General features: G+C 30.6%; 49 protein-coding genes, 5 tRNA genes and 4 other annotated features (1 of these 58 running past the window's edge). Of the genes, 6 read left to right on the top strand and 48 right to left on the bottom strand.

What is annotated here, in order from left to right; genetic code table 11:
- The 20 genes from EG57_RS0210225 to ytxC all read right to left on the bottom strand — a co-directional run.
- Positions 1 to 732: the 5' portion of an alpha-hydroxy-acid oxidizing protein gene (locus EG57_RS0210225; protein ID WP_032077123.1), read on the bottom strand. 282 nt of this gene lie to the left of the window's left edge; the window shows 732 of its 1014 coding nt (coding positions 1-732); the start codon lies at positions 730 to 732; its stop codon lies beyond the left edge, outside the window.
- Positions 733 to 920: 188 nt separating this feature from the next.
- Positions 921 to 1394, bottom strand: coding sequence for a 2-thiouracil desulfurase family protein (locus EG57_RS0210220; protein ID WP_032077122.1), 474 nt, complete (start codon positions 1392 to 1394; stop codon positions 921 to 923).
- Positions 1395 to 1434: 40 nt separating this feature from the next.
- Positions 1435 to 3798, bottom strand: coding sequence for an endonuclease MutS2 (locus EG57_RS0210215; protein WP_032077121.1), 2364 nt, complete (start codon positions 3796 to 3798; stop codon positions 1435 to 1437).
- A gap of 44 nt (positions 3799 to 3842) precedes the next feature.
- On the bottom strand, positions 3843 to 6176 hold the full coding sequence (locus EG57_RS0210210) for a U32 family peptidase (protein WP_032077120.1): 2334 nt from the start codon (positions 6174 to 6176) through the stop codon (positions 3843 to 3845).
- A gap of 235 nt (positions 6177 to 6411) precedes the next feature.
- On the bottom strand, positions 6412 to 7452 hold the full coding sequence (locus EG57_RS0210205) for a 2-hydroxyacid dehydrogenase (RefSeq protein ID WP_032077119.1): 1041 nt from the start codon (positions 7450 to 7452) through the stop codon (positions 6412 to 6414).
- 12 nt (positions 7453 to 7464) lie between these two features.
- Positions 7465 to 8316: a class II fructose-bisphosphate aldolase gene (locus EG57_RS0210200; RefSeq protein ID WP_032077118.1), complete on the bottom strand. Its 852-nt coding sequence runs from the start codon at positions 8314 to 8316 to the stop codon at positions 7465 to 7467.
- Positions 8317 to 8333: 17 nt separating this feature from the next.
- On the bottom strand, positions 8334 to 9092 hold the full coding sequence (locus EG57_RS0210195; RefSeq protein WP_032077117.1) for a 3-oxoacyl-ACP reductase family protein: 759 nt from the start codon (positions 9090 to 9092) through the stop codon (positions 8334 to 8336).
- A gap of 21 nt (positions 9093 to 9113) precedes the next feature.
- The gene (locus EG57_RS0210190) at positions 9114 to 10625 is read right to left on the bottom strand and encodes an FGGY-family carbohydrate kinase (protein ID WP_032077116.1); all 1512 of its coding nucleotides are present in this window, start codon (positions 10623 to 10625) and stop codon (positions 9114 to 9116) included.
- Positions 10626 to 10644: 19 nt separating this feature from the next.
- The gene (locus tag EG57_RS0210185; protein ID WP_032077115.1) at positions 10645 to 11907 is read right to left on the bottom strand and encodes a PTS galactitol transporter subunit IIC; all 1263 of its coding nucleotides are present in this window, start codon (positions 11905 to 11907) and stop codon (positions 10645 to 10647) included.
- Positions 11908 to 12105: 198 nt separating this feature from the next.
- Positions 12106 to 12678, bottom strand: coding sequence for a glycerol-3-phosphate responsive antiterminator (locus EG57_RS0210180; protein WP_032077114.1), 573 nt, complete (start codon positions 12676 to 12678; stop codon positions 12106 to 12108).
- 164 nt (positions 12679 to 12842) lie between these two features.
- Positions 12843 to 13979 (bottom strand): aminotransferase class V-fold PLP-dependent enzyme, encoded by a 1137-nt coding sequence (locus EG57_RS0210175; RefSeq protein WP_032077113.1) that lies wholly within the window; start codon positions 13977 to 13979, stop codon positions 12843 to 12845.
- 215 nt (positions 13980 to 14194) lie between these two features.
- Positions 14195 to 14800, bottom strand: coding sequence for a cell division protein ZapA (locus EG57_RS0210170; RefSeq protein WP_032077112.1), 606 nt, complete (start codon positions 14798 to 14800; stop codon positions 14195 to 14197).
- A gap of 196 nt (positions 14801 to 14996) precedes the next feature.
- Positions 14997 to 17378 (bottom strand): phenylalanine--tRNA ligase subunit beta, encoded by a 2382-nt coding sequence (pheT, locus tag EG57_RS0210165; protein WP_032077111.1) that lies wholly within the window; start codon positions 17376 to 17378, stop codon positions 14997 to 14999.
- A 50-nt stretch (positions 17379 to 17428) separates the two neighbouring features.
- Entirely contained in the window at positions 17429 to 18448 is a 1020-nt protein-coding gene (gene pheS, locus EG57_RS0210160; protein ID WP_032077110.1) for a phenylalanine--tRNA ligase subunit alpha, read from the bottom strand.
- A 121-nt stretch (positions 18449 to 18569) separates the two neighbouring features.
- Positions 18570 to 18799 (bottom strand) — a binding site (T-box leader).
- A 69-nt stretch (positions 18800 to 18868) separates the two neighbouring features.
- On the bottom strand, positions 18869 to 19651 hold the full coding sequence (locus EG57_RS0210155) for a TrmH family RNA methyltransferase (protein ID WP_032077109.1): 783 nt from the start codon (positions 19649 to 19651) through the stop codon (positions 18869 to 18871).
- Positions 19652 to 19784: 133 nt separating this feature from the next.
- On the bottom strand, positions 19785 to 20144 hold the full coding sequence (gene rplT / locus EG57_RS0210150; protein WP_032077108.1) for a 50S ribosomal protein L20: 360 nt from the start codon (positions 20142 to 20144) through the stop codon (positions 19785 to 19787).
- A 27-nt stretch (positions 20145 to 20171) separates the two neighbouring features.
- Positions 20172 to 20369, bottom strand: a complete 198-nt coding sequence (rpmI, locus tag EG57_RS0210145) for a 50S ribosomal protein L35 (protein ID WP_029162098.1) — start codon at positions 20367 to 20369, stop codon at positions 20172 to 20174.
- A gap of 19 nt (positions 20370 to 20388) precedes the next feature.
- The gene (infC, locus tag EG57_RS0210140; RefSeq protein WP_032077107.1) at positions 20389 to 20910 is read right to left on the bottom strand and encodes a translation initiation factor IF-3; all 522 of its coding nucleotides are present in this window, start codon (positions 20908 to 20910) and stop codon (positions 20389 to 20391) included.
- Between the two features lie 31 nt (positions 20911 to 20941).
- Positions 20942 to 21053: a sequence feature (ribosomal protein L20 leader region), on the bottom strand.
- A 44-nt stretch (positions 21054 to 21097) separates the two neighbouring features.
- Complete coding sequence (gene thrS, locus EG57_RS0210135) at positions 21098 to 23014, bottom strand: threonine--tRNA ligase (RefSeq protein ID WP_032077106.1); 1917 nt, start codon at positions 23012 to 23014, stop codon at positions 21098 to 21100.
- Between the two features lie 69 nt (positions 23015 to 23083).
- Positions 23084 to 23370 (bottom strand) — a binding site (T-box leader).
- 140 nt (positions 23371 to 23510) lie between these two features.
- Positions 23511 to 23779 (bottom strand) — a binding site (T-box leader).
- Positions 23780 to 23884: 105 nt separating this feature from the next.
- Positions 23885 to 24784, bottom strand: coding sequence for a putative sporulation protein YtxC (ytxC, locus tag EG57_RS0210130; RefSeq protein ID WP_032077105.1), 900 nt, complete (start codon positions 24782 to 24784; stop codon positions 23885 to 23887).
- Positions 24785 to 24950: 166 nt separating this feature from the next.
- On the opposite strand from ytxC, the gene EG57_RS0210125 reads away from it, so the two are divergent.
- The gene (locus EG57_RS0210125) at positions 24951 to 25706 is read left to right on the top strand and encodes a DUF6873 family GME fold protein (protein WP_032077104.1); all 756 of its coding nucleotides are present in this window, start codon (positions 24951 to 24953) and stop codon (positions 25704 to 25706) included.
- Complete coding sequence (locus EG57_RS0210120) at positions 25666 to 26136, top strand: hypothetical protein (RefSeq protein WP_032077103.1); 471 nt, start codon at positions 25666 to 25668, stop codon at positions 26134 to 26136. Before EG57_RS0210125 ends, EG57_RS0210120 begins: the two co-directional genes overlap by 41 nt.
- A 145-nt stretch (positions 26137 to 26281) precedes the next feature.
- Here the strand turns inward: EG57_RS0210120 and EG57_RS0210115 are convergent, their stop codons facing one another.
- From EG57_RS0210115 to EG57_RS0210065, 11 genes are all read right to left on the bottom strand, one after another.
- Positions 26282 to 26983: a B3/B4 domain-containing protein gene (locus EG57_RS0210115; protein WP_032077102.1), complete on the bottom strand. Its 702-nt coding sequence runs from the start codon at positions 26981 to 26983 to the stop codon at positions 26282 to 26284.
- Positions 26984 to 27076: 93 nt separating this feature from the next.
- Positions 27077 to 27898: a MerR family transcriptional regulator gene (locus tag EG57_RS0210110; protein ID WP_032077101.1), complete on the bottom strand. Its 822-nt coding sequence runs from the start codon at positions 27896 to 27898 to the stop codon at positions 27077 to 27079.
- A 139-nt stretch (positions 27899 to 28037) separates the two neighbouring features.
- A tRNA-Cys gene (locus EG57_RS0210105) sits at positions 28038 to 28111 on the bottom strand.
- A 4-nt stretch (positions 28112 to 28115) separates the two neighbouring features.
- Positions 28116 to 28190, bottom strand: a tRNA-Gly gene (locus EG57_RS0210100).
- Between the two features lie 15 nt (positions 28191 to 28205).
- A tRNA-Phe gene (locus tag EG57_RS0210095) sits at positions 28206 to 28281 on the bottom strand.
- Positions 28282 to 28286: 5 nt separating this feature from the next.
- Positions 28287 to 28363 (bottom strand) — tRNA-Asp (locus EG57_RS0210090).
- A gap of 5 nt (positions 28364 to 28368) precedes the next feature.
- Positions 28369 to 28444: transfer RNA gene (locus EG57_RS0210085), tRNA-Val, on the bottom strand.
- A gap of 95 nt (positions 28445 to 28539) precedes the next feature.
- Entirely contained in the window at positions 28540 to 29424 is an 885-nt protein-coding gene (hslO, locus tag EG57_RS0210080; protein ID WP_032077100.1) for an Hsp33 family molecular chaperone HslO, read from the bottom strand.
- Positions 29425 to 29427: 3 nt separating this feature from the next.
- A complete protein-coding gene (locus EG57_RS0210075) occupies positions 29428 to 30183 on the bottom strand; it encodes a class I SAM-dependent DNA methyltransferase (protein ID WP_032077099.1) in 756 nt (251 codons plus the stop codon).
- Positions 30184 to 30290: 107 nt separating this feature from the next.
- Entirely contained in the window at positions 30291 to 30542 is a 252-nt protein-coding gene (locus EG57_RS0210070; RefSeq protein WP_029162108.1) for an alpha/beta-type small acid-soluble spore protein, read from the bottom strand.
- Between the two features lie 164 nt (positions 30543 to 30706).
- Complete coding sequence (locus EG57_RS0210065; RefSeq protein WP_032077098.1) at positions 30707 to 32410, bottom strand: peptide ABC transporter substrate-binding protein; 1704 nt, start codon at positions 32408 to 32410, stop codon at positions 30707 to 30709.
- Positions 32411 to 32768: 358 nt separating this feature from the next.
- Between EG57_RS0210065 and EG57_RS0210060 the strand changes: the two genes are divergently transcribed.
- From EG57_RS0210060 to dapB, 3 genes are read left to right on the top strand one after another with little or no spacing between them, the layout of a single operon-like run.
- A complete protein-coding gene (locus tag EG57_RS0210060) occupies positions 32769 to 33764 on the top strand; it encodes an aspartate-semialdehyde dehydrogenase (protein ID WP_032077097.1) in 996 nt (331 codons plus the stop codon).
- 47 nt (positions 33765 to 33811) lie between these two features.
- On the top strand, positions 33812 to 34693 hold the full coding sequence (gene dapA, locus EG57_RS0210055; RefSeq protein WP_032077096.1) for a 4-hydroxy-tetrahydrodipicolinate synthase: 882 nt from the start codon (positions 33812 to 33814) through the stop codon (positions 34691 to 34693).
- Between the two features lie 12 nt (positions 34694 to 34705).
- A complete protein-coding gene (gene dapB, locus EG57_RS0210050; RefSeq protein ID WP_032077095.1) occupies positions 34706 to 35452 on the top strand; it encodes a 4-hydroxy-tetrahydrodipicolinate reductase in 747 nt (248 codons plus the stop codon).
- Positions 35453 to 35553: 101 nt separating this feature from the next.
- On the opposite strand, the gene EG57_RS0210045 is transcribed toward dapB, so the two are convergent.
- The 13 genes from EG57_RS0210045 to EG57_RS0209985 all read right to left on the bottom strand — a co-directional run bounded on the left by EG57_RS0210045 (position 35554) and on the right by EG57_RS0209985 (position 50481).
- Positions 35554 to 36426: a UbiA-like polyprenyltransferase gene (locus EG57_RS0210045; RefSeq protein ID WP_032077094.1), complete on the bottom strand. Its 873-nt coding sequence runs from the start codon at positions 36424 to 36426 to the stop codon at positions 35554 to 35556.
- The gene (locus EG57_RS0210040) at positions 36413 to 37858 is read right to left on the bottom strand and encodes a menaquinone biosynthesis decarboxylase (RefSeq protein WP_032077093.1); all 1446 of its coding nucleotides are present in this window, start codon (positions 37856 to 37858) and stop codon (positions 36413 to 36415) included. The genes EG57_RS0210045 and EG57_RS0210040 overlap by 14 nt, the downstream gene beginning before the upstream one ends.
- A gap of 12 nt (positions 37859 to 37870) precedes the next feature.
- Complete coding sequence (locus EG57_RS0210035) at positions 37871 to 39163, bottom strand: aspartate aminotransferase family protein (RefSeq protein WP_032077092.1); 1293 nt, start codon at positions 39161 to 39163, stop codon at positions 37871 to 37873.
- A gap of 16 nt (positions 39164 to 39179) precedes the next feature.
- A complete protein-coding gene (locus tag EG57_RS0210030) occupies positions 39180 to 41096 on the bottom strand; it encodes a peptidase U32 family protein (RefSeq protein ID WP_052037822.1) in 1917 nt (638 codons plus the stop codon).
- A 39-nt stretch (positions 41097 to 41135) separates the two neighbouring features.
- Entirely contained in the window at positions 41136 to 41882 is a 747-nt protein-coding gene (locus EG57_RS0210025) for an ABC transporter permease (protein ID WP_032077091.1), read from the bottom strand.
- Positions 41879 to 42634, bottom strand: coding sequence for an ABC transporter ATP-binding protein (locus tag EG57_RS0210020; protein WP_032077090.1), 756 nt, complete (start codon positions 42632 to 42634; stop codon positions 41879 to 41881). The genes EG57_RS0210025 and EG57_RS0210020 overlap by 4 nt, the downstream gene beginning before the upstream one ends.
- A 16-nt stretch (positions 42635 to 42650) precedes the next feature.
- Positions 42651 to 43595 carry an ABC transporter substrate-binding protein gene (locus EG57_RS0210015; RefSeq protein ID WP_108849564.1) on the bottom strand — a complete coding sequence of 315 codons (945 nt, stop codon included), beginning with the start codon at positions 43593 to 43595 and terminating at the stop codon, positions 42651 to 42653.
- Positions 43596 to 43647: 52 nt separating this feature from the next.
- Complete coding sequence (locus EG57_RS0210010) at positions 43648 to 44697, bottom strand: FAD:protein FMN transferase (protein ID WP_052037820.1); 1050 nt, start codon at positions 44695 to 44697, stop codon at positions 43648 to 43650.
- Between the two features lie 111 nt (positions 44698 to 44808).
- Entirely contained in the window at positions 44809 to 45774 is a 966-nt protein-coding gene (locus EG57_RS0210005; protein WP_032077089.1) for a polyprenyl synthetase family protein, read from the bottom strand.
- Complete coding sequence (locus EG57_RS0210000; protein ID WP_052037819.1) at positions 45755 to 46309, bottom strand: Gx transporter family protein; 555 nt, start codon at positions 46307 to 46309, stop codon at positions 45755 to 45757. Before EG57_RS0210000 ends, EG57_RS0210005 begins: the two co-directional genes overlap by 20 nt.
- 10 nt (positions 46310 to 46319) lie before the next feature.
- A complete protein-coding gene (locus EG57_RS0209995; protein WP_032077088.1) occupies positions 46320 to 46682 on the bottom strand; it encodes a NusG domain II-containing protein in 363 nt (120 codons plus the stop codon).
- A 33-nt stretch (positions 46683 to 46715) separates the two neighbouring features.
- On the bottom strand, positions 46716 to 48533 hold the full coding sequence (locus tag EG57_RS0209990; RefSeq protein WP_032077087.1) for an NAD(P)/FAD-dependent oxidoreductase: 1818 nt from the start codon (positions 48531 to 48533) through the stop codon (positions 46716 to 46718).
- Positions 48534 to 48555: 22 nt separating this feature from the next.
- Entirely contained in the window at positions 48556 to 50481 is a 1926-nt protein-coding gene (locus EG57_RS0209985; protein ID WP_032077086.1) for an FAD-dependent oxidoreductase, read from the bottom strand.
- A gap of 356 nt (positions 50482 to 50837) precedes the next feature.
- Between EG57_RS0209985 and EG57_RS0209980 the strand changes: the two genes are divergently transcribed.
- Positions 50838 to 51641, top strand: coding sequence for a MerR family transcriptional regulator (locus EG57_RS0209980; protein WP_032077085.1), 804 nt, complete (start codon positions 50838 to 50840; stop codon positions 51639 to 51641).
- A gap of 81 nt (positions 51642 to 51722) precedes the next feature.
- Here EG57_RS0209980 and EG57_RS0209975 read toward each other — a convergent pair whose 3' ends face one another.
- The 4 genes from EG57_RS0209975 to EG57_RS0209960 form a co-directional block, all read right to left on the bottom strand.
- Complete coding sequence (locus EG57_RS0209975) at positions 51723 to 53132, bottom strand: amino acid permease (protein WP_032077084.1); 1410 nt, start codon at positions 53130 to 53132, stop codon at positions 51723 to 51725.
- A gap of 81 nt (positions 53133 to 53213) precedes the next feature.
- Positions 53214 to 53999, bottom strand: a complete 786-nt coding sequence (locus EG57_RS0209970; protein ID WP_032077083.1) for a gamma-glutamyl-gamma-aminobutyrate hydrolase family protein — start codon at positions 53997 to 53999, stop codon at positions 53214 to 53216.
- 299 nt (positions 54000 to 54298) lie between these two features.
- Complete coding sequence (locus EG57_RS0209965) at positions 54299 to 56032, bottom strand: sigma-54 interaction domain-containing protein (RefSeq protein ID WP_032077082.1); 1734 nt, start codon at positions 56030 to 56032, stop codon at positions 54299 to 54301.
- A gap of 301 nt (positions 56033 to 56333) precedes the next feature.
- On the bottom strand, positions 56334 to 57491 hold the full coding sequence (locus tag EG57_RS0209960) for a pyridoxal phosphate-dependent aminotransferase (protein WP_032077081.1): 1158 nt from the start codon (positions 57489 to 57491) through the stop codon (positions 56334 to 56336).
- Positions 57492 to 57671 lie beyond the last annotated feature (180 nt).

Raw genomic sequence — 57671 nt, 5'->3', positions numbered from 1 at the left:
AGTTTGATCAAGCACTCTTCCTCCATGATTTGAAACTACTATAGCATCTACTCCTGCTTCTACTGCAAGTTTTGCTTCATCAACAGTCATTATTCCCTTCAATATAAATGGAAGCTTTGTACTTTCTACTATTTCTTTTATTTGTTCTACAGTCTTGGGACCAACTGGCTTTCCATGAAGTGCTAAAGTTATAAGTCCTGCTGCATCTATATCCATACCTACAGCAAAAGCACCTGATTCTTCTGAAAGCTTTATTTTATTTATAACATTACTATTTTCCCAAGGTTTTATTACAGCAATTCCTTCCCCATTGAATTCCTTTAACTGTTGAAGATTGGTTATAAGAAAAGAATCTACTGCTGTATCTCCTACCATAGGATAAATACCTGCATCAAGACATCCTCCAATTACCCATGATATGTATTGTTCTTCTGTAAATTTACCACCCATATTTAATGTAGTTCCTGATACTGGCGCTGCAAATACTGGCACTTCCATCTTCTTACCAAATAATTCTGTACTTGTATCTGGATCTTTAGCATCATGTATAACTCTCATATTAAGCTTATAGCTATCTAATGCTTCAACATTAACTGTAAAAGCTTCTCCTGTTCCCTTTCCACCCATACCTGGAACCTCTCCAGCACAAGCCTTACCATTACAAACTGGACAAACTTTACAACTTCCATTCAAATTTTCACGAGCATTTTTTAATACTTCCTTGTAATTCATTTTTTCATCCCCCCACTTAAACTATTTTATAAATATAATACTTTGTTTTAAATATACACTTTAATTATAGTTCATTTATTTTAAATCTCAATAATTATTAACTAAATTTCATTATTAATTTTTAAAATTATATAAGTAAATTAAACAAAACTATTACTATTAAAATTTTTCTATATTTGCCTGCAAGGTTAATCAATGTCAAATTTACATTTCCCACTGTTAATACCTTCTTCTGTATAAATTGTAAGTCCATTCCTACTTAGCAACTCTGCAGTAACTCCATTTCCATCTATTTTATTTCCAGTAAATGTACCATCATAAATTTTTCCATAACCGCAAGAAGGACTTCTAGCCTTTAAAATAGCAACCTTTGCTCCACATTCTTTTGCTATTTTAAGAGTTTCATGAGCTCCCTTCAAAAATTCTACTGTACCATCATCCCCATCTGGCCCAATTATTCTAGCCTTTCCATCAAGTACTTCTGCTCCAGTAGAATTGTTTATTTCATGTGCTGGCCTTGGTGTACTCTGCCCTCCTAATTGTTCAGGGCATACAGGTATAGCTTTCCCCTGTTTCAATAACTCCAACACCTTAGTATCTAAGTTATTACCACCATTATACTTACAGTTTATTCCACATAAACAAGCACTAACTAGTATCATAAGTTTCCCCTCCAATCTCATTAAACTAAAATCAATCCTTCTACCTAAGTTCTGCAACTGTAACTCCAGTACCACCTTCACCATATTCCCCTAATCTGTATTTTTTTACATGAGAATGGTGCTTGAGCATATCTGTTATGGTATTTCTTAATACACCTGTTCCTTTACCATGTATTAAAGTTACTTCCTTTAGTCCTGCTAAATATGCTTCATCCAAATATTTATCTGCAGTATATACTGCTTCTAAAGAATCCATTCCTCTTAAATCCACAGATGAGGCTACAGATTTCAAATTAAGCTTTGCTTCTCTTTTTATTTTTTTCTTCTCTTCTTTATTCACAGCACTGGTTACTGCTCTTAAATCTTTTAGTTTTACTTCTATCTTCATAATTCCAGCTTGAACTTGAACATTCCCTTTATTATCCGGTTTGGATATAACTATTACTTTTTGGTTTAAAGAAGGTACAAAAACTTCTTCCCCTTCTCCTACATTTTTAAGTTCTTCACCATCATCTGTTTTTACTTTATTAACTTTTTCATCTATTTTATCAAGCTTTTGTGATAGTTTTCTTCTTTCTTCTTCAAGCTTGTGTCTTACATCTGAAGCATAACCAGCTTTCTCTAATTCTCTCATTTCCTTAAGAATGTTATCCGCTTCTTCTTTAGCTTCCTTTATAATTCTCTTTGCTTCTCTTTGAGCATTTATTACAGCTTTTTCTCTAGCATTTTGAAGTGATCCCATTTTTTCTTCATATTTATCTTTAATTTTAGCAGCTTCTAGTTTTAACATCTCTGCTTCTCTTGCATTGGCTTCAGCTTTTACACTTTTCTCTTGAAGATTTTCTATTAAATCTTCAAATTGAAGTGTTTCACTATTTATATTTTCTTTTGCATCATGAATTATATAATCTGCAAGTCCTAATCTCCTAGATATTTCAAATGCATTTGACTTACCAGGTATTCCAATTAAAAGTCTATATGTAGGTCTCAATGTTTCCACATCAAATTCTACAGATGCATTTTCTACTCCATCTACTTTTAAAGCATAAACTTTAAGTTCACTATAATGGGTAGTAGCAACTATTCTACAGCCTCTACTCTTTAAGTTTTCCAAAATAGATACAGCCAATGCTGCTCCTTCTGTTGGATCTGTTCCAGCTCCTAATTCATCAAAAAGTACTAGTGATTCATCATCCGCATTATTAATTATATTTACAATATTAGTCATATGGGATGAAAAAGTTGATAAACTTTGTTCTATACTCTGTTCATCTCCAATATCTGCAAATACTTCTTTAAAAAAGCTTACCGTAGAATTTTCTCTAGCTGGAATCATAAGTCCACTTAAAGCCATAATATGTAATAATCCTACTGTTTTCAATGTAACTGTCTTACCACCTGTATTAGGACCAGTTATAACTAATGATGTGAATCCTTTACCTAGATACACATCTAAAGGTACTACAACTTTTCTATCTATTAGAGGATGCTTTCCTTGTACTATATCAATAAAACCTTCATCATTAACATTAGGTGCTGTGCAATTAAGCTCACTAGCAAATTTAGCCTTAGCAAAAATGAAGTCTAATTCCCATATTATATCTGCATCATTTCTTACTGCTATTATACTTCCATAAATTTCATTTGAAAGGTAAGCTAATATTCTGTCTACTTCTGCCTTTTCCTTTAACATAAGTTCTTTTATTTCATTATTTAAATTGACTAACCCCATAGGCTCTATATATAAGGTAGCTCCACTTGAACTTTGATCATGCACAAGTCCAGGAACTGCTCCCTTATGCTCAGCTCTTACAGGTAAAACATATCTATCTCCTCTCATAGTATATAAATTATCCTGAAGATACTCTGAATAACTTCTTATAAGTGAATTGACTTTATCTCTTACAGAAGAATTTTTATCTTTTAAAGCTTTTCTTATATTATAAAGAGCTGTACTTGCTCTATCTGAAACTTGCTCTTCACTTTCTATGGACATAAATATATGATCCTCTATATTCTTTAATGGAATAATACCCTGAGATGTATTCTCCAAAACTCTAAATCCTTCTTCTTCCTCTTTATGACTTATATATTCTTGAAATCTTCTAGCAGCCCTAAGTATTGCTGCTATTTTCAAAAGCTGTCCTGGCATTAAAGTAGATCCCTTACCTGCTCTACTTATACCTTCCCTTACATCGTAAACACCTTCAAATGGAGGTGCTCCCTTTGTCACTAAAAGTTTAAAAGCTTCTTTTGTTTCTTGAATATGTTCTCTAACCTCATATATATTATCATAAGGCTTCAATTCATCTATTAAGTCCTTAGCTGCACCAGTACTTGTATAGTTCTTTAATTGTTCTCTTATCTTATAAAATTCCAGCACTTTTAATGCTTTTTCATTCAACTCGTTCGACCACCTTTTTACCAACTTGTATTATTTAATGTAGATTACTCCACACCTCTCTTATAATGTCCTCTTGTAAATTTACTGAAATCTCCATTCCATTCTTTCTGTTTAACACATTTTAACACATTATTTACTTCATCATAAGTTTCATCTATAAAATCAATTCTGTAATTATTTATTCCCGATTTTTCTAATTCATCTATATTATCTATTAAATTTGTAGGCACACTATTATAAATATGACATCTACAATATTTATCTGTATTAACAGTAAAGCACACTCCCATTCTATCTTTTAAATAAAATGTTCCTTTTTCACATGCTTTGTTACAATTTTGAGATACGCCTTTGTTTCCAAAAGTACTTCCTACTACACAATACTCTGAAACCATATTTTCTACTTTTCCATAAAGCATTATCTGGCATGGTATCTTAGACTTCTTAGCTAAACTCAGCATTTCACTTTTATTAAGCTCTACACTTAAACATATACCATCCAGTAAATCATTATAAAATTGTGTAGAAGTAGGATTAAATATATTCAGCTTATAGTCTCCTAGAATTGTAGTTTTTTCTTTAAACTTATGTATTATTCCCAAATTTGCTGTAACTATACCTTTTATATATGGGAGCAATTCTTCTACTTTAGAGCACACAGCTGAAAATTCCTCTTTTATAATATTAGGAACCTTAAGCCAGACACTGTTTTCCTTTATAATTTCATCTTTTATATCACTTTTTTTATAAAATATATCTACTGACACATCCGAAAGTCCATTTTCAAAAGCAGCTTTCATTTGATCTAGCATATGGACACAAATCATATATTTAGGGATTGGCCTAGTTGAAGCTTTTTCTTTCTTTACCGTTTCTATACCTTTATTTCTATTCACCTTAAGTAAGTCATTTTCTATAGCTTCTATTAGCTTTCTCCTGCTCTCATTTATAGATGATACTGGCATAAACCCTTCTTGAAAATCATCAAATTGTATATTAGCAACCCTAAAAGGAGTACTTCCACTTTTTTTTAGATGTTCTTTCAATTTATCTGTATTTAAAGGTTTGTTTAAAGCTTTTTGAACTAACTCTCCCTCAACAAAATACTGTTTTCCTTTGTAAATAGTACTTAACTTTATAGGCTCATTTAATTTAAATTTTACTTTTAAATCCAAGTCTATTTTTTTTCCAAAAGGACTTTTGTAAATACTTTCCATAGAACTAAGTAACTTTATATCTGAAGTTTTATAAAGAATATCTCCGCTTTTAAAATTTACTGGCCTTAGTTTTACTTTACTTCCTTTAGCTGCTTCAAAAACTTCATTTCCATTTTCTATTATTTTTGAAACTGTAAATCCTTTTTCTCCATTTCTTATACCATCCTTAATACTCAAATTCTCTTGTAATGCAATACTTAAATCCTTTTGGACCTTTCCAAGGATTACTCCTGTATTCTTAGGAAAAGTATATGCCATCATATCTCTGCCTACATTCCCAAACAAATAAGCTTTTGAAAAACCTTCTCTATTAAAAAGCTGTAAAAGTTTTTTCTTTTCATTTTCAATATCCACATTTGATCCTTTTAAAATACTATCTATGGCTTTTCTATAGGATGATACTACTGCAGCTACATACTCAGGTCTTTTCATTCTTCCTTCTATCTTTAGAGAAGTAACTCCACTTTCAATTATATCTTTTATATTTTCTATAGTACATATATCTTTAGGGCTTAACAAATATCCTTTTTTTTCTCTTCCACTAATACTATCAATTATAGTATATGGCAATCTACAAGGTTGAGCACATCTACCTCTATTACCGCTTCTTCCACCAATTAAACTGCTCATAAGACACTGCCCAGAATAACAAACACATAATGCCCCATGTACAAAAATTTCTGTTTCTATATTCAAATCTTTAGATATATATTTTATTTCATTTAAAGACAACTCTCTTGAAAGCACAATTCTTTTAAATCCTTTATCTCTTAAAAGAGCTGCTCCTTCACCATTATGTACTGTCATTTGAGTTGAAGCATGAAGTTCAAAATCCGGTAATACTTCCTTTATTAATACAGCTAATGCTGTATCCTGTATAAGCAATGCATCCACATCAATGCTATATAAAAACTTAGCATACTCTAAAGCTTCTTTAAGTTCCTTTTCTTTCATTAATGTATTTATTGTTACATATATCTTAACTTCATATAAATGACAATACTCTACTGCTTTTTTCATATTTTCATTATCAAAATTAGAAGCATAAGCTCTAGCTGAAAACTTATTTCCTCCTAAATATACTGCATTTGCACCACTTTGCACTGCAGCATAAAGACTATCTATACTTCCTGCTGGTGCCAGAAGTTCTATTTTGTTCATTCTACATCTCTCCTACTGTTTTCTTAACCATACGTTTTTTATTATACAGTATATTATTATCTTTTAAAACTTATTTTAGGCACATAAGTGGAGTATTTTACACTTCAAGCAAATTTCTACACAAGTTTTCAGATGAAGTTCACATAGGATGTATGTTAAAATATTCTGTAAAAAAGACTGTTGACAAAACATATTTATCAACAGTCTAAAATAAGTTAATTTTTACTATAAAGTTTTATATTTCAGGTTTTATACCATTTATAATAGGCAATCTTTTTTCTCCCTTTATTGTTCTTATCAAAATATCTCTCATTAATTTAGGACTGTTAGTAAATGCATCCTTTGTAGATCCTGCAGCGTGAGGAGTTATAGTTACATTATCAAGTTTCATAAGTATGTCATCTTCTGCTAATGGTTCCACATCAAAAACATCTAGAGCTGATCCTGAAATTTTCCCTTTTTCCAAAGCTTCTTTAAGAGCCTTCTCATCAACTAATCCTGAACGTGCAGTATTCACTAATACAGCATTAGATTTCATAAGGCTAATTTCCTTTTTTCCAATTAAGTGATGAGTATCTGCTGTAAGTCTTGCATGAATAGTTATTATATCTGAATTTTTCATTAAATAAGGTAATTCAACAATATTTACTCCATCAAAATTAACATTTAAAAATGGATCATATGCTATTACATTACAACCAAATGCTTTTAAATATCCTGCCATAAGCTGTCCTATAGATCCAAAGCCAACTATTCCTACCATTTTATCACACAATTCAGGAATAGCCCCACTATTTGGAAAATTTTTTCTCCATTCTCCTTTTTTTAAAGCTGCATGCGATCTAGCTATATTTCTAACTTCCGATAATATCATACCCATAGTAAATTCTGCAACCGCCCTTGCATTACGTCCTGGAGTATTCATAACAGTTATTCCTTTTATTGCAGCATATTCATATGATACATTTTCAACTCCACCTCTTAATACTCCTATAATTTTTAATTTTTTAGCCTTATCTATTATTTTTTTTGATATAGGTGTAAATTGTACTACTAAAATATCATATTCGCTAATATCTCCAACAAGTTCTTGTGTAAGTTCTACTGCATCTGGACCATTTTGTTCTATTAAAAGGTTATCTTTTTGAAGCATTTCTAAATTTTCATGCTCCCATTCTCTTATAGTTACATCTATTCCATACTTATTTAATTCTTTTAATCCTTCATTCATAGATTCCTTAGGAATAAATTTATCTCCTATAGCTAATAATTTCATATTTTGTCCTCCTTAAGCCCTATTTTCTGACATAACCATATCTATTTTTTCTACTATTTTATTTTTCAAAATTTCCTTTGTCGGTTTAAATAATTCATCTGGCAAAGGATCTATTCTCTTTTGAACCTCTGCTGCCTTTTTGATTCCTTCCATTAAAGCAATTCTTAAATCAGCATAAAGATTAACTTTTGTTATACCATTTTTTATAGCATTTTGTACTTGATCTAATGGTGTACCTGATCCTCCATGAAGTACAAGAGGTACAGAACTTAATTTATTTATTTCTATAAGCCTGTCTATTTTTAATTCTGGCGTTGAAACATAAACTCCATGAGAAGTTCCTATAGATACAGCTAGTGCATCTATTCCTGTTAAACTAACAAATTTTACAACTTCATCAGCATCTGTAAGCATAGTTTCTCCTGCACTAGTTCCATCTATTTCTTTTCCAGCAACATGTCCAAGTTCTGCTTCAACAGAAACTCCTTTTTTCTTAGCCATATCGACAACTTTCTTTGTATTTACTACATTTTCATCAAATGACAACATTGATCCATCGTACATTACTGAAGTAAAACCATTTTCGATTGCTTTTTCTATAATCTCAAAATTCGTAGCATGATCAAGGTGAAGAGCTATTGGAATTTTGTATTCATTAGCAACTCCTTTTATCATAGATGTAATATATTTTATTCCTTTTCCAGCAAGATCATGTTCCAATACCATTAAAATAACTGGTGATTTTTTTTCTTCTGCAGTATCAAGAATAGTTCTTATAAGCACATCTTCTGTACAATCAAAAGCTGGTACAGCATAATGCTCCTCTCTTGCTTTTTTTAAAATTTCATTTAATGTTACTAACATAATAAATCCTTCCTTTCCTATCGCATTAACATTCCGCCTGTAGCATCTATAGTTGCACCTGTAATATAGCCTGCAGCCTCTGACACCATAAACGTTACTATTTTACCTATATCATCAGGAGTAGCTACTCTACCAATAGGTATTCTATTTATATAATAATCTTCATTCTTCTCAAGTGCTTTGCTTACCATGTCAGTTTTCACTATACCAAGAGCTACTGCATTTACATTTATGCCGTATGTAGCTAGCTCTCTTGCCATAGACACTGTAAGGGCCACAACTCCTGCTTTACTTGCAGCATAATGAGCATGCCCTGTAGTTGATCCGTGAAATGCAGCTTGAGAAGTTATATTTAGTATCTTCCCAGCTCTTTTCTTCAATATATTATTTTTTGAAAAAGCCTGACTTGTTAAAAAAACTGATGTTAAATTCACATCTATAGTCTTTTTCCATTCATCTAAAGTAATATCTTGAATCCAATTTTTAGGCCATATTCCAGCATTGTTAATCAATATGTCTACACTACCAAATTCTTTTTCAGCTTCATTTATCAAATTAATACAATCTTGCGGGTTACCAAGATCAGCTTTAACTGATAATGCTCTTCCTCCATTTTTTATAATTTCATCCACTACTTCTTTAGAAGATTTTTCACTTTTATTGTAATTTACCACAACATATGCACCTTCTTTTGCTAGTGCAAGTGCTATACCTTTACCTACTCCTCTTGATCCTCCAGTAACAATAGCACATTTATCCTTTAATTTTAAATCCATATTTCTACCGCCTTCCACTAGTTATATTTTTTTAAATACAGAAGTTAACACTTGAATTGTTTCAGTATAAATATTATACTTTTTATTGTAAATATCTTTCAGTGCTTGATTTGGCATACAGGTATAAGCTACGTTTACCATTGAATCGGCAGCAGAATCAAATGATTTAAAGTTATTTGTAGCAATACCAGCACATATTGCAGCTCCTAGAGCTCCTAATTCTGTACTTGTAGTAACTTCTATTGGTAATTGAAGAACATCTGCAAATATTTGAACCCATATTTTAGACTTAGCAGCTCCACCTGCTATTCTAATAGCTTTAGGTTTATCTCTAAATTCAAGTAATTTATCAATATGTGCTTTATGACAAAATGCAACACCTTCATAAATTGCCCTTAATAGGTGTGCCTTTGTATGCCATCCACTCAAGCCAATAAAACTTGCTTTTGCATCAGCATCAACATTTGTACCATATAGAAAAGGTAAAAATACTATATTTGTATCTTTTTCATTTACACTTTCAACCATTTCATTGGCATACTCATAAACTGACTTATTTATATCTTTACCCTTAATCTTTTCTTCACCCATAAATTCAGTAACAAACCATTCTAAATTAGATGCAGATGTTGGACTTGCTTCTGTTGTGAGCCAATATCCTTCCATACAATATAGCGATGTCATAAACAAATCTTTTGATACAATAGGTTTCTTACTTATATATTCATTTATGCTCCACGTTCCAGCAATTATACAAAGTTTATCTTCTGTTGTAATTCCTGTAGCTATTGCTGAAGAATCTATATCAAACAGTCCTCCAGCAACTGGTGTCCCCTCTAAAAGTCCAGTAGCTTTTGCTGCCTCTTTTGTAACATATCCGCATATCTCAGATGAATACTTTATAGGTGGAAGTTTTTCTATTATTTCCTTAAGTCCAAATTCATCTAATAAACTTTCATCATATTTTACATCTCGAACATTCATTAAATTTGTTCCTGAAATATCAGTAATTTCAGCATAAGCTTTTCCTGTCAAACAAAATCTAATGTAGTCTTTGCACATAAGAATCCATTTGGTATCCTTTATTACTTCTTGCATATTATCTTTAAACCAAGCAAGAAGTGCTATTGGTTGACCAGCCCATATGCTCTGCATTGTTTTTGGAAGAACTTTTTCAAAAGTTCCATTACTATACCATTTACTAACATAATCTTTTGCTCTTATATCAGTAGATATTATTCCATTATAAGCTGGTTTACCATTTTCATTTATAAGATACATACCATTTCCATGCCCTGTGGTAGAAATTCCTACTATATCTTTAGGATTTATTTTTCCTTTAGCTATTACATCTCTAATAGCATCTACATTTGCTTGCCACATTTCTCCCATATCTCTTTCAGTAAAACCTGGTTTAGGCATAATCATTTTTGTCTTATGAGATGATACAGCTATTTCTTTTCCTGATAAATCATAAAGTGCGGCTTTTGACATTGTTCCACCATTATCTATACCCATTAAATATTTTGGCATTTTAAATCCTCCTTAAATCTTAACTAAATAACATTGATAATTTTATAATCAACCATCCTAATGGTGTTGTGGCTCCTCCAACTATACCTGCCATACCTGTAGAACTTGACACTCCACTTGGAAGTGTTACATTTGCAATTTTAGCTGCCTCTGTATAATAAGGTGCTATATCTGTTCCTGCATATAACACCAATGTCATAATAACAAGTCCTGAAATAAATATTCTTATTACATTGTTTTTACAATAAGGAGCAACCATAGGTACTAAAAAAACAAGTGATGCTAAATCTACAAATGGCAATAACTTATTTCCTGGTAAAATAATAGCAAGTAAAAGCGATGCTGGTATTAGTAAAAGCCCACTGGCAAGCACTGCAGGATCTCCAACTAATAAAGCTGTATCAAGCCCAATATAAAATTCCCTATTAGGAAATTTCTTTTTAAGCGAAACTTCTGCAGCATCTCTTACAGTAATAAGTCCTTCTACAAGAACATTTATCATTGCTGGAAGTAACACCATAACTGCTGCAACTTTAATTCCTAAGGTCATTATGTCTGTTACACCCCAACCAGCTAATATTCCAAGTACAATTCCAAGTATAGTTCCAAGTGTAAGAGGTTCACCCATAATACCAAATTTTTTAGTTATTTTATCTGGGTTTGCGTCAATATCTCTTAATCCTGGTATTTTTTCAATTATCCAATTGACAACAATTCCAATAGGTACATAAATTGCTGAAGTAGCATGCGCAAAAGATACTCCTTTTAAATTAAAACTTTTTTGAATCCTAGGTGCAGTTCTATCTGCTATAAAAAGTGTAACTAAGAAATGGATTAAAGCACCTGCTGATGCAATAGCTACATTATTTGTAACTGCATATACTACTCCACCTGTTAATAAGAAATGCCAATAATTGAATATATCTATATTAACAGTTTTCGTAAGATTAAATATTAGCAATATTAAGTTAATTAAAAGTGCACCAAAGACAACAATTGGCACAATAGGTGATCCCCAACCTATTGTAGATCCAACAGGCCATCCTGGATCCACTACTGTAAGGCTTAATCCAAATCTTTTGACCATTGCTTGAGCTGCCGGTCCCAGACTTCCCAAAAGCAGTCCAATTACAAGGTTAATACCCACAAATCCAATTCCTACAAGCATTCCTGCCTTAAATGCCTTACCTATTTTCACTCCAAATACTATAGCCAATATAAAAAATATAATTGGCATCATTACCGAAGGTCCCATATTGATTAATGTTTTAATTATTGACATTAAATAACCACCACTTTCATATATAATTAATCAGTGCCTAATTTTTTTATTTAACTAAATTCACCTCCTTAAATAACTTTCAACTTGTTATGTGATATAAATTCACCTCCTTACAAAAATATTAGAAAAAAATAAAATCCTGTTTAAGAGTAATCAAAATTTTGACTACTCTTAAACAGGATTCAAATCACCATCCCGTTACCTATTTTGTTTTAAATAACTATAATCGTCCCAAAGTTTCTTTTCGCTTGTAGTAACTCCTACAAAGCCAGCCTTGTAAATTTCTATAACATTTGACTTTTCGGTTACAAATCCACCGCCTAATAGAGGTACATCTCTAACTTTAGTTATCTCTTCTTTAAAGCTTGTAGACATTGAACCAGGTAAAACTTCAATTGCATCACATTTACTATTTTTTAATGCTTTTAGTCCTGACTCCAATCCCCTAGAATCTATAAGAAAAAATCGTTGTATAGCATATAACCCTGACATTTTAGCCATATTTACATTTGTTAAATTAGATGAAATCACACCATCAACTTTAAACAAATTTTTCAACAACTTTATTCCCATTTGATCAGTAGCTAGTCCACCTACTAAATCTATATTCACTAAAGCTATTTTATTATTATCATGACACTTCTTAATTAAAGATTTGAGATTCCCTAAATGAACTTCAGATAGAAAGATTACATTTGAAACAGACTTTAAAGCAGTTTCAAAATTTCTCAAATCACGAACAGACGGTATTATAGTAAACCGCTTAAACATATTTGAAAACCTTTCCACTAACTTGCATCATTTGCAAGTTATATTTGATATACATTCATTATAGTAAATTACTATTTAAAAGTCAACAACATTATTCTTAAATTTTCATATGTAAATAAACGATTTGAGAATACCTCAAATCGTTTATTTACACTAAATTATACTTATTGCTTATATATATCCACTATACTTTTTAGTATTGTTTCTATATCTTTAAAAGTATTAAAATACCCTGGACTTATTCTTACTGTACCTTTGTTATTAGTTCCTATAATATTATGAATTAATGGTGCACAATGATATCCTGTTCTTACAGCTATGCCTTTTTCATTGAGCTTATAACCAACTGTTGAACTATCCACTCCGTCAATATTGATTGAAACTACTGCACACCTATCTTTTAAATCATTTGGGCCATAAATTTTTACATAATCAAGCTTTTTCAATTCTACTAACAAATACTCTGTTAATAGCGCTTCATGTTTATAAATCTCTTTCATTCCAATTTTTTCAATAAATTTTATTCCTTCACATAATCCTGCAATACCTGGTGTATTTAATGTTCCACTTTCAAATTTATCTGGCATAAAATCAGGCTGTTTCATATCACTTGAGTTACTTCCAGTTCCACCTTCTTTAAATGATTCTACTTGAGCTTCATCTCTTATAAATAAACCTCCTGTGCCTTGTGGACCAAATAATCCCTTATGTCCAGGAAATGCTAGTAAATCTATATTACTTTCTTCTACATCTATATTTATAGTTCCTGCACTTTGAGATGCATCTACCATAAATAAAACACCTGCATCTTTTGCTATTTTTCCAATAGCTGATATAGGTTGTACAGTTCCTATAACATTTGAAGCATGATTTATAATTATTAATTTTGTATTTGTTTTTATTTGCTGTTTTATTTTATCTAAATCTATGTGACCATTTTTATCCACTTTAAGTAATGTAACTTCTATTCCTTTTTTCATCAAGCTGTTTAAAGGTCTCAGTACTGAATTATGCTCAATCACTGTGCTTATTACATGATCACCACTTTTCAAAATTCCTTTAATTCCTATATTTAATGACTCAGTTGCATTACTTGTAAAAACTATTTGAAAAGGATCAGGAATGTTAAAAATTTCTTTTATCATTTCTCTAGTTTCCATAATCTTAGATTGAGCCTTTATTGCTAACTTATGCGAACTTCTTCCTGGATTTGCTGCATAATTTTCCATACAATTTAAAACCTCTTTGTAGACTTCATTAGGCTTAGGAAAAGTAGTTGCAGCATTATCTAAATAAATCATAATTTCCTCCTTAAATCAGTTAAATTTGTTAAGCTTTACTTTATAATAATTTATAGATTTAATTATTATTTTGTAAGACTATTTAATATAAAGCTTCTAGGCTGAATATCATTATTTTATGCTTCATTTTTACTTTATATTATGTATATAATCATTAATTTGTTAAATTATTCATATAAAAAAACAAGCACTTCCATATATGAAAGTACTTGTTTTTATTTAGCCCCTTGTTGACTATTCAATAAAGGATTATTTTTTTTTTTCTCTTGTGCTAAACTTATTTGGTTTTCTAATAGCTTATGCTGTAAATCTATAATTTTATACTTAGAAGACTGTAATTGAAATTTTATTTCTTTATTTTCCGATTTAATTTCCGTATTTTCTTTCATATATTTTTGAGCTGTATTCTGCATAACTTCCATTTCTTTCATTAATTTTTCTATATGCTGATCTTTTTGCTCCAAATACTGGGCATTCACATCATTTTTTAATTTTTGCTGAAGCTCTGCATTATATTCTTCCATATGTTTCAATTGCTTTTTTAAAGATTGAATTTGTTCTTCATAACTTTTTTGTAACTTAGTCATTTGTTCAAAATCATTATAAAGCCTTTCATATTCCTTTTGCTTTTTAAACATATCATCCACTATATTTATTGCTGAAAGAATTGCTGCTGATGATGTACTAAGCTTACCATTATTCTCTAATATATTTTTAACTTTCTTATCTACATAGCCCGCAACTTTATGTAAATATTCTTCTTGTTCATCACCTTTTAAATTATATTCTATTCCATTTATCTTAACGGTTATAACATTCATGTAAACACCCTCTTAGATAACTCTATTTATTACAGTTTTATATAACCTTATTCTATCATAAAACTTGGATATATTAAACCTATTATTTGAATAACATCATTACCTAAATTTTACAGCATTTTGAATAAAACTTCAATGTATATATAAAGCTTTGTGTAAAATTAAATTTACACAAAGCTTCATATTTACTTATACACTACCTAAGTTGTGCTCCAAGTCTATTTTCCAATGTTCTAACTATTTTATCATGAACTTTATTTACTTCATTATCTGTTAAAGTTTTATTCTCTTCTCTATATATAAGTGAATAAGCTATACTCTTCTTACCTTCTGGTATTTGCTCTCCCTTATATACATCAAATAATTTTATACTTTCTAATAAATGTCCACCCTGCTTATTCATTATTTCTTCAATATCATGCACAAGTATACTGTCATCTACCAATATGGCCATATCTCTTGTTACTGCAGGAAACTTAGGAATTGCCTTATACTTCTTATCCATATTTGCATATTTATATAATACATCTACATTTAATTCTGCAATATAACATCTTTCATCAACACCATAGTTTTCTGCTACATCAGGATGGATTTCTCCTAAAATACCTACTAAATCCTTCTTTATATAAAGTGCTGCTGTTTTACCTGGATGGAAACTAGGATTTTCACTTTCTCTTTTGAATGAAAACTTGTCAATTCCTAAATTTTCAAGTATATTTTCAACTACTCCTTTTACATGGAAATAATCTGCATCTCCATATAATCCTAGGGTAACTAAATTTCTCTCTTCTGGAAGTTTATTTTCATCCTGATTTGGAATATATATTTTACCCATTTCAAAAAGTCTTACATATGTGTTATTTCTCGAATAGTTTCTTCCTAATGCTTCCATCATAGAAGGTACAGTTGTTGTTCTCATTATACTATAATCTTCACCTAATGGATTTTTTACAGCTACAACTTTTCTTAAATCACTATCTTTAGATAAGAGGATTTTATCAAACACCTTAGGACTTACAAAAGAATAGCTTATAGATTGATTAAGTCCACTGCACATTAAAGTTTCTACTAATTTATCATCTAATTTTTGTTTTACACTTTTTCCGCCTCTTGCATTTACACTTCTTATTATAGTAGTTGGAATATTATTATATCCATATATTCTTGCTACTTCCTCTGCTACATCTTCTCTTATATTTATATCTGATCTAAATGTTGGAACATCTATAACTAAATTATCCTCTTTAATTTGTGTCTTTAGTTCTAATCTGTCTAAATACTCTTTCATATCTTCTTTTGATATATCTGTACCTAAAAATGTATTTATCCAATTAGCATCAACTTCTAAAGTATGTCTTTCTACCTTTTCTGTGTAAACATCAATAGTACCTTCCATAACTTCGCCAGCTTCTAACTCTTCTACTAAGTAACAAGCTCTATTTAAAGCAATTTCTGCTAAGTTTGGATCCAAGTCTTTTTCAAATCTTGAAGATGCTTCTGTTCTAAGTGCTAATTTATTAGCTGAGATCCTTATATTTGTTCCATCAAAAGTTGCACTTTCAAATATTATTGAAGTAGTATCATCTTGAACCTCTGAATTTAATCCACCCATTATTCCAGCAAGTCCTATAGTTCTATCTCCATCTTTTATATTAAGTACATTTGAATCTAAAATTCTTTCTTCATCATCTAAAGTTATAAACTTTTCTCCATCTAGCGCTCTTTCCACTACTATATTTTTAGACGTTATCTGTCTCGCATCGAAAGCGTGCATAGGCTGACCAAGCTCTAACATAACAAAATTTGTGATATCTACTATATTATTTATTGGTCTTACTCCAGCTTCTAGCAATCTATCCTGCATCCAACCTGGTGATGGTTGAATTTTAATATTCTTAACGCCTCTTGCCATGTATCTTCTGCAAAGCTCATCTTTTATATCTACTTTTAATTCATCCTTTATGTTATCTTTGCATACAGCTTCAAATTTTAGTTCTGGCATTTTATACTTTCTGCCACCTAAAGTTGCAGCAGTTTCTCTTGCAATTCCTACAACACTTAAACAATCAGGTCTATTTGAAGTTATTTCAAAATCTATTACAGAACTTGTCATATCTAAAACTTCTTTTATATCTTTACCTAATGGTGTGTCTTGTGGAAGTATCATAAGGCCATGAACTGGTTCATCTCCAGCTATTCCAAGCTCTTCTTCTGAGCAAAACATACCATTAGAAACTTCTCCTCTAAGTTTGCCTTTTTTTATCTTGAGTCCACCATGTAATGTAGAACCATGAAGTGCTACTGGAATTACATCCTGTTCTTTCATATTAGTTGCTGCCGTAACAATTTGTAATAACTCTTCTTTATTTATATCTACCTGACATATAGATAATTTATCAGCTTCCGGATGTTTAACTATCTCTACTATTTTTCCTGTAACTACATTTTGAATTTCTTCTCCTGTAGTTTCTATACCTTCAACCTTGGAACCACTCAAAGTAAGTCTATCTCCAAGCTCTTTAGCTGGAATATCTATATCCACATAATCTTTTAACCATTTAACTGGAACCTTCATTTATATTCTCTCCTTTTTAGTGTTTTTGTTATATCACTATATTGTTTTCATTAAAATTGATTTAAAAATCTCATATCACTTTCATATAACTGTCTTATATCATCAAGGCCATACTTAAGCATAACCATTCTATCTACACCAAAACCAAAAGCAAATCCACTATATACTTCTGGATCTATACCACAATTTCTTAGGACATCTGGATGAACCATTCCACAACCTAAAAGTTCAATCCAACCTTCTCCTTTACATACTCTACATCCTTTACCACCACATACAAAGCAAGTAGCATCCATTTCTGCTGAAGGTTCTGTAAATGGGAAATGATGTGGTCTAAATTTAGTTTTAACTTTATCTCCAAACATCTTTTTTGCAAATAGTTCAAGAGTACCCTTTAAATCTGCAAAAGTAACGCCTTTATCTACTACTAAGCCTTCCATTTGATAAAATATTGGTGAATGGGTAGCATCTACAGCATCTGAACGATATACTTTTCCTGGAGATATCATTTTTATTGGTGGTTTTTCTTTTTCCATAGTTCTAATTTGTATTGGAGAAGTTTGAGTTCTCAAAACTATGTTGTCATTTATATAGAAAGTATCTTGTTCACCTCTTGCTGGATGATTCTTAGGTATATTTAATGCTTCAAAGTTATAATAATCTAGTTCTACCTCTGGACCGTCTTCTATAGTGAAACCCATAGTTATAAATATATCTTTCATCTCATTTAGAGTTTGTTCTAATGGATGTCTTCTTCCTAAATTTTGTTTTATTCCTGGCATAGAAATATCTATTACTTCATTTTGAAGTCTTGCCTTTTTTTCTTTATTTTTAATGTTATTGATTCCTTCTTCTATGGCATTTTCTAATACTGCTCTTACCTCATTTGCTATTTTTCCAACTGCAGGTCTTTCTTCTGCTGAGAGAGCTCCCATACCTCTAAGTATTTGTGTTAATTCACCTTTTTTTCCAAGGTATTTTACTCTTATGTTTTCAAATTCAGAGCTGCTTGAAATATTTTTTATTTTTTCTAAAGCATTACTCTTTATAAGTTCTAATTTTTCTTTCATGTTTTTTCTCCTTTCACATTTTGTTGTACATTCTAATACCAGCTAAATGCTGCTATATAAATTAAACTAAATTTCAAACACATATAGTTTAACTTCATACATATAAAAAATCCGTCCCTAACAAAGGGACGGACATTATCCGCGTTACCACCCAAATTGATATCATTATATTTATAAAAACAATACCCTCTTTGTAAATATATCGGTTTTAACCGCTAACTGCTACTTAAAATTTCACAATTAGAACTCTAAAGTGAACTTCAATATATAAACTTTTTAAGAAGGCTTTCAGCCGCTGACCTTCTCTCTCTCTAAAAATTATATATCTACTCTCTTTATCATAGTTTAATATTTCTTAACTTATTTTACTATTTTACATATATAACTTTACATTGTCAATACAAATTTTTTATTTTTTCACTATGTAAGACTCTGACGTATAACTTCAAACATCATAACTCCAGCAGCTACAGCTACATTGAGAGACTCTGCTCCTCCTGGCATTGGTATCTTCACCTTTATATCAGCCATATTGTATATGTCATCACTTATGCCGCTACCTTCATTGCCAACAGCTATTATTTTTTTCCCTTTTAAATTCACATCATAAAAATTCTTATCTGTATCAAGTGAACTAGCAACTAATTTAAATCCTTTTTCTTTTAGAAAGTTTACTTTATTTAAATCATTATCCTGTATTACAGGTACATGGAATATTGATCCCATAGTTGATCTTAAGGTCTTTTCATTGTATATATCTACAGTACCTTTAGTAATTATTACCCCAAGAGCTTTGGACGCATGAGCAGTTCTTATAATAGTACCCATATTCCCTGGATCCTGAACTTTATCCACAAGCACATAAAATCCTTCTTTGTTTTCCACATTTAATTCTTTATTATCCACTACTGCAGTTATACCTTGTGGAGTTTCTGTATCACTTAAAAGATTTAATACCTTTTCCGAAACCCAGTAAACCTTAGTGCTTTTTTGAAGTTTACTTTCGATATCAAAACTTTCAAACCTACTTTTATTATTCTCGCCTACAAAAATCATCGGTACTTTAAATTCTGATTTTAAAGCTTCCTCAACAAATCTGAAACCTTCAATTAGAAACTGATTATTCTTAGTCCTATGCTTTTTTTCTTTTAATTTTTTTGTTTCCTTTATTAATGAATTATCTTTACTTATAATTACTTCCATAACACTCAACCTTCACAAAATTATAAATCAAAACATATATATTTACACTTAATTAATTTTTATATCAATATACTTTCTATGTAACTTAAAAAAATACAGCATTTATAGCTGTATTTTTTATGTAAGTATTAAATTAAGCGTTTAATTGTTTTTTAGCTATTTCAACTAATTCAGCGAATGACTTTGGATCATTTATAGCTATTTCTGAAAGCATTTTTCTATTGATGTTGATACCTGCAAGCTTCATTCCATTCATAAATCTTGAATATGAAAGTCCACTTATTCTTGTAGCAGCATTTATTCTAGCTATCCAAAGCTTTCTAAAATCTCTTTTCTTTAACTTTCTTCCTACATAAGCATTTCTTAATGCTCTTATAACTGTTTCATTAGCAGTTTTAAATAACTTGCTTTTACCACCATAGTAGCCTTTTGCAAGCTTTAATATTTTTTTATGATATTTACGAGCATTTACTGCTCTTTTTACTCTTGCCATTTAAAAAACCCTCCTTCGAACCATCTATTATACATAAGGCATTAATTGTTTCATTGTTTTTTCTTGAGTTACTGAAACGTAGCCTGCTTTTCTAAGATTTCTCTTAGTTTTTGCACTCTTCTTTGTTAATATATGGCTCTTGAAAGCTTTAGCCCTTTTAAGTTTACCTGTTCCTGTAACTTTAAACCTCTTTGCTGCACTTCTTTTAGTTTTCATTTTTGGCATAATAAATTCCTCCTCTCAATTATGCTTTCTTAGGTGCTAAAATCATTATCATGTTTCTTCCTTCTTGCTTAGCATGTTTTTCTATTATACAAACATCCTCAAGTCTAGAATAAAAAGCATCTAATATTTTTCTACCTGTAAAAGAATAATCTGCTTCTCTACCTCTAAATCTAACAGTGACTTTTACTTTATCACCTGCAACTAAGAACTTTCGTCCATTATTTGCTTTGATAGAAACATCATGTTCTTCTATAGTAGGACTAAGTCTAACTTCTTTAAGAGTTACAACTTTTTGTTTTTTCTTAGCATCTTTATCTTTTTTAGCTTGCTCATAAATAAATTTTCCAAAATCCATTATTTTGCAAACTGGTGGATTAGCATTTGGAGATATCATAACTAAGTCCAATTCTTTTTCTTCAGCCATCTTAAGTGCATCTCTTGATGAGATAACTCCAAGCTGAGAACCATCATCTCCAATAACTCTTAATTCTTTGTTTTTTATTTCCTCATTCATAAGAAAATCTTTATTAATAATTTTCACCTCCCAGGTGGTTTTATGCTTATGTTTTATAACATATAAAAAAGGACGGCTTAAGCCGTCCTGAAAATACAATCATAATAAAAATTGCAGTAACCTCACTAGCTTTGCTGTAAGGTGAGAAACGGCTGTTTCTTCTTAACAAAGAGTATTTTACTATACTACTTTTAATTTGTCAATACTTTTTACATTAATCTACTGAACTTTCTTTTCTGTCAATTTCACCTTTAATCTTTTCTACAAATTGGTCTAAAGCCATAGCGCCTAAATCTCCAAGCTTTCTACTTCTTACAGCTACTGCATTTTCTTTCATCTCTTTATCACCTAATACAAGCATGTAAGGAACTTTTTGAAGTTGAGCTTCTCTTATCTTGTATCCAATTTTTTCATTTCTCAAATCTACTTCTACTCTTAATTTATTCTTCTTTAATTCTTGAGCAACTTTATTTGCATAATCAATTTGATCATCTGTAATATTCATTATTTTAATTTGTACTGGTGCAAGCCAAGCTGGGAATGCTCCTGCATAATGCTCTATTAATATTCCTATAAATCTTTCTATAGAACCAAATACAACTCTGTGAACCATAACTGGTCTGTGTTTTTCTCCATCAGCACCTATATAAGTTAAGTCAAATCTTTCTGGCATCTGGAAGTCAAGCTGTACAGTTCCACACTGCCAAGTTCTGCCTATACAATCCTTTAAATGGAAATCTATCTTAGGACCATAGAACGCTCCATCTCCTTCATTAACTTTATACTTAAGACCTATGGCATCTAATGCATCTCTTAATCCATTAGTAGCTGCTTCCCAATCTTCATCACTACCCATAGAATCTTCTGGTCTTGTTGAAAGTTCTACAAAATATTCAAATCCAAATACTTTATAAAAATCATCTATTAATCTTATAACATTTACTATTTCATCTGTAATATTATCTTTTGCTAAGAATAAGTGAGCATCATCTTGTGTAAAGCATCTAACTCTCATAAGTCCGTGTAATGCACCTGATTTCTCATGTCTGTGTGCTAGACCCATTTCAGCATATCTTAAAGGTAATTCTCTATATGAGTGTATTGTATTTTTATAAACCAATATTGATCCAGGACAGTTCATTGGCTTTATAGCATAATCTTCATTGTCAATTTTAGTAAAATACATGTTCTCTTTATAATGATCCCAATGTCCTGATTGTCTCCATAATTTTTCATTTAAAATTACAGGAGTCATTATTTCATCATATCCTGCAGCTGTATGCATTTCCCTCCAGAAATTTTGAAGAGTATTTCTTACTATCATTCCCTTAGGGTGGAAGAATGGGAATCCTGGTCCTTCTTCATGCATACTGAATAAATCTAATTCTTTACCTAACTTTCTATGATCTCTTTTCTTAGCTTCTTCTAACATATTTAAATATGCATCAAGATCAGCTTTTTTCTCAAAAGCAGTTCCATAAATTCTTTGAAGCATCTTGTTCTTTTCGTCGCCTTTCCAATAAGCACCTGCAATAGAAAGTAATCTTACAGCTTTAACCTTTCCTGTTGATACTACATGAGGACCTGCACACAAGTCTACAAAATCTCCTTGTCTATAGAAAGATATTACTGCATCTTCTGGTAAATCTTTTATTAATTCAACTTTATAACATTCTTTCTTTTCTTGCATTAATTTTATAGCTTCTTCTCTTGGAAGTTCAAATCTTTCAAGTTTTAAATCTTCTTTAATTATTTTGTTCATTTCTGATTCTATTTTTTCAAGCATTTCTGGAGTAAAAGAAAATTCTGCATCAAAGTCATAATAAAATCCTGTATCTATTGCTGGTCCTATAGCTAATTTAACTTCTGGATATACTTTCTTTACAGCTTGAGCAAGTATATGTGAACCTGTATGTCTTAATATCCATTTTCCATCTTCATCATCAAAAGTTAGTATTTCAAGTTTGCAATCATCATTAATTTCTGCCATTAATTCTGCTCTTTCACCATCTATTCTAGCTCCTAGAGCCTTTTTTGCTAGGGATTTGCTCAATTTAGCAGCTACATCAGCTACTTTTGTTCCTTTTTCTACCTCAATTAAACTTCCATCTTTTAAAGTGATTTTTACCATAATATTTTCCTCCTAATCTTTTTTATTTAAATTATAATTATTTACAAAATAAAAACACTCATCTCATAAATATGGGACGAGTGTTATTTCGCGGTTCCACCCAACTTCAACAGTATCTAAGCCTTATTTAGGCAAAGATTACTAAAGCTATGCAATTAAAGAAATTTAAATTTTCCTTCTGCATATTTACTGTTATCTCAAAATCCTTTAACGCAGGTAACGGATATACTTACTATAATTTCAGTATTCAACTCAAAGGTGGTTTTCAATGCCTCTTACCTAAAGAACTTTTCAGCCAATGAGTTCTTCTCTCTTAAAGCAGCTTGCCATTTACTCTTCCTTATCACTGTTTTTGTATATTATATTCTTTTAAGTTAATAGTTGTCAATAGTTTTTTGTAAATTTTATTGAAATTTTGTTTCAAACATGATATAATTAAATTTTACCCACACAAGCAATTAATGTTAATTTAAAATAAAAAAACACCTATCCCAACACATGGGACGAGTGCTATTCGTGGTTCCACCCAACTTTACAGTAATCAAATTATCTAAATCATACCTTAATAAAAACTACTAAAGCTATAATATTTATCTTTACTGATATCTCTAAACCTTTAACGCAGGCAACGGATATACTTACTACACTTTCAGTATTCGACTCAAAGGTGGTTTTCAATAACCCTTACTCAAAAAACCTCTCACCCAATGGATTTTTCTCTCTTAGAGTAGTTTGTCATTTACTCTTCCTTATCAACGTCTTTAAATTATATACCTCATTATAGTATCTAAAATAGCAACTGTCAACACTTTAAATTAAAAATTTTTAAATATTTTTACACTTTCTTTGCTAATTTTATATTATTATAATTCATACATTATTAAGACTGTGTTTAATCTTTTCACATATTTTACAAGTATCACACATCTGAACTCTATTTGTAAAAACCTTTTTTATTGTATCTATCAAATCTAAATTTCTGCAATTGTCTCCGCAGTGAATTACTATTTTCTCTGGGGAATTAGTTATCAACATACTTATAATCATGTCATCCATATTTGTATTTTCTTTATATGTTAAATCTCCTAAATCAGCAAATAGCTTTTTTTCTATATCATTCCCTTCCCTATCCTGTATCAAATATTTACCATCATTTTTTACAATTATATTTATTTCTTCTATTTTACTTTCTTGAATCTCCACAAAGTACTTTAATAATTTTATAAATTCATTATATTCTTTTTCCGCCATATACTTTTCTACTACTTTATCAACTATTTCTTCTAAATCCGCTCTCAACTCTTTCATCCTAAAAGTTATAAATCCATTTATATTTATTTCTTTATTTTCAACTATACACTCAACTATTTTATCGATTATAACATTCCTCTTATTCATATAATAAATTGAATTTTCATCAATTATTGTGTCTTTTCCACTTAATACTTTTTTGCTATTTTCTCTTATTTCTTTTATTTCATCATGTCTAAGAAAAAAATACGTATCGCATAAAAACATTTCCATATCCTTTTTATAAAATTCATCTATAACAATTCCATATAGCATATTAGCTATATTTACATTAAACATATTATTCTGTTTATCATTTAACTCTTCATTACAAAATATTTTTACGAAGTGAGTATTGGATTCTATACTTTCCGAAATTCCTATTATTACATTTTTATTTTTAAAATATTCTTTTATATTGTTTATTCCATATATTACTTCCTCTTTATCATTATCATATACAATAGTGAGCAATAACATTCTTTCCACTCCCTTCTTTGAAATAGTATATGTTTAAAACAAATGTATATTCAAAAATTTATTTTCAAATATCGACACGCCCTGAAAAAGTTCCACCACATTGTGCTCATTTTAAAAATTAAAGTTATAATATATAATATCTTAACCAAAAGAGGTGCATTGAATAATGAAATATGCTATTGTAGATTTTAGAATAAGTGATGAAGAAAAAAATAATCTTAAAAAATCAGGATATGAAATATTGATATGTCCGCCATCAAATTTGCTCTATGAGGCAGTATGTGGACATCCTGATATCCTTTTACATATAATTTCTGAGGATACAATTATGGTTCATAAGAATATGAATAGAGAATTTGTAGATAAGCTAATTTCTATGAATTTTAAAGTGTTTTTTTCTCAAAATAATCTTAAAGAAAAATATCCTTATGACATTTTCTTAAATAGTGTAAATATGCCAAGTTTGTTTGTTCATAACATAAAGTATACAGATCCTAATCTTATGCTTTATGTAAAACATAAAAAAACAATAAATGTTAAGCAAGGTTATACAAAATGTTCTACTGCCATTGTAAATGATAAAGCTATTATAACCAGTGATAAATCTATAACCAAAGCTTTAACTAACGAAAATATAGACATACTTTTACTTCCACCTGGAGATATATTACTGCCTGGATTAAACTATGGCTTTATAGGTGGCTGCTGTGGTCTTTTAGATAAAAGCTCTATGGCTTTTTACGGAAATTTAGAAAATTACTTATATGGAGATAAAGTAATAGAATTTCTAAAAAAATATGATGTAAATCCTATTTATTTAAGCAGTGGAAAGCTAATAGATAGAGGAAGTATTTTTATAGTTAATAAGGAGGATCATCAAAATGGAATTGAAGAACAGCAAAATGATGGACACTATATGTAAATACTGTATAAACAGGTATCAAATTTTAAATAATGCTCCTATATTATCAAGTTTAATTTATCAACTTGGTAGAAAACTTCAAATAGATATTCCTGCTATAAGAGGAATTCTTTATGTAGAAGTGAATGGATATAAACGACAATATGCTCACTGCTTTAATGTTTATAATGGTCAAATAGTAGACTCTACAATATATCAGTATGCTCTAATAAATAAAGGTATAGACTATCTATTTCCACTATATGTAGTTGGAATTGCTCCTTCTCATATTGATTATTCCATAAATAATGAAATTAAATATGAATGTCAATTTAAATTTAAAGATGAATATCTATCAAAAATTTTAAAAGATATAAAAGATTCAAAGAATATAGAACCAGGGAGGTTTTCCTTATTGGAAGATTCAAAAAAAGAAACTCTAATATTTTAGTTTTAGACATGCCCAACTCAACTTTTTAGAGGACAATGGAGGTAAGTTTTGTTTCTTCACTGTTCTCTGTCCTCTAATAAAAATAATGTTAATAAAGCCATATTTATAAGCAAACTTCACATGAACCTAAGAATCATTTTATAATTTACAATTCAAATTCAGTATTATTTATATCCACTAATCCTACTTTTACTTCACAATTGAAACTCTTTTTTAATAATTCTGCTAGTTCATCTCTTGCATTAATTACATTTTCATAATTTTTCCCCTTAAATCCATCTATAGGGAAAAATATATTTTTACTTTCTCCTACAATCTTTCCTTTTTCACTCTGTCTCCATATCCATCTTCTGGTTCTTACTTCATGGCCTGCAAAATAGATAAGCTCCCCATCTTCTAAAAGTTCTGCTTCAGTTTCTCCAAAGGGTATAAAAGTGTCTCCTTTTTTTGAAAACCTTATAGAAATATCTCCCCCAGCAGTATCAATATCATGAGCGCCTAAGGGAACCATATATTTTAATGAAACTGCATTTCCTATATCAACAATTGGATTTATATTAGGCAATCCCTTTTTCTTTGCTACTCTTGCAATCATTGCTTCAATAGAACTTTTAAATTTATTAGGATTAATACCCAACTTCAAAAAAGCATCTCTATAGTACATTATTTCTTCTACTTCTTTAATATTTTTGTCCTCAAATTTTGTCTCATCTAATTCTATACTATTCTTTAAAAGTTTAGTTACATCAGCATTTTCCATGCTGTTATTAATACCCTTTGCTACTACAATGCCAATACACATATCACCTAACTTTTCAAAAACATCCTTTGATACACTAAATTTCATAATTAAATCACCGCCCCAAAATATAATTTATTATTAGTTTATCTTTTTCATTAATCTGTTTAAAAAATTATAAAGCATCCAGTAACTGGAGTGTCAATATTTATTTATCAATATTTGAATTTCAGTTACAAACTGTGATTTATCTGTAGTTAACCCAAAGTCAATTAATGTTACTTCCATAGAATCCTCTATAATTGTATATCCTTTCTCATCAATATATCTTAAAAGTTTCTCATAATACAATGGGGAATCTTTATGAGTTCCACAAAAACGAATAGTAACATAAACACCTCTAGGTAATACTTTTATGAAATTCTTATTATATATTTCACCTTCTGTAAATAAGAAAATGTGATCATATTCATCAAAAACTCTATTTCTTAATTTATCTATACAAATTGATACTCCTACTTTTCCATTAAAAATAGAAGCATCCTTATTAGTTTCATTTTCCAAATGTCTAATTGACAATTCTAAATCATTATTAGATTTTATCCTTTGCTTTAATAATACAATAGTTCTCTTTTCAAATTTAATCTCTTCAATTATATTGAAATTATCTCTATATCTAGCATAATTAATTTGCTTTATTCTATTATCAATTTTCTGTTTCACAACTTCTAGATCTTTTATTTTTTCTTCTGTAATTTTCCTCTGTTTTTTTAACAAATCCATAGTATTGTTAATGTTTCGTTTCTTCAAATGATAATTTATGCTTTTTAATGACATTCCAAGTGCTTTTAAATATTTTATTGTATTTAATTGTTCAAATTGATCAGTTGAATAATATCTATAACTATTAGTACTATCTATAAATATTGGCTTAAACAAATTAATTTCATCATAATATCTTAATGTTTTTATATTAATATTAAATAATTTTGACATTTCACCAATTGTAAATAAATCTTTCATTAAATTCATCTCCAATATTAAAAGTATAGTTTTCATAGCATTCAGATAACTTTATACAAAATCTAATATATAAGGTATGGTAATTACAAAGAAAAGAATATAAAAAAAAGTAGTCTAACCACTGATTAGACTACTTTTATGGAGGCGCCACCCAGATTTGAACTGGGGGTAAAGGTTTTGCAGACCTCTGCCTTACCACTTGGCTATAGCGCCATGTTGGAGCGGAAGACGAGATTCGAACTCGCGACGTTCACCTTGGCAAGGTGACGCTCTACCACTGAGCCACTCCCGCATTTTAATTTAGTATTGGTGGCTGGACCAGGAATCGAACCAGGGACACGAGGATTTTCAGTCCTCTGCTCTACCGACTGAGCTATCCAGCCACAAATGGCGACCCAGAAGGGGATCGAACCCTCGACCTCTGGCGTGACAGGCCAGCACTCTAACCAGCTGAGCCACTGGGCCATACTTGGTGGGCACAACAGGGCTCGAACCTGTGACCCTCTGCTTGTAAGGCAGATGCTCTCCCAGCTGAGCTATGCGCCCAAGTATTACTAACTACAACAATTAGTATTATATAGCTTACTGCAAAAGTTGTCAACTATTTTTATTAAATAAATTGGAGAATTTAAAATTCTCCATTATTTGCTTGATAACTTTATAAGTTCCCCTATTTCGTCATGTTTAAATGTATAGGATCTATTACAAAAATTGCAATTAAGCTCCTCATCTTTTCCTTCATCATATATTTCTTTTAGATCTTTTAATCCTATGCTTATTAAAGCTTTCTCAACTTTTCCTTTTGAACAATCACATTTATAATAAGGAGTGATGCTGTCTAATATCTTTAAATCCATATCTTCGAAAATATAGTTAAGAATTGCTTCTATATCCATCCCTTTAGTCATCATCTCTGTTATAGATGGTATCTCTTGCAATCTATAAGTTATTAAATCTGCAGTAAGATCATTTGCTCCTGGCATCATTTGTATTATAAATCCACCCGCTGCTTTTATACTTAAATCGGTATCTACAAGCACACCCAATCCTACAGCTGATGGAGTCTGCTCTGAAACAGTAAAATAATAAGCTAAATCATCACCTATTTCACCTGTATAAATAGGTACCTGACCAACATAAGGCTCTCTTAGCCCCATATCCTTTATTACTACAAGACTTCCATTTTTGCCTATAGCTCCACCTACATCTAGTTTTCCTTTGCTATTGGCAGGTAAATCAACTAATGGATTGCCAATGTACCCTTTTACTCTAGCATCCGAATAAGCTGTAACAACTACTCCTTTTGCTTCTCCACCGCCAGAAATTTTAAGAGTTAATGCATCATTTTCAGACTTTAATGTAGAACCCATAAGACTTCCCGCTGTAAGCATTCTTCCTAATGCCGCAGCTGCTGTAGGAGCACATTTATGCATCTGTATACCCTCATTAACAAGATCTGTAGTTGTAGCTGCTATTATTCTTATATCACCATTATTAGCCACAGCTCTTACCAATTTATCTTTCATATTTTAAACTTCCTCCTTATTTCCCTTTTTCACTATATAAGTTATTCTCTCTGTTTCATGGCTTATGATTTTCTCTTCATAGTTATTCATAACTTTTACAAGTTCTAAGCCACATAACTTTAGAAGTTCACAAATTCTTTCATGTTTATAAGCTCTTTCACTATGTTCTTCATCAAACCTTCTATAATATTCTCCTTGCTTCACAAAAAATGTAAGATACATGTCCACAATATCATCTTCTAAAAAGTTTTCCCATATATAAGTTACATTTTCATCATCATAATTGTAAATATTATTTCCAAGTATTTTTGTAAGTTTATAATAAGAATTCATATCAAATACAAATATACCATCATCTTTTAAATGATTATATATCCCTTTAAAATATGATATTAACTTTTCTTCTTGCAATATATAGTTTGTGGAATCAAGACAACAAGTTATAAGATTAAATTTTTTGTTCAAATTTAGTTCACTTATATCCTGACATACAAACTTAACTTTTATACCTTTACTCCTCATCTTTTTTTCCGCTTCTGTAAGCATATCATAAGATAAGTCAACGGCCCAAGAATAAACAAACTTTGCTGCTATAAGTTCAGTTATGTTTCCTGTACCACATCCAAGATCCAAATAATCTTTTCTATCCGCATTTAGCTCATCACAATTTTTTAATATAGTTTGTACCCAACTTTTGTAATCTATATCTTTATTTATGAGCTCATCATAAATATGTGCAAAATCCTTATAACACTTCATTTTCAGTTCCTTTCAAAAGTAAAATTCAACATACCACCAATTAATATTATATACTTTTAAAGAATAAGTCAATAATATAAACTTGATAAAAAGCTATATTATTGACCTCATTCTCTTTCTGAAATCATTTTGTTTGTAGGAAGATTATATTGTTTTTTTCTTTTAGTCATTATTCCGCCTATTCTTCCTGTTTCCTCAGCAGTAAGAGCTCCCCAGCCATATTTACTAACTTTATCATCCAATCCTAATTCATGAGCTATTTCATATTTCATTTTTTCTCTAAGTTTTTCTTCAGCACTTAATTCTCTATGGGATTTAAGCTTAGCCTTTATAACTTTTTTTAATGGAGTCTTTCCCATAATATTTCCCCCTTTCTTTTTATTATTTTTTACATGAAAGGGATTATTTATGCATACTAAATTAAAGCTAATAGTTAAGAATGAAGAATTAATAGTTAATATGATTTTTTGCTACAGCTAAAAACCATCCTTCACTATTAACTCTTCATTATTAGTTCTTAATACTATCTTCCTTCTGTATATGCATATTTTATTTCATATGGTGCTCCAAATAATGTAAACATAATATTTTTGACATATTTACATTTGTATAATTCTTTGCTCCTATATACTGTAGGTGCTATTACTGCATCCTCAGCTAATAATATATTTTCAGCTTCTTTAAATGCATTAAATCTATCTTCATTTTTATCCTGGCTTAAGTTCGCTGCATTAATAATTAAGCTATCATATTTACTATTTGACCAGTTTGTACAAATAATATTTGAACCTGTAACCCATAAATAAAATTCTGACATAGGATCATTATAATCTGCAAACCAAGTCATTGAACCTAGGTCATAGTCACCACTTTCTATTTTTTTCGTGAAGTTATCTCCATCTGCATACTCTATCTTTATATTTATACCTAAATTCTTCTCATACATCTTTCTAAAAAACTCTGCTATATCTTTTTGTTTTGTATCAACCCCTGGTTGTATATATCTTATGGTAATTTTTGATGGATCAGTATCCATACCAAGTTCCTTTAATCCTTTTTCCAAAAGTTCTCTTGGCTTATTTCCATCTTCTTTTAGTTTTTTTACTGGCTCAAAGTTAGCTTTTTCCCTAAAATTTTCTTTTCCTATTTGAAGTGAAGGAGGTACAAAAGCATATGCTGGCATATATAATCCCTTCCATAGAGTTTTAGAAACTTCCTCTCTATCTATGGATAGAGAAAACGCCTTTCTTATATTAACATTAGAAAATATCTTATTTTTTTCATTAAAAAACTCAAAATCAGTAGTTGGTTCTGATAATTTTATTAAATCAAATTTTGATTGTTTTTTTATTTTATCTTTAGCTTCTATATTTGTTGTTTGGGCTCCATCCAAAGCTCCATTTAACAGCTCATTAGCTATAGTATTACTTTGTTTAAAAATTTTAAAAGTTGATTTTTGAAGTTTTACTGTTTTGGCATCCCAATACTTATCATTTTTATAAATTTCAACTCTATCATTATGAACCCATTGTTTTATAATAAAAGGTCCACAAAATACCATCTTATCTTTTTCACTTCCATATCTATCTTTGTATTTTTCAACTATATCCTGCCTTTGAGGCTGCATTACTATAGAACTTGTTATATTAATAAAATATGCACAAGGATATTCCAAATCTATTTCTAAAGTTTTAGCATCTAATGCCTTTACCCCTACAATATCAGATGGCATATTTTTATTTGCATTTGTTTTAACATCATTAAATTTTTTGCTACCTTTTATGGGATACAATAAGAATGCATTAGGTGATTGAATTTGAGGATCTAATGTTCTTTTTATACCATACTCATAATCTTTTGCAGTAACACTTTTACCATCAGACCACTGATTGTCCCTGATATGAAATGTCCATTTTAGCTTATCCTCTGACAAATCCCAACTTTTTGCTCCTGCTGGTTTCACTATTTCCTTTCCTGATGAATCTGTTTCTATTCTTGTAAGTGCTTCATTTACCTCTGATAATATTTGAAGCGAACTGCGACCCTTAGCCTTAGATTGATCTAACGTTTTTGGTTCACTATCTAAAGTAAGATTTAAATATTGGCTCTTATCAATTTCTGTTTTAGTAGCAGTTTCAACTTTTTTTTGTTTACTGCATCCTGTTAATACTGATGTTGAAGCCAAGGTTAAAATAACAATTAAAGATAATAATCTTTTGATATTCAAAGAAAGGTACCTCCTTCGTACTTATTCTTTTTAATTAAACTATGTAACATACTTTTATATCTTAATTTTATACCAAATTCTCTTTAATAAAACATAAACATGTGAAATTTGTATATTTTATTTTTGTATATATAAAACATTAACTACTTATTATTCTATAAAATAGTATAAGCCTAATTAATTCTGTTGTTACACTATAAAGCATTTTTTGCAAATTTTAAGCACATTTAGCAATAAACATATTAAAAAATTATAATATAATAATTGTATAAGGCTCTACTACTAATAAAAAGAGTATATTTTTATTAAAATTCATTATATAATATTAAGTAAAATAAATTTTAGGGGGCATTTAGAAATGAATTATAATGTAGCAGTAGTTGGTTGCACAGGAATGGTTGGAAGAAAATTTATAGAAGTATTAGTTGAAAGAAACTTTCCAGTAGCTGAAATTTACTTTTTCGCATCTGCAAAATCCGCTGGCAAGGTATTAAAATTTAAAGACAAGGATGTAACTGTTGAAGAATTAAAAGAAGATAACATAAAAAATAAAAAAATAGATTTTGCCTTATTTTCTGCAGGGGGCAGCGTAAGTAAGGAGTTTGCACCTATCTTTGCAAAATATGGTGCTACAGCTATAGATAACAGTAGTGCTTGGAGAATGGATCCAGAAGTACCTTTAGTAGTCCCTGAAGTAAACCCCGAAGATATTAAATGGAATAAAGGAATAATAGCTAATCCTAATTGTTCTACAATACAAGCAGTTGTAGCTTTAAAACCTTTATATGATAAATATGGTATAAAGAGAATAATTTATTCTACTTATCAAGCAGTATCTGGTGCTGGCATGGGAGGCTACAATGATTTAGTTGAAGGTTATAAAGGTACTGCGCCTAAAAAATTTCCTTATGCTATAGCAGGTAATGTTTTACCACATATAGATGTATTTTTAGAAAATGGATATACAAAAGAAGAAATGAAAATGATAGATGAAACACAAAAAATATTACATGATGACAATTTAAAAATAACAGCTACAACAGTAAGAGTTCCTGTTGTATATGGTCATAGTGAAAGTATAAATGTAGAATTAAATGAAGAATTTGATATAAAGGATATCTTCTCTCTTTATAAAAATGCTGAAGGCATTGTATTAAAAGATGACGTAGATAACCTTATTTATCCAATGCCTATAGAAGCTGCTGGTCACGATGAAGTTTACGTTGGAAGATTAAGAAAAGATTTCAGTGTAGATAATGGACTAAACCTATGGGTTGTAGCAGATAATATAAGAAAAGGTGCAGCTTCTAATGCAATACAAATTGCTGAGTGCATTGTAAAAGGAAATAAATAATTTAAAACAAAATTATTTATAATATATAAATAAAATGAGGTGTTTGTATGAGTTTATTCAAAGGTTCAGCTGTTGCTATCGTTACTCCTTTTAAGGATGGAGGCGTTGATTTTAAGAAGTTAGAAGAGCTTCTTGAATGGCATATTAAGTCTAGTACAGATGCTATAGTAATTTGTGGAACTACTGGTGAAGCTTCTACTATGTCTGAACAAGAGAGAAAAGAGACAATTAAATTTACAGTTGATGTAGTAAAAAAAAGAATACCAGTAATAGCAGGTACAGGATCAAATAATACTGCTGCATCTATTAATATGAGTAAATGGGCAGAAAGTATAGGAGTAGATGGACTTTTAGTAATAACGCCTTACTACAATAAGACTACACAAAAAGGTCTTGTTGAGCACTTTAAAGCTATTGCAACTAGTGTTAAAAGCCCTATTATTATTTATAATGTACCTGGAAGAACAGGATTAAATATACTTCCAAAAACATTAAAAGTATTATGTGAACTAGATAATATAGTTGCTGTTAAAGAAGCTAGTGGAAATATAAGCCAAATAGCTGAAATAAAAGCTCTTTGTGGTGATAAACTTGATATATATTCTGGAAATGATGATCAAATAATTCCTATATTGGCTTTAGGAGGAATCGGTGTTATATCTGTACTTGCAAATATAATTCCTAAGGATGTACATGATATGTGCAAATTATTCTTAAATGGTAAAATAGAAGAAGCATTAAAAATACAATTAGATTCTTTGGCTTTAACAAATGCACTATTCATAGAAACGAACCCAATACCTGTTAAAACAGCTATGAATATCATGGGAATGAATGTTGGAGATTTAAGACTTCCTCTTTGTGAAATGGTTTCAAATAATCTAGATGTTTTGAAAAAAGAACTTGAAAATTATGGACTTTTAAAATAAGGGGGATTTTCCATGGTTAAAATTATACTAAGTGGATGTAATGGCAAAATGGGAAAAGTTATATCGAAATTAGTAGATAGCTCTTCTGAATTAACTATTGTAGCTGGAATAGATAAAAACACTGAAAAAATTAGTTTTCCAGTATTTGCAGACATATCTAAGTGTACTGTTGATGCTAACGTTATTCTAGATTTTTCAAGACCAGATGCCTTACAAGGATTACTTAAATATAGCAAAGAAAAAAATATAGGAATAGTTCTTTGCACTACAGGATATACTGAGACTCAAATTGATGAGATAAATAAAGCATCAAAAGAGATTGCTGTATTCCGTTCAGCTAATATGTCTATAGGAATTAATGTTATAAACAAAGTATTAAGAAATATAAGTGAATTACTGTATAAGGATTTTGATATTGAAATAATAGAAAAACACCATAATCAAAAGGTTGACGCTCCAAGTGGCACTGCTATTCTTCTTGCTAATACTATAAAAGACTCTATACATGAAGAAAGCAAATTTGTTTATGGAAGAGAAGGCATATCAAAAAGAACTAATGACGAAATAGGAATACATGCAATTAGAGGTGGTTCCATAGTTGGCGATCATGAAGTTATATTTGCTGGCAAGGACGAAATTATAGAATTAAAGCATACGGCCATGTCTAGAGATATATTTGCTATTGGAGCTCTTAAAGCTTGTCAATTTATGTTTGGGAAAGTTAAAGGATTATATTCCATGGATGATGTAGTGAAATAAAAAATTTAGAATATTATATTCATATTCGTTTTAACAATAGAAAAGCTTGTTGTCAATTTGACAGCAAGCTTTTCATTTTGAGCTTATCACCAAATTTTTAACTATTTTACAATTACAGCTACAAATCCAAATATTAAAAATGTTATGCTTATAATCTGATTTATCCCATAAGAGGCAATCTTCACATTAGTTAAATTATCCGGCGATACGATTCTATGCTCTATTATAAACAAAATCGATATAATTCCAAGACCTATATAATAAATCACTCCCAACTCTCCACTTAAAATACCAACAAAAACAAGTAAAATTACTGCTACTACATGAAACAATGCTGCAAAACAAAGGGCATTTTTTATACCAAACCTTGCAGGTATTGAATGAATACCATTTATAGTATCAAATTCATAATCCTGAGCTCCATAAATAATATCAAATCCTGAAACCCATAGAGTATTTGCTGCTCCCATAAATAATGCAACCCAAGAAATTTCTCCAGTTACAGCAATCCATGCACCTACAGGTGCTGCAGCTGAAGTTATTCCTAATACTAAATGACAAGTCCATGTAAACCTCTTTGTATATGAGTAAATTATCATCAGAAACAATGCTATTGGAGAAAGCATTACACATAATGGATTAAGCATTGCTGCAGCTATAACCATAACTAAAAAGCACACCGCGGTAAACACTATAACCTCTTTCTTTTTTAGCATTCTCTGAGGCAACTGCCTCATAACAGTACGTGGGTTCTTTGCATCAATTTCAGCATCAATAACTCTGTTTATAGCATTAGCTCCTGTTCTTGCTCCCATAAATGCCACTATAATCCAAAATATTGTATGTACGGAGGGTCTTCCTTTACTTGCAAGCATCATAGAAATAACTGCAAAGGATAATGAAAATATGGTATGAGAAAACATAACAAGAGTAGCATAATCATTTATCTTTTTTCTAACTTTACTCAATACCATATTCATCCCACCTTTTTGAAACAAATTCTTTTATGTCTTCAGTCATTTCAATATCATCTGGCCACTCTCTGGCATGTCCTTCACTAGACCATTTTTTTGTGGCATCTATACCCATTCTATAACCATAATGAGGAAGATTTGATGCGTGATCAAGTGCATCCAATGGACCTTCTGAAATAACCACATCTCTCTTAGCATCTATATTATTAAATACTTTCCAGGCTACTGTAGATAACTCATGAGGATTTATATTCTCATCTACAACAATTATCATTTTAGTGTACATCATTTGCCCAATTCCCCAAAAAGAATTCATTATTTTCTTAGCATGACCTGGATATCTTTTCTTAATAGAAACAATTACACAGTTATGAAATACTCCTTCTAATGGAAAATTAAAATCTAATATATCTGGATACTGCATTTTCAAAAGAGGAAGAAAAATTCTTTCTGTAGCCTTTCCCATATAGCAGTCTTCCATAGGAGGCTTTCCCACAATTGTTGCTGGATAGACAGGATTTTTTCTATGAGTTATACATGTAACATGAAATACTGGGTAGTAATCTGCAAGAGAATAGTAACCTGTATGATCTCCAAAAGGTCCTTCAAGTCTATACTCTTCATTTACATCCACATATCCTTCTATAATAAATTCAGCATCTGCTGGTACATATATATCATTAGTTATTGATTTCACAAGTTTTACAGGAGATTTTCTCAAAAATCCAGCAAACATCATTTCATCAATCATCTTTGGAAGCGGGGCTGTAGCAGAATAGGTTATTGCCGGATCACATCCAAGTGCTACTGATACAGGCATCCTTCCACCTAAAGCTTTATACTTATCATAAATTTCTCTTCCATCTTTATGCAAATGCCAATGCATGCCTGTGGTATTCTTATCAAACATCTGCATTCTATACATACCCATATTCTGAATTTCACTTTCTGGATCTTTAGTTATAACAAGAGGCAGAGTAATAAATCTCCCTGCATCCTGAGGCCAACATTTTAATATAGGAAGTTTAAATAAATCTGGTTCATTTTCAATAATCTCTTGACAAGCCCCCTTTGTTGGCAATTTTATAGGAAACACTGTTGCCATTCTTGCTAGTCTTGGAAGTGACTTAAATTTCTTCATAATTCCAAGATAATTAGACATATCAATAAATTCTCCAATATCATTTCCAATATCATCAAGCTTTTCTACTCCAAGAGCCATACTCATTCTTTCATAAGTACCCATTGCATTTATAAGTACAGGATATTCTGATCCTTTTACATTTTCAAACAAAAGAGCAGGTCCATACTTTTTTGAAACCCTATCAGCTATCTCTGTAATTTCCAATTCTGCATTCACTTTTGATTTTATTCTTTTTAGCATACCTTTTTCTTCTAAATGCCTTATAAAATCCTGCAAATTCTTATACATTCTTAACTCCTCCTAATAACCTAATACCTTCAGTACACCATCCAGAGTATCCAGCATAAAATACACATCATCTTCTGTAATGATAAGTGGTGGCTGAAAAGCTAACACATTTCTGTATTCGCCATTTTTCCCAATGAGTATTCCTTTATCCTTCATCATTTCTATGATTAGGTCTGTTTCCTCTGAAGCAGGTAATTTATCCTTTTTTACCAGTTCTGCCCCCATCATTAATCCAATTCCTCTAACATCTCCTATTATGCTATATTTTTCTTTAAGCTCCATTAATCCACTTTTTAATTTTTCTCCAAGAACTTCTGCTCTTTGAGTTAAATTGTGCTTTTCAATATACTCCAATACAGCTAGTCCCGCAGTTGAGGAAACAGGATTTCCACCTAAGGTAGAAGCTGAGGGATTTTTAAAAGTCTCTGCCATCTCATCATTAGTAATATACGCTGCTATAGGAATTCCGTTGCCTAATGCCTTAGCCATAGTAATTACTTCTGGTACTATTTCATAATGTTCTATAGCAAACATCTTTCCAGTTCTTGCAAAACCTGTTTGAACTTCATCTATTATTAACGGAATTTCATATTTGTTAAGTACTTTTTTTAAAACCTTAAAATATTCCTTAGGTGGAGTTATTATCCCCCCATTTCCCTGAATAGGCTCCGCAATCATAGCTGCAACCTTTTTTGATGTATGGTTTTTTATAGTATTTTCTACTGCCTCAATACAAGCAAACTCACAATTCTCTGGAGTGGATTTAAAAGGACATCTATAACAATAAGGATTGGGTACAAAATGAGTTCCACCATATGGAGCAAAATCTGCCCTCCACATTCCTATTCCTGTAACGCTCATGGTAAGCGCTGTCCTACCATGCAGTCCATTATTAAGAGCTATAAACTCACTTTTTCCTGTATACAATTTTGCCAAAAGCATTGCACCTTCATTGGCTTCAGAACCTGTACCACAAAAGAAACTCCTTTTAAGGTTACCAGGAGTTACCTTAGAGAGCTGCTCTGCAAGGTTAACTAACGGCTCTGTAAGATAAATTGTGGTAGTGTGCTGTAAATTTCTCATCTGTTCTATGGTTTTATCAAGTATTTCCTCATTACAATGACCACAATTCATAACAGAAACTCCAGCAAAAAAATCTAGATATTCTTTGCCTGATGAATCATAGAGATGCTGCATTTTTCCCCTAACAAACTGAGGCGGATTTGAAAAAAAGTGATATGAACATGGTATTGTATATTCTTTTTTCTTCTCAACAACTTTTTTTGAACCTATAAAATTTTCCATAAAAAACTCCTTATAATTAATAATTCATTGACTGAATGCTCTGCCTTCTACCTGTTATATCTGTAATCTTTAAGGCATGCTCATAGTTCCACTGAAACTCTTGAAGATTGTCCATAATATTTCTATAAATAGCTGTAACTTTTTCTACCTGGTCAGGAGTATAATGCTGTGCCTCTATTCTAAAAGCTGATGCTCCTAATTCTTTTAATTCCCTTAGTATGGGAAGGTAACATATATCTTTTGTAAGTATTATATGATTCTTGCAATATTGATCACTATATACTTTATGACTTATTCCTTTCTCATCCTTAAGATCAAATGCTCCACTGCTGCAATAATTATTACAAAAATCTGCAGAAGTTTTTCCGTGCTCTGCAGCTATTAAACAATGCTCCAAATACATTACTCCTGGTGCTCCCTGCACTATTAATTCAATAGGTGTTTTAGTTTTTAAAAAAGCTGCTTTTGCTGCTTTTGCGGATGATTCTATTGAAAGAGTCACAGAACTTAATCCATGCTTTGCATAGAAAGCTGCTGCATGATCATTGTATATATTAAGACTGAAGTCTCCTCTAAATTCCATATCACTATCATAAAACTCATAAAGTTCACCTGCATTGCCAACAAGGATTCCTGCTATTCCAATTTTCTTTAGCTCAGGAATCAAATAGCTCAATTCTATTTTTTGTCTTTCAAAACTCATTCTAGGCAATACGTAAAAAACCTTTTTGCCCTTTGCATACTCTACAGCTTCCTTCAATTCTTGTTTTTTAAAAGGCTTGTCTGGTCTATATACTTCTCCTGCAGCATAAATTAAATCTGCACCACCATCACAAGCTCTTTTCAATGCCTCTAAATTGTTAACTTTAACAGTTAATTGCAGTTCATTTCTCTTTTTAGGATAGTCCACCTTAAATAATTCCTTAAGTTCTTGAATTCTTTCTTCTGTTATATCAAATTCTTCTATTGGTCTGCTGAAAACTCTTGGTTCCCTTTCTCCTGTTATATCTATATTTGACATTCCTGGATTTTTAAAGGCGTAGGCAGTAGATAGATTTCTTACCCTATTGTCATAAAAAAAACTGCTTACCTTTTCATCAGTTGTATATCCTGTGGGATCTTCTATAAATCTATCAATTGCTTCTCTATAATGATTTATTATAGAAGTTAAATAATCGCTCCCCCTCATTCTTCCTTCTATCTTAAAGGAATTTACACCAGATATAAGAAGCTCTGGTATATGTCTATAAAGGCATATATCTTTCACTGCTAAAGGATATATATTTTTAATTCCTGTACAATCCTTAAATGGCCATCTACATGGTTTCATACACTGACCTCTGTTACTGCTTTTGCCAAAAAGAATTCCACCATAATGACATTGTGAACCATGTACTGAACACATATCCCCATGTATAAAATATTCATATTCCATATCTGGAACTTCTTTTACAAAGCTTTTTATATCCGTAAAGGAACATTCCCTTGAAGTTACTACTCTAGTTACTCCAAGCTTTTTTGCAAGCTTTATCATACCTAAATTATGTACATTAGCCATTACACTAAGATGAATATTTAACTTTATCCCCTGATCCTGTATAAGCTTAAGAGCTCCAAAATCTTGAATTATTAAAGCATCTGGTTGTACACTTTCAAGGAATTTTAAAAACTCTCTAGACTCTTCTATTTCATTACTGTCCATCATATTATTGAAGGTTATGTATACCTTCTTACCCAAACCATGTGCCAAATCTATAGCCCTTTCTAATTCTTCATTAGATAAGTTATGATCTTTTCTATGCACTCTCATATTAAATTTTTTTCCGCCCATATAAAAAGCATCTGCACCACTGTGAAGTATGTTTTTAAAATCCTCAAAAGTTCCCGCTGGTGCAAGCAGTTCTATCTCTCTTTTATTAAAAATTTTTCCCATTTTGAAAAAACCTCCGCATATTTTAAATTCGATTTATAACTATATATTTTTCCATTTGCATAGTTTTTCTTCAAGCATATCTATTAAAGTAAACATTCCAAAGCCCACCAAACTAATTACTACAATTCCTGAATACATACTTATGTAGTCAATCCTATTCCATGCATCAATGATATAATAACCGATTCCATAATTAGTTCCATAACCTTCTGCAAAAAACAGAATAGATATAGCTGTTCCCATTGATACTCTTAAGTTTGTCAAAAGCTCAGGAAGAATTGCCGGCAAAGTTACATTCTTAAATATCTGAAACCTTGAAGCACCAAGACTTTTTATTAAATTATAGCTATCCTTTGAAATATTGAGTACTGAATCCCTTACTGCTACAATAACTTGAAATACAACAATCAAAACTATAAGAATAATCTTTGAAGTGTCTTTGAGACCAAACAACAGCATTAATACTGGAAGCAATGCTGTTTTGGGGATTGGGTAAGTAAAATATACTAAAGGATTTAACAGCTTATGCCATAACCTTGAATATGCCATAAGCAATCCTAACACAAGTCCTATAATTAAAGAAATCGTAAGTCCACCAATTACTCTATAAAGACTTACTAGGACATGAACATATAGTTTTTCTCCATACAATTTATCTATATTAAAATATATTTCTGTGGGCCTTGGCAAAACCTTCATATTTACCACAGCTGCAGCTATATACCACAATACATTAACCATTACAAAGCCCTGCAAAAATAATATCAATCTTTTTCTTAGTTTCATATTTTCCATCCCTTTTTTATAATACTTCTTACGTGTTTAACTAACTTATAATACTCTTCTCTTTCTTCTAAATTTTCAACATTAAAAAGAGTATTATTAATAATTTCAACTATATTCCCAGGGCCTTCTGACATTATAACAATCTTTTTCCCCATATAAATGGCTTCTTCAATACTATGAGTTACAAAAACTGTGGTTATCTTATATTGATTCCATATATCTATAAAAAGCTTCTGAGCCTCTTCCCTCGTAAGTGCATCCAATGCAGAAAAAGGCTCATCCATAAGTAATAAATCTGGATTCATTATAAAAGCTCTTGCTATAGCAACTCTTTGCTTCTGACCTCCACTTAACTCATCAGGATATCTCTCCTTAAGTGAACTAATATTTAATTTATTCATTACATAATTAATTCTTTCTTTTAACCTACCTTCTACAATTTTTCCCTTTATATTAAGAGATAATAAACAATTTTCCTCAACATTTTTCCAAGGAAGAAGTCCAAAGCCTTGAGGAATGAACCCTATATCATGCACTTTAGGATCTATGCTATCCCCTTTAATTAAAACTCTCCCTTGATACTCTCTTATAATTCCCCCAAGCACATGAAGTAGTGTAGACTTTCCACAACCTGATGGTCCAATAATGGCATAAATATCTCCTCTACCTATTTTCATACTTAATGGTCCTATTGCCTTTATTGTATTTTTTTGAGCCTTATAACTCACAACTAAATCATCTATCTGCAGCATTGCTACCTCCACAATATTATTTTATTGCTACATCACTTACTAAATCTTTAGGAATCAAGGATTTCTTTATAATACCCTTTTTTGTGGTCCAATCAATAACAAGCTTTAGTTCATCATCAGATGGCAGAACATTTTTTCTAAACTTAGGCAGAATAATTTTACCTTTCATATCCTTTGGATATCCAGCAGCCTTAATTACTGTATCTTCATATTCAGAAATTTGTGTATTATTTATATATTGAACAGCCTCATCATAAGCCTTATAAAATTCTTTAATTTCTTTTCTTTTACCATTTATTGACTTTTCGGTAAAGGCAGAAATTGCGGGGAACATTCCAAGCTTACTGGCATTTCCAAGAAGTACTCCTCCATCTTTTAGTGCTAAGGTTGAAAAAGGTTCTGGAAGAAGTGCTAAATCAATCTTGTTATTTCTTAGCATTTCAAGTCTTGCTGGTATAGCTGGAACTAATTCCTTTTTTATATCTTCTGGTTTTATAGAATTTTTTTCTGCCATTTTATCTAATGTATACTCTATAACGGTTTTATCAGATATAGCTGCACTTTTTCCTTTTATATCTTCCATAGATTTTATATTTGATGCTTTGTTGGCTACAAGCATAAAATCACCATCAGTGCTTCCTGTTATCTTTACATTGAAATTTGAATTTCGATAAAGACAAACTGCAACTTCATCTGCTGTCACTCCATCTAACTCTCCACTTTGAAATGCTGCATCTCTGTCCTTTGCACTTTTGAACATCTGGAGCTTAACATCTAAACCATGCTTTTTAAAATATCCTTTTTCATCTGCCATTATAAATGGTACTGCATCCACAGATGTTATCAAACCTACAGTTATAGTTTTTTTATTAACTTTTTCTTTTGCTGATGAGCATGCAGACATTGTTGATATTAATACTACTGTACTTATTAAAGATATTATTTTTTTTAATTTCAACATAATTTCTATTCCTTTCAATTTTTAAATAAATTATTTTTCTCCTTACTATAAACTAATTCATTAGCTTATACTCATTGTCTGTGATTTTGAAGTTATTTTTTAGTCCAGGAGTTATATATACCTTCTTGTCTTTTGTTATAAATATTGCTTCCACGTCCTTAAGTGTTTCAACAGATTTCAGACCTTCCTTCACATCCTTATAGAATACAGCCTTAGTCATAGCATCTGCATCTATTGAAACATCTCTTATTACCGTTACGCTTGCAAGAGAATTATCCATTGGATAGCCTGTCTGAGTATTTAGAATATGATGATATTTTTTTCCATCCTTTTCAAAATACCTTTCATATATTCCTGATGTAACAACTGTTTTGTTCACCACACTTACAATTCCTATAGATTTTCCTCGCGGCTCATAAGGATTCTGAATTCCTACCTTCCATGCTTGACCATTTATATTACTGTTCATTACAAATACATTACCACCCAAATTGATGATTGCATGCTTAACACCATTTTCTTTAAGTATTTTTACTGCTTCATCTGCTGAATACCCTTTTGCAATACCTCCTAGATCAATAATCATACCTGGCTTTTTAAGCATTATAGTTTTATTATTATCATTCATCTCAATATCTTTATAATTAATAAGAGCTTTTTTTTCATTAATTTCCTCAGGTAAAGGTAACCTTGCATGATCAGTACCTATTCCCCATAATTTCACAAGAGGCCCTACAGTTATGTCAAATATACCACCTGACTGCTTTGCATAGTCTATTCCTTTCTCTACAACAAAAAACGTATCATCTGATACCTTTACTGGTTTCTTTCCTGCTGCATCTGCCACAGCATCAAGTTCTGAATCGGCTTTATTTATAGTCATTCTATCCTCTATCTGATTAAGCCTGTCAAAAACCTTATCTACTACCTTTTCTGTAGATCTATCATATATTTTTACTGTGCACATAGTTCCTAACACAAACTCTGTTCTTGTAATAGGTTGAGTATCCTGATTTTTAGGAGAACATGCTGTTGCAATACTCAATATTAATATTACAGCTGTGACTAAAACTATATATGATTTTATATTCCTTTTTTCCATGGAACTACCACCTTTTTTATTGAATATATAAGAACCACAAAGACTTTAGAGGATATTTCCTCTAAAGCCTTTATTAAATTTTATAAAATCATTAATATTTGCCTAATATTATTAGTATTCACGTATCAAAAGTGTTTTAGTGATGTCATTTAGAATATTTTTATATTCATTATCAGGAAGTTTTTGTATAAGCTGAAATGCTTTGTCTGTATACCACTGTGCTAACTTCTTTGTTTTTTCTACACCACTAGCATAGTTGACCATACTAACTATACTGCGAATGTCTTCATCACAAAGATCATTTTTTGAAAGCAATGATGAAAGATCACTGTTGCCATCTTTTAACGCATATATAATTGGAAGAGTATAAATACCTTCTCTTAAATCATTTCCTGCACTTTTTCTTATTGCAACTTCATCACCACAAAAATCTAAAATGTCATCAATTATTTGAAATGCCATTCCAATATTATGACCTATATGCCATAAATTTCTGCAAATCTTTTTATTACATTTACTATGTAATGCACTCATATAAAGACTTATTGAAAAAAGTTCTGCTGTTTTAGCTGAGATTCTTCTCAGATATTGTTTTATTGTAACATTTTGGTTTTTTTGACTTAAAAACTGTTCCATTTCACCAAGGCAAATTCGTGAAATACTTTTTGAAGTAAAACTTAAATTTTTCACTTCCGATATTTCTGTAAGCACTACTAGAGATTTACTTAAAAGAAAATCTCCCATATAAACTGCATATTTTTTGCCATATCCTGACTGTATTGTTTGCTTTCCTCTTCTTAAAAGAGCATTATCAACGATATCATCATGAATAAGCGTTGCCATATGCAGCATTTCAGTAGCAGCAGCAATATTATGAATATCCTTTTTATTATATTTTCCAAAATGTCCACCAAGAATAACAAAAGCAGGTCTTAAAAGTTTTCCTCCAGAATCAATCATTTCTATAAATATATCTTCCATAAATTTGTCTATACATCTAACATTTTTTTTCATTATATCCTTTACTTGATTTAATTCATATTGAATTGAAGGATATTTACTCCAGAAATTGTCCATATTTTCCCCCTTTGATATTCTTTAGTGTTTCAATATATGTTAGTTTATTAATGTGTATTAACATATATTTTGAGGTTAATCCAACAAAGAATCCCGTACCAACTCCAGCTACTAATAGCACTGGAAGATATATAGCAATATTCATATTTTCTACTAAAAATGCTGCCACCAAAATTTGACCTACACTATGAAATATTGATCCTATAATACTAATTCCCCATATACTTACATCATCTTTTCCAAGCACTTTAGTAACATACATGGCAACTAAACTCAAAATTCCTCCTGTTACACTAAATAAGAAACTAGAAATATTTCCTGTAAAGAATGTGGAGAGTAAAATTCTAAGTATAATTATAAGCAAAGTTTCTCTAAAACTAAAAATATACATAGAAACAACAGTTGTTATATTTGCCAGTCCAAGCTTAGCACCAGGAGTTATAAATGGAACTGGCAGCATACCTTCAACAATATGAAGAATGATTGCTTGTGCTACAAGTAAAGACATAAAAACCATTTTTTTTGTACTTTTCATCTGATTCACCTCACTTGGACACATCACTCTTAATTATTACTATCAATTTATGCGGCATGCAAACAAGAGATTGTTCTACTTCACTAATAGTTCCAGATTTCACACACATTTTATCTGCACAATCAGCATCTATTATTCTAACAGTACCATTTTCTATTTTCACAATATTGTAACCATACTCATTTTTAACCTCTATAGTCTGTTTATAATTTTTATCATTTAGCTGAACCGTTTTATATATCTTATTATCTACATATATTTGTGCATACTTTTTTTCACTATATTTTACATGTGTTCTATAGTAAGAATAAACTCCAAACATTGCTGCTAAAAAAATTACTATACCTATAATAAATATATCTATTTTTTTCATAATACTCTCCACAAAATATTTACAAATTTAATATTATATTTTTTCAATTTGTTTTTTTCTAAATTCGCCTTTCCACAACTTTTCAAGCCATGGCATAATATAATAATCAAGACCAAAGGATCTTCCTGAACCACCCATTAATACAATTGCACCAAAAATATACCACAATATTTCCTTACCACCCATTGCTGACAATATAAAATTACAGCATAAGAATATAGAACCTAACGATGCAAGGAAAGTAAATGCACCTGCAATGAATGCCAATCCAAGAGCAACTTCACCAAGCACAATCATAATTTGAAAAAAATGTGCATATGGAGCTATAAATGTATTCATAAACGATGTATAGATTTCAGGTGGATGAGCTAAAAGTGCAGTTTGAGTAGCTTCTGCTGCCTTCTGTGCTTCTTTTACAACCTGTGATGCACTTGATGCTACATCTCCAACTTTTTCTGAGGCTCCACTCACTGCTGAAGTTGTAACTATATATATATGATCGCTTTTTAACCATCCCTGCTTAATCTTACCTACACCTTCAATAAGCCAAAGAACACCTATAAAAATTCTAAACGGAACCAACCATATGGTTTGTGATTTTTGAGAAAGATGAGATCCCATAATAGTTCTTCCATCCTTCATGTTAAAGAACTCATGTACAAGGTAATCCCATACTACATTAATTCCACCAATTCCAAAGAGATAGTGCATGTTAACAAGATGTTTCATCACCATTGCAAAGAAACCTGATGTTTTTATACCACCTGCATTTGCAACTGCATATTTACCACCTATTGACACCATAACTCCATGATAATTTGATTTAAAAGCTTTCTTTTCTTTTCCTTCTATATCAGCAGCAATATTATGTACAGCCGTTTCAGCAGTCTGCATAGCAGTTTCAACTATCTGAGGCAGCGGTTTACCATTTTCCTCAAAGTATAAGTTGTCTCCTACCATATATACATTTTCATATTTCATAGACTGCATTTTTTCATTAACCTGTACTCTACCACGTTTTGCATCACCTAGTTCAAGGTTAGCTGCAAATTTACACCCTTGAACACCGCATGTCCAAATTAGTGTTCTAGTAGGTATGCTTCTACCATCTTTTAATACAATAGAATTTTCATTTACTTGAACAATTGGAGAATTAAGAATTATTTCGATACCATGTTTTTTCATATAATGTTCAGCCTTAGCAGCCGAATCATCGTCAAGGGTTGGTAATACTTTCCCCATGGCCTCAACAACTTTAAGTTTTACATGATTTTTGTCTATATCATAATGTCTACATAGTTTATCTTTCCATTCTGCAAGTTCACCCATAGTCTCTATTCCAGTGAAGCCTGCCCCTGCTACAACAAAAGTAAGTAGTTCATCTTTCTTCTTTAGATTTTTTTCAACTGCAGCCAATTTAAACATTTTTGGAATATGTTCACGTATCTCTACTGCATCCTCTAAAGACCATAATGAAAATCCATTTTCCTTTACTCCTGGCACGCCAAAATAAGCAGGTTCACTTCCAGCACCAATTATAAGATAATCATATGGATATTCCTCAGTTTCTGAAACCAATTTCTTACCTTCAAAGTCAACCTTTAATATTGTATCTGTAACAACATTTACTGATGAACGCCTAAATATTTTACGTAAATTAACTTGAACACTATCTTCTTCCACTCTTCCACCAGCTACTTCATGCAGCTCTGTCATAAGTGTGTGATAAGGATTTTTATCTATTAATGTTACTTTAATTTCGGTATTTTTTTTAAATTTTTTGTTAAGCAATTTTGCTGCACTTACCCCTGCATATCCAGCACCTAAAATGACAATTCTTTTAGATTCCATAACATTCTACCTCTCTTTCCATTTACTTACCTAATGCGTGTTTAGCTGCATTTTCACCTGCTATACGACCAGTATTATATGCATATCCAAGGGTACCACCTTCAAACATAACATAGCTATTTCCATACGCTCCACCAGCATCTGCTCCTGCAACCCAAAGTCCTGGAATAGGTTTATCCTTTATATCCACTGCTTGAATATTTTCATCAACCTTAACGCCACCTAATGTTCCAAGTAATCTTGTAGTAATCTTCATAGCATAATAAGGTCCTTTGTCCAAGTTATATAAATACTTTGGATCTTTAAAGAATTGATTGTCTTTTCTATTAGCAATGCTTTCTGTATATTTTTTCATTGTAATATCAAAAGTTTGTTTGTCCATCTTTGATTTTTGTCCTAATTCTTCAAAAGTGCTTCCCTTAACAACTTCACCTGTTTTTATACCTTCTTCAAGAAAAGGTGTTAAATCATATGGAGTTTCTTGAGAATTATTAAGTTCTACTGTATCAACAGGTGCATTGAATTCCATATATTTCTGAGGATTATTCTTCCATCTGCCATAAATATCATCCAAAGCAATAGTACCTTTTTGTTTTATCAAATCAACAGTATCCTGATTAAATATAACCCATGCCATACCATCTGGCTGCTCATATAAAATATTTCCTGCTGCTGCATATTCATAAATAGATTCCTCATTACAGAATCGTTTTCCATCTCTATTTACCCATAAAAATGGATAACTTCCTAATGTCCATACATCACCAGCTGTTTTCATCTTCTGTCCTTCAGGAGCTGCATTTATAAAGAAGAATTGTCCTACATAGTTTCCTGACTCTGCTGCACCTGCCTTCCAGGCCATTTTTATACCATCACCTTTAACAGAATTAATTGCACCTGAACCTGCTTTTTCACCAAAATTTTTCTTTATCATTTCAGCATTACCACCATAACCGCCAGTTGCAATAACAACAGATTTTGCTGAAATATTTAATTTTTTACCATCTATTTGCTCAGCAATAACTCCTGTTATTTCGCCTTGCTTATTTTTTATAAGCTGCTCACCTGTTGTATCAAACAATATTTTTCCACCTTTTTTCTTGATGGACTCTTGTAAATTAGTAATAGCTTTGTATCCTCCATCTGTATAACCTACAAATTCTTTAGGATCATTTATATGAGGTGGTTGTCCACCTATACCTGGATCTACTAGAGTCAAATTACAACCATTTTTTATAAGCCAATCAACAGTAGAACCTGATTTATCTATAATTGCTCTTACAAGATTACCATTAGCCCTGTTATTACTGTTTTCCATATATTTCTTATATAGCCACTCTGAAAGATCTGGCACTCCAGCTGATTTTTGCAGTGAACTACCATTTGAAAACATTCCTCCTGCCATAGTACCTGCACCTGCTGGTATAGATGTTTTCTCTATCATAAGTACATTAGATCCTGAATCAACTGCTGCAAGTGCTGCTGAAGTACCTGATGCTCCTGCACCAACAACAACTACATCTACAGACATATTCTCTGTTTTTCCAGCATTAGGTTTTGGTCTTTTTATTTTTAGTTTCTCTGGATCCATTCCTGCTTGCTTTGCACAATCTCCAACAGCATTAAGAACAGCCTCACTTGCACTTGTTGCTCCTGATACTATGTCTACTTCAAGACTTTGATCATTAACAATTTTTTTAGGCATTTTTTCATTTACAGCATTTTTTATTCCAGCTGTTTCAGAACTTTCCAATACTTTTACAGATTCAATTTTGTTATCACTAAATTTTGTCTCAACTTTTACTGGTCCACTATGACCAATTGCAGTTCCAGTATATGTACCTGCTTTAAACTTGATTTCCGATTTAGTTTCTGATGAACAACCAATTGTGGTAGTAATAGTCATCATACATACAAAGAAACAAATCGCTTTCTTTCTTAGACTCATTAGTATGTCCCCCTCTCTTTTAATACAAATAAATTAGGAAATTGTGATTTCCTTATATATCTAAATTCCAACAAAAAACGTTTCCATTTTCCAATGAAATTTAAATCAAAACTTAGAAAATAATCTTTGTTTTAACATCTCAATATTACATTTTTAGCTAATATTTTTAATTTAACCCATTCACACCATTACTAATACCCCCACTTTCTTCAAGTGAGGGATAAGTACTACTATACGTCTGCATAAGTTCTTCTAATATTGATAATATATTGACAATGTTAAGTATAAACTATATTCTTAAAATATAGTCAATAAAATAATATTAGAATATCATTAAAATTTATGGAGGAACTTAAATGGAATTGCAATTTACATCTGGACAAGTTTGTAAAATATTTAATATTACTAAACAAACACTTCTTTTTTACGACAAAATAGGTATTTTAAAGCCACAATATGTAGATCAAAATAACGGATATAGATATTATTTTTTGAATCAATTTGAACTTTTATATCTAATTTTGTCTCTCAAAGAAATAGGAATGTCTTTAAAGGAAATTAAAAATCATCTTACTCAGAGATCATTAGAAAAAAATATTCTTCTATTTGAAAATCAAATTTCCAAAATTCAAAATAAAATTGCTAATTTGGAAACAATTAATAAGAGATTACAAAAGAGCCTTAATCGAATAAAACAAGTAGATAATATAAAAAATAGTGATGAATTTATCATAAAGTATGTACCTGAAAAATATCTATATTCAATACCTGTTCAACGTGTTAACGGATTGCAAGATTTTAACTTGACCCTTTCCAAAATAAAAGAACATATAGGAAACTGTTTAGATACATGCTTTTGGGATGTAGGATGTATAGAAAAATATGATTCTTTCGAAAAAAACAGAAATACTGAAATGTTTGTAGTAGTAGATAGCATTTTTAAAGATCAATATTTAAAAATAAAACCTGCAGGACATTACCTTTGTACTTATCATTATGGATCTTATAATACATTAGATACTACATATAAAAATCTATTTAACTACATGAATTTAAATGGTTTTAATATTTCTGAAGATATATATGAAATTTATATTGTTGATATTCTAAACACAGATAATGAAAGTAATTTTATTACAGAAATTTCAATTAAAATATAGAATAATTTATAACATTATTTTTTCAAATTTAAAAAAGCTTGCTGTCAAAGTAACAACAAGCTTTTTATTTTGTACTTTTAATTAGCAACCTTCTTTAAAATTGCTTTCCTCTTTAGAAGAATTGTTTTTATTAAGACCAAATACATAATAGCAAACAGTCAAACCTATAAGCCAAATTGGTCCTACAATAACTGCTATTAGCGTATCAGGATTCAAAGCCATCATAAAAAATACGAATACCAAGTATACTAAAGCAAAATAATTTGTATATGGATACATCTTCATTGGAAACTTTAATGTTTTTACTTGATCAGATGTAAGACTCTTTCTAAACTTTATTTGTACTAATACTATCATAAACCATGCAAATAAACCTGCAAAGGTTGCAATACTAGCAAGATATAAAAACACCTTACCTGGTAAAAAATAATTAAGCACAACACCAATTAGCATACATGCTGAAGATGCCAAAATTGCATTCATAGGAACATGTCTTTTACTAACTTTTCCAAAAACTTTTGGTGCTGAACCTTGAAGAGACAAATTATATACCATACGCCCTGTTGTATAAATACCACTATTGCATCCAGAAAACGCTGCTGTCAATACAACAAAGTTTATAATTCCAGCTGCAGATTTAATACCAAGTTTACTAAATGTCAAGACAAATGGACTGCCAATTACCCCTATTTTATCCCATGGATAAAGACACATGATTACTGTCAATGCTCCTACATAGAATATACAAATTCTCCAGAAAACTTTATTAATAGCAGATGGTATAGTTTTTTCTGGATTTTTTGCTTCACCAGCAGTAATACCTATAAGTTCAGTACCAAAGAAGGCAAAAGTAACTAATGCCAAAGCGCTCACAGGTCCTTTTATTCCATTAGGGAAAAACCCGCCATTAATCCATAAGTTTGAAATACCAATAGGCTTTCCTGCATTACCTATTCCAGTTACAATCATAACTATGCCTATGATAATCATGGCAATAATAGCAACAACTTTTATAAGAGCAAACCAAAATTCACATTCTCCAAAAGCTTTTACTGCAACTAAGTTTATACATACCATAACAACGAGAGTTACTAAAGCTGATATCCATTTAGGGATAGACGGAAACCAAAAATTAACATAAATTCCTATTGCAGTAACTTCCGCCATGCAACATGAGATCCAATTCAACCAATAAGTCCATCCTGTTAAATATCCAGCAAGTGGTCCCATATACTCATTAGCATAAGCGCTAAATGAACCTGCAACTGGATGTTCAACTGCCATTTCACCAAGTGCACGCATAATAATAAATAAGATAATTCCTCCAGCTAAATATGATAGCAAAATTGCAGGTCCTGCCATTCTAATAGTAGTTGCTGATCCTAAGAATAAGCCAACACCTATTGCGCCACCTAATGCTATCATTTGAATATGTCTTTCTTCTAATCCACGTTCAAGATTTTCATGCGAACCATTATTTTTATCGCTCATTCTTCTAACCACCTTAAATCTAAAATATTTCATTCAGTTAATTGTCTATATTATTTACAATTATAAAGTGATTCCAATCAGCTAACTAGCACAATGAAGTATTTTATATTCCTTACATGCATTTATAAGTGCTTTAAATATCAAAAGTTGCTCATCATTGCGTTCACTTAACATTTCAGGATGCCATTGTACACCTACAACAAATCTATCTTGCCTTTTTAATTCTATAGCTTCAACTATTCCATCTGGTGATATAGTAGAAACATGAAAATCGTCAGCTACATCCTTTATTGCCTGATGATGATAAGAATTCACGCTCATAGTTTTCTTATTAAAAATTCTATAAAATATACTTTTTTCATTAATTTCAACTTCATGTACCGGGTTATATTTTGGTGACCCCTTCATTGAATGATTTATAATTTTATTATTTCTTAATTCTAATGGAATTTCAGATAAGTCCTGATAAAGAGTTCCTCCACAAACTACATTTAAAAGTTGATATCCTCTGCAAACACCTAAAATAGGGATTTCAGTATTTTCAATAATATTCTTTGCTAATTGTAATTCCTGTTTATCTCTTTCTGGAATTATTTTTCCTATTTTTGCTCCTATATATTGTCCATAATGCTTTGGTTCAATATCTGCTCCCCCTGCAAAAATTATACCATCCACAATATTAATAACATTCCCAATGTTATTCAAATCATTAAACACTGGAATAATTACAGGAATTCCATCTGCCTTTTCAACTGCCTTAATATAATCATCAGCAGCAATTTGGTAATCAAATCCACATCCGAATCCTTCATAAACTCCATTCAATCCATAAGAATAATCTGCACATATGCCTATAACTGGTTTCATATTTATTCCTCCTATATTATCAATGAAAATTCATATTTTAATTGAATTACAGCTAATTCAGTACCTTCCCCCTTTTGACTCTTTTTAGAATCTTCACAATAATATAACAGCAATAAACATGCCACAATTAAATTTCTGAAATTTTGTACATATGCATCATTATTTTTAATGATTATTGTCAAAATGAATTGTCATTTTAATAATACGTCTTTATAATATCGCATTTTCCCGTCATTTTGCAACAAAAATCTATTGTCATTTTGACAATAGATTTTTCATTTTGAACTTCATATTGAATTTTATAAATTATATTTTTTTATATCTCTATATAATGTGGAAAGACTTATTCCTAATTCTTCTGCAATTTTTTGTTTACCTGCAAGAGTGCTACCATGTTCAACTATTAATTTCTCAAGACATTTTTTTCTTATTGATTCTAAATTATTATATTGAATTTCTTTTTTTCCTACACTTATTTTTTTAGGGATACAGGACAATGTAAGTATATCTTTATTTTCCATATTGACAGAGTACTCAACAACATTCTCCAGCTCCCTTACGTTTCCTGGCCAATCATATAACAATAATTGCTTTTTTACTTCTTCCGATATGCCAACTATATTTTTATTTAATTTTTTATCATATTTATCAAGAAAATACTCTGCAAGTAAAATTATATCCTCTAGTCGTTTTCTAAGAGGAGGTATCATTATTGGTATTACACATAATCTATAAAAAAAATCCTCTCTGAATTCTCCCTTTTTTACCATAGCTTCAAGATCCTTATTAGTAGCTGAAATTATTCTCACATCCAATTTTATGGACTTTACTCCTCCTACTCTTTCCAATTGTCCCTGTTCTATAACTCTAAGCAATTTAGGCTGCAAATGTAATGATAAATCTCCAACTTCGTCAAGAAAAATAGTTCCTCCGTTAGCAAGTTCAAATTTACCCGGTTTTCCACCTTTATTTGCACCTGTAAAAGCACCACTTTCATATCCAAAAAGTTCACTTTCAAGAAGATTTTCAGGTATTGCAGCACAATTAATAGCTATGAAAGGTTCTTCTTTTCTTTTACTCATTTTATGAATAGCCCGTGCAAATACTTCTTTTCCTGTACCACTTTCACCTAAAATTAAAATATTAGATTCATATTTTGCCGCTTGTGTAGCAAGATTTTTAGTTTGATTAATTAACTTACTATTACCCTTTATACTGTCAAGATTTATATTTAAATGTGAAGCATCAGCTAAAAGTTTATATGCTATATTACTCAATTCTTTTTTATGTTTAAATATAAAAAGAATATCCGTCTTTTCATTACTGTTATTTATGAATTTTATACTTATAAACATTCTATTATTAGGAATTGGTGCTCTTAAAATAACTTCCAATTCCTTATCAGCTTCCTCTTTAAAATCACTTATTATATTTTCAAAATTATCTTCCACAAAAATTTCTTTTACATTATTCTTATGTTTTAACATTTCTTCCATAATACTATTGCAAACAAGTATTTCTCCTGAGGAGCTTGTAAGAACAACTCCCTCACTTATAGAATTTAAAACTGTTATTAATCTATCCTTTGTTTCTTTTTCCTTTATTTTAGTTAAAATACTTTCTGCTAACCTTTCTAAAAAAGTTATAAGTTGACTTCTTATTTTAACCTGTTTTTCTTTAAGTTTGGAAGTTAATGACATAATCGTAATAGCTCCAATACATTTTCCATCATTTTTTATAGGATATGCTATAGAATACTCATTAAAGCATTTTCCATAAGTCTTAATGGGACATGTATAACATATTTTATTACCTTTAGGGCTATCTATAATTAAAACCTTACCATTTTCTATAACATAATCATTAGCACACCCCTTTGGAAGTGCTTGTCCTATGGATTCTTTAAATAACCCAGTTGCAGCAACTCTTACTAAATGGCTATCCATAACATAGATATCAAACTCAATAATAGAACTTGTTGTCTCTATTAAATTCTGTATAAATTCTCTTATTTCATACATTGCACTATACATATAATTTCACCACTTTATTAATATTTATATTTATATTTATATTTGAAATTGCAATTTTAAAATCATTAATTGTATTTTATCACATGAATAATTTCATGTAAATTTACTTATAATATTAAAATGAATGAAAAGGGCAGTTTAATAAAAAAACTGCCTCTTTACAAATTTATATTAACTAATAGACTAATTCATTATTTTTTTAATAATATCAAAAAATGAACTTTTCTCAAAGTCCATTTCATTTACTATTTATCTTTATTTAAATAAAAAAATTTCAAATCAACAATTAAATCACTATAAATTACTTTAAATTTTTCACAAAGTTTTCTATTCTGTCTGACGCCTCTTTTAATTGTTCCATACTATATGCATAAGAAATTCTCATATGACCTTCTCCACCAATTCCAAAAGCTGAACCTGGAACAACAGCAACACCTGCCTCTTTTAGAAGCCTTTCACAAAATTCATCACTTTTCATATTAAATTTTTTTATAGATGGAAACATATAAAAAGCTCCCATAGGAACATTCGATTCCAATCCCATTTTAATAAACCTATTATATAAATAATCTCTTCTTTTTATAAATTCTTTTCTCATATATTCTACATCATCCATGCAGCTTTTAAATCCCTCACAAGCCGCCCATTGAACAATGGATGGTGCACAGGATACATTATATTGGTGAACCTTCATTATAGCACTCATGAAACCTTCTACTGCACATACATATCCTATTCTAAGACCTGTCATAGAAAACATTTTTGAAAAACCACCAACAGCAATTACTTTATCCTTTATATCCTCAAATTGAGCTATAGAATAATATTGATCTTCAAAACACAATGAACTATACATTTCATCAGTTATAGCTACAATTTCATTATCTTTAATTATTTGATGAAGTTTATCATTATCTTCCTTTGATAAAATAGCTCCAGTCGGATTACATGGGTATGATACAACTATAACCTTAGGCTTTTCTTTGCTTATTATACTTTTCAATTCCTCAAAGTTGATAGAAAAATTACTATTCAAATTATAATTTATAATCTTAGCCCCAATAAGCTTTACACAGCTTTCATAAGCTGGATAAGCTGGTGTTGGTATAAGAATCTTATCTGAAGGATTCAATAAAGCTGCAAAAACATCCATTAAACCCTCACTACCACCAACAGTAATACATATTTCATCCTTATGATAGTTTATATTTTGATTTTTTAAATAATCCGATATTCCTTCTCTAAGTTCTACAATTCCTGCATTTGATGTATATGTAGTTTTGTTTTCATTTATTGCTTCAATCATAGCCTTTTTAATTTTATCAGGTACATTAAAATCAGGCTGGCCTAAGGTTAAAGATATGGCATCTGGATAATTAACTACTTTGTTAAAAAACTTTCTTATACCTGAAATTTCTATGCTCTGCACATTATTAGATATTAAGTTATCTTTAGTCATTGCTATAAAGCCCCCTTTAAATTTGTTATATAAAAATTTATAAAAACATAATAGCATAAAAAAAGAAAGGTGTACATCTTAAATAATAAAAAAAGACTGTATATTCTACAGTCTTTGATCATTCATATAAAATTGGCTCCGCGAAAAGGATTCGAACCTTCAACCTATCGGTTAACAGCC

This window comes from Clostridium drakei, assembly GCF_000633595.2.
Lineage (GTDB): Bacteria > Bacillota > Clostridia > Clostridiales > Clostridiaceae > Clostridium_AM > Clostridium_AM drakei.
Note: the sequence above shows the minus strand (reverse complement) of the source record. Positions and strands in the feature narration are given on the sequence as shown.

Coding starts and splice junctions, on each gene's coding strand:
- EG57_RS0210120 (WP_032077103.1), top strand. CDS start 25,666: ATGGAATTGAAGAACAGCAAAATGATGGACACTATATGTAAATACTGT.
- pheS (WP_032077110.1), bottom strand. CDS start 18,448: ATGAAAGAAAAATTAGAACTTATAAAGAGTAATGCTTTAGAAAAAATA.
- EG57_RS0210075 (WP_032077099.1), bottom strand. CDS start 30,183: ATGAAGTGTTATAAGGATTTTGCACATATTTATGATGAGCTCATAAAT.
- dapB (WP_032077095.1), top strand. CDS start 34,706: ATGGTTAAAATTATACTAAGTGGATGTAATGGCAAAATGGGAAAAGTT.
- EG57_RS0209965 (WP_032077082.1), bottom strand. CDS start 56,032: ATGTATAGTGCAATGTATGAAATAAGAGAATTTATACAGAATTTAATA.
- EG57_RS0210020 (WP_032077090.1), bottom strand. CDS start 42,634: ATGCTGCAGATAGATGATTTAGTTGTGAGTTATAAGGCTCAAAAAAAT.
- rpmI (WP_029162098.1), bottom strand. CDS start 20,369: ATGCCAAAAATGAAAACTAAAAGAAGTGCAGCAAAGAGGTTTAAAGTT.
- thrS (WP_032077106.1), bottom strand. CDS start 23,014: ATGGTAAAAATCACTTTAAAAGATGGAAGTTTAATTGAGGTAGAAAAA.
- hslO (WP_032077100.1), bottom strand. CDS start 29,424: ATGAAAGATAAATTGGTAAGAGCTGTGGCTAATAATGGTGATATAAGA.
- pheT (WP_032077111.1), bottom strand. CDS start 17,378: ATGAAGGTTCCAGTTAAATGGTTAAAAGATTATGTGGATATAGATATT.
- EG57_RS0210200 (WP_032077118.1), bottom strand. CDS start 8,316: ATGTTAGTAACATTAAATGAAATTTTAAAAAAAGCAAGAGAGGAGCAT.
- EG57_RS0210220 (WP_032077122.1), bottom strand. CDS start 1,394: ATGATACTAGTTAGTGCTTGTTTATGTGGAATAAACTGTAAGTATAAT.
- EG57_RS0210010 (WP_052037820.1), bottom strand. CDS start 44,697: ATGGAAAAAAGGAATATAAAATCATATATAGTTTTAGTCACAGCTGTA.
- EG57_RS0210115 (WP_032077102.1), bottom strand. CDS start 26,983: ATGAAATTTAGTGTATCAAAGGATGTTTTTGAAAAGTTAGGTGATATG.
- rplT (WP_032077108.1), bottom strand. CDS start 20,144: ATGGCAAGAGTAAAAAGAGCAGTAAATGCTCGTAAATATCATAAAAAA.
- EG57_RS0210070 (WP_029162108.1), bottom strand. CDS start 30,542: ATGGGAAAGACTCCATTAAAAAAAGTTATAAAGGCTAAGCTTAAATCC.
- ytxC (WP_032077105.1), bottom strand. CDS start 24,784: ATGTTATTGCTCACTATTGTATATGATAATGATAAAGAGGAAGTAATA.
- EG57_RS0210000 (WP_052037819.1), bottom strand. CDS start 46,309: ATGAAAAGTACAAAAAAAATGGTTTTTATGTCTTTACTTGTAGCACAA.
- EG57_RS0210110 (WP_032077101.1), bottom strand. CDS start 27,898: ATGAAAGATTTATTTACAATTGGTGAAATGTCAAAATTATTTAATATT.
- EG57_RS0210190 (WP_032077116.1), bottom strand. CDS start 10,625: ATGCCAAAATATTTAATGGGTATAGATAATGGTGGAACAATGTCAAAA.
- EG57_RS0210155 (WP_032077109.1), bottom strand. CDS start 19,651: ATGGAAGTAATTATAAGTAAAGATAATTCATTAATAAAGGAAACAAAA.
- EG57_RS0210060 (WP_032077097.1), top strand. CDS start 32,769: ATGAATTATAATGTAGCAGTAGTTGGTTGCACAGGAATGGTTGGAAGA.
- EG57_RS0210030 (WP_052037822.1), bottom strand. CDS start 41,096: ATGGGAAAAATTTTTAATAAAAGAGAGATAGAACTGCTTGCACCAGCG.
- EG57_RS0210170 (WP_032077112.1), bottom strand. CDS start 14,800: ATGAATGTTATAACCGTTAAGATAAATGGAATAGAATATAATTTAAAA.
- EG57_RS0210040 (WP_032077093.1), bottom strand. CDS start 37,858: ATGTATAAGAATTTGCAGGATTTTATAAGGCATTTAGAAGAAAAAGGT.
- EG57_RS0210025 (WP_032077091.1), bottom strand. CDS start 41,882: ATGAAACTAAGAAAAAGATTGATATTATTTTTGCAGGGCTTTGTAATG.
- EG57_RS0209985 (WP_032077086.1), bottom strand. CDS start 50,481: ATGAGTCTAAGAAAGAAAGCGATTTGTTTCTTTGTATGTATGATGACT.
- EG57_RS0209960 (WP_032077081.1), bottom strand. CDS start 57,491: ATGACTAAAGATAACTTAATATCTAATAATGTGCAGAGCATAGAAATT.
- EG57_RS0210035 (WP_032077092.1), bottom strand. CDS start 39,163: ATGGAAAATTTTATAGGTTCAAAAAAAGTTGTTGAGAAGAAAAAAGAA.
- dapA (WP_032077096.1), top strand. CDS start 33,812: ATGAGTTTATTCAAAGGTTCAGCTGTTGCTATCGTTACTCCTTTTAAG.
- EG57_RS0209975 (WP_032077084.1), bottom strand. CDS start 53,132: ATGAGCGATAAAAATAATGGTTCGCATGAAAATCTTGAACGTGGATTA.
- EG57_RS0210195 (WP_032077117.1), bottom strand. CDS start 9,092: ATGGATTTAAAATTAAAGGATAAATGTGCTATTGTTACTGGAGGATCA.
- EG57_RS0209970 (WP_032077083.1), bottom strand. CDS start 53,999: ATGAAACCAGTTATAGGCATATGTGCAGATTATTCTTATGGATTGAAT.
- EG57_RS0210045 (WP_032077094.1), bottom strand. CDS start 36,426: ATGGTATTGAGTAAAGTTAGAAAAAAGATAAATGATTATGCTACTCTT.
- EG57_RS0209980 (WP_032077085.1), top strand. CDS start 50,838: ATGGAATTGCAATTTACATCTGGACAAGTTTGTAAAATATTTAATATT.
- EG57_RS0210210 (WP_032077120.1), bottom strand. CDS start 6,176: ATGAACAAAATAGAACTTCTGGCACCAGCAGGAAGTATAGATAGTCTT.
- EG57_RS0210125 (WP_032077104.1), top strand. CDS start 24,951: ATGAAATATGCTATTGTAGATTTTAGAATAAGTGATGAAGAAAAAAAT.
- EG57_RS0209990 (WP_032077087.1), bottom strand. CDS start 48,533: ATGGAATCTAAAAGAATTGTCATTTTAGGTGCTGGATATGCAGGGGTA.
- EG57_RS0210005 (WP_032077089.1), bottom strand. CDS start 45,774: ATGGACAATTTCTGGAGTAAATATCCTTCAATTCAATATGAATTAAAT.
- EG57_RS0210175 (WP_032077113.1), bottom strand. CDS start 13,979: ATGATTTATTTAGATAATGCTGCAACTACTTTTCCTAAGCCTAATGAA.
- EG57_RS0209995 (WP_032077088.1), bottom strand. CDS start 46,682: ATGAAAAAAATAGATATATTTATTATAGGTATAGTAATTTTTTTAGCA.
- EG57_RS0210180 (WP_032077114.1), bottom strand. CDS start 12,678: ATGTTTAAGCGGTTTACTATAATACCGTCTGTTCGTGATTTGAGAAAT.
- EG57_RS0210185 (WP_032077115.1), bottom strand. CDS start 11,907: ATGTCAATAATTAAAACATTAATCAATATGGGACCTTCGGTAATGATG.
- EG57_RS0210205 (WP_032077119.1), bottom strand. CDS start 7,452: ATGAAATTATTAGCTATAGGAGATAAATTTATTCCTAAGGAATCTATG.
- EG57_RS0210015 (WP_108849564.1), bottom strand. CDS start 43,595: ATGTTGAAATTAAAAAAAATAATATCTTTAATAAGTACAGTAGTATTA.